The organism is Neorhizobium sp. T6_25, assembly GCF_002968555.1.
Taxonomy (GTDB): Bacteria; Pseudomonadota; Alphaproteobacteria; order Rhizobiales; family Rhizobiaceae; genus Neorhizobium.
In genome coordinates this window covers 169,927-226,503 of record NZ_PVBL01000005.1, presented here as the reverse complement: position 1 = coordinate 226,503, position 56,577 = coordinate 169,927, and the positions used below count along the sequence as shown (strand labels likewise).

At 62.2% G+C, this 56,577-nt stretch carries 53 protein-coding genes, 1 pseudogene and 1 riboswitch (1 of these 55 only partly in view); of the genes and pseudogenes, 26 read left to right on the top strand and 28 right to left on the bottom strand.

The genetic code is table 11. The annotated features are described in order from the left end of the window. Positions 1-1,011, bottom strand: partial view of a winged helix-turn-helix domain-containing protein gene (locus C5L10_RS09310; RefSeq protein WP_105429406.1) — the 5' portion only. 183 nt of this gene lie to the left of the window's left edge; 1,011 of the gene's 1,194 nt are visible here — the first part of the coding sequence; the start codon lies at positions 1,009-1,011; the stop codon falls past the left edge of the window. A gap of 108 nt (positions 1,012-1,119) precedes the next feature. Here C5L10_RS09310 and C5L10_RS09305 point away from each other — a divergent pair, with 108 nt between their 5' ends. The 3 genes from C5L10_RS09305 to C5L10_RS09295 are packed head-to-tail and all read left to right on the top strand — an operon-like array spanning position 1,120 to position 2,992. Continuing rightward, the gene (locus C5L10_RS09305; RefSeq protein ID WP_105429405.1) at positions 1,120-1,797 is read left to right on the top strand and encodes an energy-coupling factor ABC transporter ATP-binding protein; all 678 of its coding nucleotides are present in this window, start codon (positions 1,120-1,122) and stop codon (positions 1,795-1,797) included. After that, positions 1,794-2,399, top strand: coding sequence for an energy-coupling factor transporter transmembrane protein EcfT (locus tag C5L10_RS09300; RefSeq protein ID WP_105429404.1), 606 nt, complete (start codon positions 1,794-1,796; stop codon positions 2,397-2,399). The genes C5L10_RS09305 and C5L10_RS09300 overlap by 4 nt, the downstream gene beginning before the upstream one ends. Before the next feature lie 29 nt (positions 2,400-2,428). Next, positions 2,429-2,992, top strand: coding sequence for a biotin transporter BioY (locus C5L10_RS09295; protein WP_105429403.1), 564 nt, complete (start codon positions 2,429-2,431; stop codon positions 2,990-2,992). A gap of 13 nt (positions 2,993-3,005) precedes the next feature. Here C5L10_RS09295 and C5L10_RS09290 read toward each other — a convergent pair whose 3' ends face one another. Further along, positions 3,006-3,575, bottom strand: a complete 570-nt coding sequence (locus C5L10_RS09290; RefSeq protein WP_172716958.1) for a thioesterase family protein — start codon at positions 3,573-3,575, stop codon at positions 3,006-3,008. On the opposite strand from C5L10_RS09290, the gene C5L10_RS09285 reads away from it, so the two are divergent. The 9 genes from C5L10_RS09285 to dxs all read left to right on the top strand — a co-directional run bounded on the left by C5L10_RS09285 (position 3,552) and on the right by dxs (position 12,173). Next, positions 3,552-4,484 carry a histone deacetylase family protein gene (locus tag C5L10_RS09285; protein WP_105429401.1) on the top strand — a complete coding sequence of 311 codons (933 nt, stop codon included), beginning with the start codon at positions 3,552-3,554 and terminating at the stop codon, positions 4,482-4,484. The genes C5L10_RS09290 and C5L10_RS09285 overlap by 24 nt on opposite strands. Positions 4,485-4,487: 3 nt before the next feature. Then, entirely contained in the window at positions 4,488-4,742 is a 255-nt protein-coding gene (locus C5L10_RS09280) for an exodeoxyribonuclease VII small subunit (protein WP_105429400.1), read from the top strand. 161 nt (positions 4,743-4,903) lie between these two features. Continuing rightward, complete coding sequence (locus C5L10_RS09275; protein WP_046603561.1) at positions 4,904-5,839, top strand: TAXI family TRAP transporter solute-binding subunit; 936 nt, start codon at positions 4,904-4,906, stop codon at positions 5,837-5,839. Between the two features lie 194 nt (positions 5,840-6,033). Continuing rightward, positions 6,034-8,142, top strand: a complete 2,109-nt coding sequence (locus C5L10_RS09270) for a TRAP transporter permease (RefSeq protein WP_105429398.1) — start codon at positions 6,034-6,036, stop codon at positions 8,140-8,142. A gap of 10 nt (positions 8,143-8,152) precedes the next feature. Next, the gene (locus C5L10_RS09265; RefSeq protein ID WP_105429397.1) at positions 8,153-8,512 is read left to right on the top strand and encodes a DUF1850 domain-containing protein; all 360 of its coding nucleotides are present in this window, start codon (positions 8,153-8,155) and stop codon (positions 8,510-8,512) included. 40 nt (positions 8,513-8,552) lie between these two features. Continuing rightward, positions 8,553-8,864, top strand: coding sequence for a nucleotidyltransferase family protein (locus C5L10_RS09260; protein WP_046599439.1), 312 nt, complete (start codon positions 8,553-8,555; stop codon positions 8,862-8,864). A gap of 16 nt (positions 8,865-8,880) precedes the next feature. After that, positions 8,881-9,123, top strand: a complete 243-nt coding sequence (locus tag C5L10_RS09255; protein ID WP_245447957.1) for a DUF86 domain-containing protein — start codon at positions 8,881-8,883, stop codon at positions 9,121-9,123. A 106-nt stretch (positions 9,124-9,229) separates the two neighbouring features. Then, complete coding sequence (locus C5L10_RS09250) at positions 9,230-10,153, top strand: pirin family protein (RefSeq protein ID WP_105429396.1); 924 nt, start codon at positions 9,230-9,232, stop codon at positions 10,151-10,153. A 100-nt stretch (positions 10,154-10,253) separates the two neighbouring features. Further along, positions 10,254-12,173: a 1-deoxy-D-xylulose-5-phosphate synthase gene (gene dxs, locus C5L10_RS09245; protein WP_105429395.1), complete on the top strand. Its 1,920-nt coding sequence runs from the start codon at positions 10,254-10,256 to the stop codon at positions 12,171-12,173. Positions 12,174-12,197: 24 nt separating this feature from the next. Here dxs and C5L10_RS09240 read toward each other — a convergent pair whose 3' ends face one another. The 5 genes from C5L10_RS09240 to C5L10_RS09220 all read right to left on the bottom strand — a co-directional run bounded on the left by C5L10_RS09240 (position 12,198) and on the right by C5L10_RS09220 (position 17,650). Next, a complete protein-coding gene (locus C5L10_RS09240) occupies positions 12,198-13,037 on the bottom strand; it encodes a 2OG-Fe(II) oxygenase (protein WP_046664566.1) in 840 nt (279 codons plus the stop codon). Positions 13,038-13,292: 255 nt separating this feature from the next. Then, positions 13,293-13,880: a YceI family protein gene (locus C5L10_RS09235; protein WP_105429394.1), complete on the bottom strand. Its 588-nt coding sequence runs from the start codon at positions 13,878-13,880 to the stop codon at positions 13,293-13,295. Further along, the gene (locus C5L10_RS09230) at positions 13,877-14,470 is read right to left on the bottom strand and encodes a cytochrome b (RefSeq protein WP_105429393.1); all 594 of its coding nucleotides are present in this window, start codon (positions 14,468-14,470) and stop codon (positions 13,877-13,879) included. Before C5L10_RS09230 ends, C5L10_RS09235 begins: the two co-directional genes overlap by 4 nt. A gap of 121 nt (positions 14,471-14,591) precedes the next feature. Then, positions 14,592-15,587: a DUF4424 domain-containing protein gene (locus C5L10_RS09225; protein WP_105429392.1), complete on the bottom strand. Its 996-nt coding sequence runs from the start codon at positions 15,585-15,587 to the stop codon at positions 14,592-14,594. Positions 15,588-15,709: 122 nt separating this feature from the next. Continuing rightward, a complete protein-coding gene (locus C5L10_RS09220) occupies positions 15,710-17,650 on the bottom strand; it encodes a methyl-accepting chemotaxis protein (protein ID WP_105429391.1) in 1,941 nt (646 codons plus the stop codon). Between the two features lie 153 nt (positions 17,651-17,803). Between C5L10_RS09220 and C5L10_RS09215 the strand changes: the two genes are divergently transcribed. The 3 genes from C5L10_RS09215 (at position 17,804) to C5L10_RS09205 (ending at position 21,517) form a co-directional block, all read left to right on the top strand. After that, on the top strand, positions 17,804-18,568 hold the full coding sequence (locus C5L10_RS09215) for a TlyA family RNA methyltransferase (RefSeq protein WP_105429390.1): 765 nt from the start codon (positions 17,804-17,806) through the stop codon (positions 18,566-18,568). After that, the gene (locus C5L10_RS09210) at positions 18,565-19,809 is read left to right on the top strand and encodes a class I SAM-dependent RNA methyltransferase (protein ID WP_105429389.1); all 1,245 of its coding nucleotides are present in this window, start codon (positions 18,565-18,567) and stop codon (positions 19,807-19,809) included. The genes C5L10_RS09215 and C5L10_RS09210 overlap by 4 nt, the downstream gene beginning before the upstream one ends. Before the next feature lie 133 nt (positions 19,810-19,942). Continuing rightward, positions 19,943-21,517 (top strand): heme peroxidase family protein, encoded by a 1,575-nt coding sequence (locus C5L10_RS09205; protein WP_105429388.1) that lies wholly within the window; start codon positions 19,943-19,945, stop codon positions 21,515-21,517. Between the two features lie 38 nt (positions 21,518-21,555). Here C5L10_RS09205 and C5L10_RS09200 read toward each other — a convergent pair whose 3' ends face one another. The 5 genes from C5L10_RS09200 to C5L10_RS09180 all read right to left on the bottom strand — a co-directional run bounded on the left by C5L10_RS09200 (position 21,556) and on the right by C5L10_RS09180 (position 25,221). Next, a complete protein-coding gene (locus tag C5L10_RS09200; RefSeq protein WP_105429387.1) occupies positions 21,556-21,930 on the bottom strand; it encodes a hypothetical protein in 375 nt (124 codons plus the stop codon). Between the two features lie 83 nt (positions 21,931-22,013). After that, on the bottom strand, positions 22,014-22,772 hold the full coding sequence (locus C5L10_RS09195) for a crotonase/enoyl-CoA hydratase family protein (RefSeq protein ID WP_105429386.1): 759 nt from the start codon (positions 22,770-22,772) through the stop codon (positions 22,014-22,016). A gap of 11 nt (positions 22,773-22,783) precedes the next feature. Further along, the gene (locus tag C5L10_RS09190) at positions 22,784-24,577 is read right to left on the bottom strand and encodes an acyl-CoA dehydrogenase (protein WP_105429385.1); all 1,794 of its coding nucleotides are present in this window, start codon (positions 24,575-24,577) and stop codon (positions 22,784-22,786) included. A 108-nt stretch (positions 24,578-24,685) separates the two neighbouring features. Then, positions 24,686-25,006, bottom strand: coding sequence for a type II toxin-antitoxin system PemK/MazF family toxin (locus C5L10_RS09185; protein WP_105429384.1), 321 nt, complete (start codon positions 25,004-25,006; stop codon positions 24,686-24,688). Continuing rightward, positions 25,006-25,221: an antitoxin MazE family protein gene (locus C5L10_RS09180; RefSeq protein WP_105429383.1), complete on the bottom strand. Its 216-nt coding sequence runs from the start codon at positions 25,219-25,221 to the stop codon at positions 25,006-25,008. The genes C5L10_RS09185 and C5L10_RS09180 overlap by 1 nt, the downstream gene beginning before the upstream one ends. 134 nt (positions 25,222-25,355) lie before the next feature. On the opposite strand from C5L10_RS09180, the gene C5L10_RS09175 reads away from it, so the two are divergent. Continuing rightward, the gene (locus C5L10_RS09175) at positions 25,356-26,351 is read left to right on the top strand and encodes a transporter (RefSeq protein WP_105426236.1); all 996 of its coding nucleotides are present in this window, start codon (positions 25,356-25,358) and stop codon (positions 26,349-26,351) included. Between the two features lie 67 nt (positions 26,352-26,418). On the opposite strand, the gene C5L10_RS09170 is transcribed toward C5L10_RS09175, so the two are convergent. From C5L10_RS09170 to C5L10_RS09160, 3 genes are all read right to left on the bottom strand, one after another. Continuing rightward, on the bottom strand, positions 26,419-26,868 hold the full coding sequence (locus C5L10_RS09170) for a BA14K family protein (RefSeq protein ID WP_105429382.1): 450 nt from the start codon (positions 26,866-26,868) through the stop codon (positions 26,419-26,421). Between the two features lie 192 nt (positions 26,869-27,060). Beyond that, on the bottom strand, positions 27,061-27,483 hold the full coding sequence (locus C5L10_RS09165; protein ID WP_105429381.1) for a BA14K family protein: 423 nt from the start codon (positions 27,481-27,483) through the stop codon (positions 27,061-27,063). A gap of 99 nt (positions 27,484-27,582) precedes the next feature. Further along, the gene (locus tag C5L10_RS09160; RefSeq protein WP_105429380.1) at positions 27,583-28,827 is read right to left on the bottom strand and encodes an aromatic ring-hydroxylating dioxygenase subunit alpha; all 1,245 of its coding nucleotides are present in this window, start codon (positions 28,825-28,827) and stop codon (positions 27,583-27,585) included. 102 nt (positions 28,828-28,929) lie between these two features. After that, a riboswitch (cobalamin riboswitch) is annotated at positions 28,930-29,161 on the bottom strand. A 165-nt stretch (positions 29,162-29,326) separates the two neighbouring features. Between C5L10_RS09160 and C5L10_RS09155 the strand changes: the two genes are divergently transcribed. From C5L10_RS09155 to C5L10_RS09140, 4 genes are read left to right on the top strand one after another with little or no spacing between them, the layout of a single operon-like run. Then, positions 29,327-29,941, top strand: coding sequence for a DUF6656 family protein (locus C5L10_RS09155; RefSeq protein ID WP_046664900.1), 615 nt, complete (start codon positions 29,327-29,329; stop codon positions 29,939-29,941). Positions 29,942-29,974: 33 nt separating this feature from the next. Beyond that, positions 29,975-30,952 (top strand): L-threonylcarbamoyladenylate synthase, encoded by a 978-nt coding sequence (locus C5L10_RS09150; RefSeq protein WP_105429379.1) that lies wholly within the window; start codon positions 29,975-29,977, stop codon positions 30,950-30,952. Between the two features lie 26 nt (positions 30,953-30,978). Continuing rightward, complete coding sequence (locus C5L10_RS09145; protein WP_105429378.1) at positions 30,979-32,424, top strand: FAD-binding oxidoreductase; 1,446 nt, start codon at positions 30,979-30,981, stop codon at positions 32,422-32,424. Beyond that, positions 32,421-32,801, top strand: coding sequence for a winged helix-turn-helix domain-containing protein (locus C5L10_RS09140; protein ID WP_105429377.1), 381 nt, complete (start codon positions 32,421-32,423; stop codon positions 32,799-32,801). The genes C5L10_RS09145 and C5L10_RS09140 overlap by 4 nt, the downstream gene beginning before the upstream one ends. A gap of 16 nt (positions 32,802-32,817) precedes the next feature. Here the strand turns inward: C5L10_RS09140 and C5L10_RS09135 are convergent, their stop codons facing one another. After that, positions 32,818-35,406, bottom strand: coding sequence for a DUF1217 domain-containing protein (locus tag C5L10_RS09135; RefSeq protein WP_172716957.1), 2,589 nt, complete (start codon positions 35,404-35,406; stop codon positions 32,818-32,820). Positions 35,407-35,710: 304 nt separating this feature from the next. Here C5L10_RS09135 and C5L10_RS09130 point away from each other — a divergent pair, with 304 nt between their 5' ends. Then, positions 35,711-36,277: a DUF6101 family protein gene (locus C5L10_RS09130; protein WP_105429375.1), complete on the top strand. Its 567-nt coding sequence runs from the start codon at positions 35,711-35,713 to the stop codon at positions 36,275-36,277. A gap of 81 nt (positions 36,278-36,358) precedes the next feature. On the opposite strand, the gene ubiA is transcribed toward C5L10_RS09130, so the two are convergent. The 4 genes from ubiA to C5L10_RS09110 form a co-directional block, all read right to left on the bottom strand. Continuing rightward, on the bottom strand, positions 36,359-37,309 hold the full coding sequence (gene ubiA / locus C5L10_RS09125) for a 4-hydroxybenzoate octaprenyltransferase (RefSeq protein ID WP_105429374.1): 951 nt from the start codon (positions 37,307-37,309) through the stop codon (positions 36,359-36,361). A gap of 122 nt (positions 37,310-37,431) precedes the next feature. After that, a complete protein-coding gene (locus C5L10_RS09120; RefSeq protein WP_105429373.1) occupies positions 37,432-38,241 on the bottom strand; it encodes a MipA/OmpV family protein in 810 nt (269 codons plus the stop codon). 100 nt (positions 38,242-38,341) lie between these two features. Further along, the gene (locus tag C5L10_RS09115) at positions 38,342-39,598 is read right to left on the bottom strand and encodes a cyclopropane-fatty-acyl-phospholipid synthase family protein (RefSeq protein WP_105429372.1); all 1,257 of its coding nucleotides are present in this window, start codon (positions 39,596-39,598) and stop codon (positions 38,342-38,344) included. A gap of 170 nt (positions 39,599-39,768) precedes the next feature. Continuing rightward, a complete protein-coding gene (locus tag C5L10_RS09110; RefSeq protein WP_105429371.1) occupies positions 39,769-42,066 on the bottom strand; it encodes a Tex family protein in 2,298 nt (765 codons plus the stop codon). A gap of 226 nt (positions 42,067-42,292) precedes the next feature. Between C5L10_RS09110 and C5L10_RS09105 the strand changes: the two genes are divergently transcribed. From C5L10_RS09105 to C5L10_RS09085, 5 genes and pseudogenes are all read left to right on the top strand, one after another. Further along, positions 42,293-42,502 (top strand): hypothetical protein, encoded by a 210-nt coding sequence (locus C5L10_RS09105; protein ID WP_046611024.1) that lies wholly within the window; start codon positions 42,293-42,295, stop codon positions 42,500-42,502. A 144-nt stretch (positions 42,503-42,646) separates the two neighbouring features. After that, the gene (purD, locus tag C5L10_RS09100; RefSeq protein WP_105429370.1) at positions 42,647-43,918 is read left to right on the top strand and encodes a phosphoribosylamine--glycine ligase; all 1,272 of its coding nucleotides are present in this window, start codon (positions 42,647-42,649) and stop codon (positions 43,916-43,918) included. Positions 43,919-44,019: 101 nt separating this feature from the next. Beyond that, positions 44,020-44,538, top strand: a complete 519-nt coding sequence (locus C5L10_RS09095; RefSeq protein ID WP_205837031.1) for a plant virulence effector HPE1-like domain-containing protein — start codon at positions 44,020-44,022, stop codon at positions 44,536-44,538. A gap of 279 nt (positions 44,539-44,817) precedes the next feature. Next, a complete protein-coding gene (locus C5L10_RS09090) occupies positions 44,818-46,671 on the top strand; it encodes a methyl-accepting chemotaxis protein (protein WP_105429369.1) in 1,854 nt (617 codons plus the stop codon). Between the two features lie 398 nt (positions 46,672-47,069). Further along, positions 47,070-48,922: pseudogene (locus C5L10_RS09085) on the top strand (methyl-accepting chemotaxis protein). A gap of 69 nt (positions 48,923-48,991) precedes the next feature. Here C5L10_RS09085 and C5L10_RS09080 read toward each other — a convergent pair. From C5L10_RS09080 to C5L10_RS09045, 8 genes are all read right to left on the bottom strand, one after another. After that, on the bottom strand, positions 48,992-49,306 hold the full coding sequence (locus tag C5L10_RS09080; RefSeq protein ID WP_105402043.1) for a DNA-binding protein: 315 nt from the start codon (positions 49,304-49,306) through the stop codon (positions 48,992-48,994). A 1-nt stretch (position 49,307) separates the two neighbouring features. After that, a complete protein-coding gene (locus tag C5L10_RS09075; protein ID WP_105429368.1) occupies positions 49,308-49,628 on the bottom strand; it encodes a type II toxin-antitoxin system RelE/ParE family toxin in 321 nt (106 codons plus the stop codon). 48 nt (positions 49,629-49,676) lie between these two features. Continuing rightward, positions 49,677-51,899 (bottom strand): glycine--tRNA ligase subunit beta, encoded by a 2,223-nt coding sequence (gene glyS, locus C5L10_RS09070; RefSeq protein ID WP_105429367.1) that lies wholly within the window; start codon positions 51,897-51,899, stop codon positions 49,677-49,679. Between the two features lie 89 nt (positions 51,900-51,988). Further along, positions 51,989-52,285, bottom strand: coding sequence for a HigA family addiction module antitoxin (locus tag C5L10_RS09065; RefSeq protein WP_046664592.1), 297 nt, complete (start codon positions 52,283-52,285; stop codon positions 51,989-51,991). 11 nt (positions 52,286-52,296) lie between these two features. Continuing rightward, positions 52,297-52,578, bottom strand: a complete 282-nt coding sequence (locus C5L10_RS09060; protein ID WP_105429490.1) for a type II toxin-antitoxin system RelE/ParE family toxin — start codon at positions 52,576-52,578, stop codon at positions 52,297-52,299. 44 nt (positions 52,579-52,622) lie between these two features. Then, the gene (locus tag C5L10_RS09055) at positions 52,623-54,554 is read right to left on the bottom strand and encodes a DUF2207 domain-containing protein (protein ID WP_371411928.1); all 1,932 of its coding nucleotides are present in this window, start codon (positions 54,552-54,554) and stop codon (positions 52,623-52,625) included. Between the two features lie 42 nt (positions 54,555-54,596). Beyond that, the gene (locus tag C5L10_RS09050; RefSeq protein ID WP_105429365.1) at positions 54,597-55,871 is read right to left on the bottom strand and encodes a 3-phosphoshikimate 1-carboxyvinyltransferase; all 1,275 of its coding nucleotides are present in this window, start codon (positions 55,869-55,871) and stop codon (positions 54,597-54,599) included. An 87-nt stretch (positions 55,872-55,958) separates the two neighbouring features. Then, on the bottom strand, positions 55,959-56,510 hold the full coding sequence (locus tag C5L10_RS09045; RefSeq protein WP_046611032.1) for a LemA family protein: 552 nt from the start codon (positions 56,508-56,510) through the stop codon (positions 55,959-55,961). Positions 56,511-56,577 lie beyond the last annotated feature (67 nt).

Below are 56,577 nucleotides of genomic sequence, written 5' to 3'. Positions count from 1 at the left end.
GATCATGCGGTCGCCTTCGAGCAGCGGGAAAACGTAGTAGCCGTATTGGCGCTTCGGCTCCGGCACGAAAACCTCGATGCGGTAGAAGAAGTTGAACAGCCGCTCGGCCCTGTCGCGGTTGCGGAGCAGCGGATCGAAGGGGCTGAGCACGCGCACGCGGGCGGGCGGTTCGGGGATGGGGCCAAGGTTTTCGGGGAAGCCGAGGAAGGCGAAGGACGGGCGTGGCTTGCTGCCGTCGGCGGCCTCGATCAGCACCTCGGTCAGCTCGTCGCGATGGGCCTTCACCCACTCCTTTGCCTCGTCCGGCGTGACCAGATCGAAAAAGGCGGCAAGTTCTCCGGAAGTCGCAAAACCGAGGCGGGTCATGGCGCCGCGGCAGGCCCAGTCGATGAATTCCTCGTGGCTCACTTCCGGCTCGTGATGCTGCCGCGGGATCACCCGCTCCATCAGGTCGTAGATCTTCTGGAAGTTGACGCGGCCGGCGATCGCCAGCTTGCCGGTGTGCCAGTAATATTCGAGCGCCGTCTTGTTCGGATGCCAGTTCCACCAGCCGCCGGACTTGTGATCGTCAGCCTTCATGTCGCGGGACATGATCGCGCCGTTCTCGGCGATATGCTGGAAGGTCTCCTCGAAGGCGGCATCGAACCCTTCGCCATGCCATTTCCTCCAGCGTTCGGCGAGGATCGGCTCGCGGCGGCGAAACCGGTGTTTCCAGTAGCGGAAGAAGCTCGCCGGAATGATCGAGGCGTCATGCGTCCAGTGCTCGAACAGCTCGCCGTCCTTTTCCAGAAGCGCGGTCAGGTGCTCGCGGCGGTAGGTCTGGTTGCGCGAGAACAGGATCATGTGGTGGGCGCGCTCGACCGTGGCGATACTGTCCACCTGGACGAAACCGAGATCGTCGATGAGCTGCAGCAGGCCGGCTTTGGTCAACGCCCGGCCGGGCGGTTCGCAGAGCTGCTGCCGTTCGAGGAATATTCTGCGGGCCTGATCGTTCGGAATGAGAATCGCCATGGCATCTAGACTAGGATACCGCCGCGCCGGATTCAATGTTCACGTTCGGTTCCGCATTCCCCTTCCCCATCTTCCGGTCTATAGACCGCTGAACATCGAGGGACAGGCTTGGATATCCGTTTCGAACAGGCAGAAGCGCGTTTCGAGGGACGCACCGTCGTTCATCCTCTGACGCTGTCGCTCAGCGAACGGCGGATCGGCGTGATCGGCCTCAACGGTTCCGGCAAGACCACCTTCGCGCGGATGATCAACGGGCTGGTGCTGCCGGCCACAGGCCAGGTGACCGTCAACGGCTTCGATACCGTGAAAGACGGCGACAGGGTTCGCGGCCAGGCGGGATTCATTTTCCAGAACCCGCAGAACCAGATCATCCTGCCGATCCTGAAAGAAGATATCGCGCTCGGGCTGAAAAGCCAAAAGCTCTCGAAGGAGGATACGGAGGCGGCGATCGAGGCCGTACTTGTCCGGTTCGGCATCGCCCATCTGGCCGACCGGCGTGTGCACGAACTTTCCGGCGGAGAACTGCAGCTGGCGGCGCTTGCCTCGGTTCTGGTGACCCGGCCGGACATCCTGATCATGGACGAACCGACCAACCAGCTGGATCTCCGAAACCGTGATCTCGTGGAGAGGACGATCCACGGGCTCGACGAAAATGTCGTCGTCATCAGCCATGACCTCGGCCTGATCGCCGATTTCGACCGGGTTCTGTGCTTCCACGAAGGCCGCCTCGCCTATGACGGCGCCCCTGCGGAAGTCATTGCGCACTACCGCGAGCTTGCGGCATGAAGACGCTTTACGTGGAAGGCGACACGTTTCTGCACCGGCTTTCGCCGCGGGCAAAGCTTCTCGGCCTCGCCGCGCTCAGCCTTGTCCTTTTCCTTGTCCATTCGCCGACCGTTCTGTCGGTCGCGGCCTTGCTCGGCGGTATCGTCTATTCGTCGCTGCGGCTCGGATGGCGCCAGTCCTGGCTGCGGCTGCGGCCGGTCCTGCTGACCATCGTCATCGTCGCGATCTTCACGCTTGTCCTCAACGGCCGTCACGATGCGCTGATCGTCGTCACGCGGCTGACGGCACTTGCCCTCTTCGCCGCGGCGGTGACGGCGACCACCAGCACCGGCGATTTCATCGACGAGATCGCCCGCCTTGCCATGCCGCTGGAGCGGCTGGGGCTCATCAGGGCCGCGGATATCGGGCTTGCGATCGGTCTGGTCATCCGTTTCGTGCCGGAGATACTCAGCCGATACCAGGCAATCCGCGACGCGCACCGCGCCCGCGGATTGAAGGTCCGGCCGCTGACGCTGGCGGTGCCGCTGATCATCCTGACCCTCAAAAACGCCGACGAGATTGCCGCTGCCATTGACGCACGTGGCATCCGGGCGCAGAAATGACCTCATATAAAACTGGGGATTCGCATAGCATGACCACCCGTGATCTCGTTCTGGCCGCCCTTTTCGCCGCCATTATCGTGGCGCTCGGTCTCGTGCCGCCGATCATGCTCGGCTTCATTCCGGTGCCGATCACCGCGCAGTCGCTCGGCGTCATGCTGGCGGGCGTCATCCTCGGTGCCAGGCGCGGCGGTTTCGCGGTGCTTCTGGTCCTGCTGCTGGTCGCGATCGGCCTGCCGGTTCTATCGGGCGGACGCGGCGGCCTTGCCACCTTCGCCTCTCCGACCGCCGGTTATCTCGTCGGCTGGTTCTTCGCAGCCGTCATCACCGGTTATTGCTCCGAGCGTTTCGTCGATCGTTCGCAGAGCGGCATCGTACAGATCACCGGCTTTTTCCTCGCAGCGCTGCTCGGCGGAGTGGTTGTGGACCACGCGCTCGGCATCTTCTATCTCGCCTATGTCACGGGCACGGGGCTTCTGACCGCCTTCATCGGCGACCTGTCCTTCGTTCCGGGCGATGTGCTGAAGGCGATGATCGCAGCACTTGCAGGCCGCGCCGTGATGGTCGGTTATCCGTTGCTGCCGCAACGAGCCTGACCGCAGCGTCCCATCAATCCAGGAACTGATAGAGCCAATCGCGCAAGTCTTCGGGGAGCGCCACCGGTTCCTTGCTTTCGGGATCGCATGCCATCCAGACGATCTCGGCCTCCGCGACGGCCTCATTGCCCCGCAGCATATGCACGAGGAATCCTGCCGACTTTCCGCCGATCTTGCTGACGCCGATATGCGTTTGGACGACATCGCCCAGCTTCAAGGCCGAGTGAAACGTGCAGGTGATCTTGCCGATCCTGAAGAACGGATCGTCCTTTTGCGGCTTGCGGCGGCGCCAGAATTCCGTGACGGCTTCTTCCGCCCGCACGACATAGGACGAACGGAACATCTCCCCGTGCATGTCGACATCGCGGAAAGGAACCCGGAATTCCTGAGACTTGACTGACTCTTTGGCCACGATACCCTCTGGGTTGCACCCCACTATGTAAGACCATTCTTTCAAGCTAAACAAGCGCAAGAGCAAGGGGTTGCGGCTTGAAAAAGTCAGCTTTCTGCGCCATGTCGGAAAGGTCCAGACCGGACTGACCCCTGACGAGGCCGCCGCATGACCACGCGCCTTTACGAACACAAGATCTTCCTCGAACACAGCACGCCCGAAGGACATCCCGAACGGGCGGACCGGCTGCGCTCGCTGGCGATCGCGCTGGAACATCCGAATTTCGCCAGGCTCGACCGCAGGCAAGCTCCCCAGGCGAACGAAGACGCGGTCCTGCTCGCGCATCCGGAGGAGCACCTGCGCGCCGTCATGCGGGAAATCCCCGAGGAGGATACGATCCGCCAGATCGAGGCGGACACCTATGTGGGGCCGAAGAGCTTGCAGGCCGCACTGACCGGGATCGGCGGCGCAATGGCGGCCGTCGACGACGTGGCGACCGGCAAGGTCGACAACGCCTTCGTCGCGGCACGGCCCCCCGGCCATCACGCGGAAAAAGACAAGGCGATGGGTTTTTGCCTGTTCAACAACGCCGCGATCGCCGCCCGCCATGCGCAACGAAAATACGGTATCGAGCGCGTCGCCATCGTCGACTGGGACGTGCATCACGGCAACGGCACGCAGGACATCTTCTGGGACGATCCATCGGTGCTGTTCTGCTCGACGCACCAGATGCCGCTTTATCCCGGCACCGGCGCCAAGGACGAGACCGGCACCAAGAACAACGTCGTCAACGCCCCGCTTTCGCCCGATACCGGCAGCGAATATTTTCGCGAAGCCTTCAAATCGCGCGTGCTGCCGGCGCTCGACAATTTCCGGCCGGATTTCATCATCATCTCGGCCGGCTTCGACGCGCATCACCGCGATCCACTGGCCCAGATCAATCTCGTCGGCGACGATTTCGACTGGGCGACCGGGCGGCTGATGGAGATCGCCGGCAAATATGCCGGCAACCGTATCGTCAGCCTGCTCGAGGGCGGATATGATCTGGAAGGGCTCGCCGAATCGGCGGGCATGCATATCTGCAGACTGATGAAGGGATAGACGATGACCGACAACACCGAGCGCCTCGATGTGAGCGGCTATTCCTTTGAGAAGGCCGTTGCCGAACTCGAAAGCATCGTGGCGCGGCTGGAACGGGGCGACGTGGCGCTCGACGAATCGATCGCCATCTACGAACGCGGCGAAGCGCTGAAGAAACATTGCGAAAAGCTGCTGACGGCCGCTGAAAACCGCATCGAAAAGATCCGCCTCGACCGCGCCGGCAAGCCGCAGGGCGTCGAACCGCTCGACGGCGAGTGACCGCCGCAGCCTAAAACCAAAGTCTTACAACCTTCGCAAGGATTGCGTCACAAACCGATTGACGCACCGGGACCGCCTCCCCATGATAGCCGCCATCTAAGTGGTTACTTTGGGAGGAGACCATTATGAACTTCGGCGTGAAGTCCAGTAAAATCAATCTCATGTTCGTGGCGACACTTGCCGTTTCGACGGCATTTTCCGCCGCCGGCGCGAAGGCTGCGGAATTCATCAACGTGCTGACCGGTGGCACGTCCGGCGTGTATTATCCGCTCGGCGTGGCGCTTGCGGAAATCTACGGACAGGGGATCAAGGACGCGCGCACCCAGGTGCAGGCCACCAAGGCATCCGTCGAAAACCTTAACCTGCTGCAGGCAGGACGCGGTGAGATTGCCTTCTCGCTCGGCGATTCCGTCCAGGAAGCCTGGAAGGGCAACAAGGAAGCGGGCTTTCCCGCCAAGCTCGACAAGCTGCGCGGCATCGCCGCCATCTATCCGAACTATATCCAGGTGGTCGCCAGCGCCGAATCCGGCGTGAAGACGCTTGCCGATCTCAAGGGAAAGAGCCTGTCGGTCGGAGCACCTGCCTCCGGCACGGAACTCAATGCCCGCGCCATCTTCACGGCCGCCGGCATGTCCTACAAGGATCTCGGCAAGACCGAATATCTGCCATTCGCGGAATCCGTCGAGCTGATCAAGAACCGCCAGCTCGATGCGACGCTTCAGTCGGCAGGCCTCGGCGTCGCCTCTATCCGCGACCTTGCGACCTCGCTGAAGATCAATGTCGTGGCGATCCCGGCCGCCGAAGTCGCCAAGATCGGCGCACCTTATGTCTCGGTGAAAATCCCGGCCGGCACCTACGAGGGGCAGACCGCCGATGTCGAGACCGCCGCCGTCGGCAACTTCCTGATCACCCATTCGGGCGTCTCCGACGAAACCGTCTACCAGATGACCAAGCTGCTGTTCTCCAACCTGCCGAAGCTTTCCGCGGCCCACGCCGCCGCCAAGGCGATCGATGTGAAGAAGGCGCTCGAAGGCATGCCGGTGCCGCTGCATCCGGGCGCCGAACGGTATTACAAGGAAGCCGGCTTGATGAAGTAAAGCGATAGGCAGACCGCGCCTATTGCAAGTCCCCTCCCCAACCCCTCCCCACAAGGGGGAGGGGCTTAACCTGCCGCACCGCCGACGCCCACTTGGTCGGGAGAGAGCCGCGGGTCTTCTCCCCCTTGTGGGGGAGATGGCCGGCAGGCCAGAGGGAGTTTCCCGACAGACCAGAGAGCTTGCCGAGAGAACCAATGTCCGAAACCCCAATGCAAAACCCGATGACCTCGCAGAGCGCCGAAGAGCCGATCGAGGGCCTGCCGGCCGGCTTCGGCGAAGGGATCACCGGGCGGATTGCCTTCTGGATCGCCTTTGGCTTTACCCTTTTCCAGCTCTGGACCGCCGCCTACGGCACGCTTGCGAGCCAGATCGTCCGCGCCATGCATGTGGGCTTCCTGCTGCTGCTCGGTTTCGTGCTGATCGGCAATCTCGTCGCCAAAACGAAAGCCGGCAGGATCTGGTTCTGGTCGCTCGGCATCGTCGGCTTCCTCACCGGCATCTATAATTGGGTGTTCTATACCGACCTCATCCAGCGCAGCGGTTTCCTGACGACGCCTGACCTCGTCATCGGGGCGGTGCTCATCGTGCTCGTCTTCGAAGCGGCGCGGCGGCTGATGGGGCTGCCGCTGACGATCATCGCCGCCATATTCCTCGCCTACTGCTTCTTCGGACAATACGCCCCCGGCCCGTTCATCCATCGCGGCTATGATTTCGAGCAGATCATCGAGAATTTCGCCTACGGCACCGAAGGCATCTACGGCACGCCGATCTACGTCTCGGCGGCCTATATCTTCATCTTCGTGGTCTTTGCGGCGTTTCTGGAACGCGCCGGCATGCTGGCGCTGTTCAACGATTTCGCGCTCGGCCTCGTCGGCACCTGGCGCGGCGGGCCGGCGCAGGTCTGCGTCATGTCGTCGGCGCTGATGGGTACGATTTCCGGCTCGGGCGTCGCCAATGTCGTCGCCTCCGGCCAGTTCACCATTCCGCTGATGAAGCGCTTCGGTTTCCGCTCCGCTTTCGCGGGCGGCGTCGAGGCGACCTCCTCGATGGGCGGGCAGATCATGCCGCCTGTCATGGGCGCCGTCGCCTTCATCATGGCCGAGACGCTCAACGTCTCCTATGCAGAGATCGTCAAGGCGGCAATCATCCCCGCCGTGCTCTATTTCGGCGTCTGCTTCTGGATGGTGTTCCTTGAGGCAGGCAAGGCCGGCCTCAAGGGCATGAACAAGGCCGACCTGCCGAACCCCTGGGCGGCCGTCAGGGAGCACTGGCCACTGATCCTGCCGCTCGCCGCCCTCGTCTACCTGCTGTTTGCCGGCTATACGCCGATCTTCGCCGGTACGATGGGGCTGGCGCTGGTCATCGTACTGATCCTCGGCATGCCGCTTGCCGCAAGCATCGGCCCGCTTGCCTTCCGTCTCGTCTTCTGGGTGGTGCTCGGCATCGCCGCCGCCTCATTCCTGCGGTACGGGGTCAACTTCCTGGCGATCGTCATCCTCGCCCTGATCGCCGGCTGCTTCTTCGTCAAGGGCGGGCGCGAGACGCTGGCGATCTGCCGCGATGCGATGGCCGAGGGTGCCAAGAACGCATTGCCGGTCGGCATCGCCTGCGCCATCGTCGGCATCGTCATCGGCACGCTGACGCTGACCGGCATCGCCTCGACCTTTGTCGGCGCGATCATCCGGGTCGGCGAGCACAACCTGTTCCTGTCGCTGGTCCTGACGATGATCACCTGCCTGATCCTCGGAATGGGCATCCCGACGATCCCGAACTACATCATCACCTCGTCGCTTGCCGGCCCTGCCCTTCTGGAACTCGGCGTGCCGCTGATCGTCAGCCACATGTTCGTCTTCTATTTCGGCATCATGGCGGACCTGACTCCACCCGTCGCACTCGCCGCTTTCGCGGCGGCACCGATGGCGAAAACCTCCGGGCTGAAGATCGGCGTGGAGGCGACCAAGCTCGCGACCGCCGGTTTCGTGGTGCCGTTCATGGCCGTCTACACGCCGGCTCTGATGCTGCAGGATCCGGGTGCGATTGCCGCGGCATGGGGTTATCCGGTCGAGGTCGCCTATGTCTTCCTCAAGGCATGCTTCGGCATCGCGCTCTGGGGCACGGCGGTCGTCGGCTTCCTGTTCGCCCGCATGGCACCGTGGGAGCGGCTATTGGCCGTCGTCGCCGGTGCAAGCCTGGTTGTTGCGCTTCCCTGGACCGACGAACTTGGCTGGACCCTAGGCGTCGTCTTTGTCGCCCAACACTGGTGGCGCAACCGCAATGCGCCTACCGCACCGGCACTGACATGAGCGCAGGGCGATGAGCCTCTGCATCCTGGCGGGCGGCAAGGTGACGGCGCTCGCTCTCTCGGCGTTCACGCTCTCCTGGACCCATTCGGTGCAGAAGACGGAATGGCGCGAGACCTGGGCCGTGACGCCAGCCGGGCTGGAGCTTCGGCAAGCCGAGGTCAAAGGTTCCGGGGCGGGCATGGAGCCCGGAGCGGGCGCGGTGCTGACGGACGGCTGGTGGGTTTGGCACCCGACGCTGCCGCCGCAGGGACGCATTTCGCTGGCGGCGTCGGGCATGACACCGGGTGGGTGGAGGCTGTGTCATGCGGACGGCTGCGTCGAGCTTGGGGCGACGGCTGGGGATGAGGTGAGCTTGAGCGGCTGCCCCTAACGCTCTCGACCAAATCCGAGGGCTCCACTATATTGTCCATATGGACAAGGATCTGGTCATCGCCAAGCTGAGAGAGCACGAAGACGAGTTGCGCGCCGCGGGTGCGGAGCATGTGTCGATCTTTGGCTCTGTCGCCAGAGGCGAAGCGACGGTAGAATCCGATCTTGATGTTCTCGTCAAATTTGCTGAACCCGTGATCCAGTCGGGTTTCGGCTACTTTAGCGCCCTTGAAGATCTACGCGTATTGATCTCAAGCATTACTGGTGCCAGCAGTGTGGATATCATTGCCGAACCGCTGCAAAAGGAACGGCTCCGGCGGAATGTGGAACGGGATCGCGCCATTGCCTACTAAGCGCCCTCTTATCCGCATGCGTGATATTATCGAAAACGGGCAAGCCGTTCTTGAATACACCCTTGGCATGGATTTCACGATTTATTCCAAGAACCGGCTGACAAAGGATGCGTCTGAGCGATGTCTCGCGCGACTTTCGGAGGCAGCCGTTAAACTTGGCCCGCTTGCTGAAGAGCTGTTTCCGCAGCATGATTGGCGCGGCATACGAAACCTCGGCAATATCCTGCGGCATGACTATCCCGACGTACTGATGCGGTGATTTGGGCGGCGATCACGCATCGTCTGCCACCGTTGCTCGCCGATCTAGAAGCCTTTCTCGCCCGATATCCCGAAGACCAGGAAATGCTTTAGGAAGCTACCCCCTCATGTCCTTCTTCCCCGGAAACGACCCGGTCGCGGGTGACGCCTTTGCCTGCGATGCGATCGAGAACCTGATCATTCCGCGCACCAGCGATATCGGCGGGTTTTCCGTGCGGCGCGCCTTGCCGAGCCGGCAGAGAAGACTGGTGGGACCTTTCATCTTCTTCGACCGGATGGGACCGGCGCTGCTGCGGGCCGACGAGGCGCTTGATGTCAAGCCGCATCCGCATATCGGGCTTTCCACCGTCACCTACCTGTTCGACGGCGAGATCAAGCATCGCGACAGCCTCGGCACCGAGCTCACCATCCGGCCGGGCGACATCAACCTGATGACCGCCGGCCGCGGCATCGTGCATTCGGAACGCACGCCGGAAAACCTGCGCGGCCATCCAATGTCGGTCTCCGGCCTACAGACGTGGCTGGCACTGCCGGACGACAAGGAGGAGATCGATCCGACCTTCTCGCACACGGGCAAGGAAAAAATGCCGGTCATAGATGCGGACGGCGCGAACGGCCGGGTGGTCATCGGCGCTTTCGAGGGCCTCGGCTCGCCGGTTTCGACCTTCACCGACACGCTCTATGTCGATCTCCGCCTCGAGGCTGGCAAGCGCTTCCCGTTTGCAGCCGTGCATGAGGAACGGGCGATCTACATTCTTTCCGGCGAACTCATCGTTTCGGGTGACCGGTTCGCAGCCGACCAGCTTCTCGTCTTCCGTCCGGGCGACAACATTACGCTCGAAGCCGGCACGGCTGGCTGTCACCTGATGCTGTTTGGTGGCGCGGCGCTGAACTCCAGGCGCTACATCTGGTGGAACTTCGTTTCCTCCTCCAAGGAGCGCATCGAAAAGGCGAAAGATGAGTGGCGCACCGGCCGTTTCGACATCGTGCCCGGGGACGAGGAGGAGTTTGTCCCCTTGCCCGTAGCCTGAAATCGGATAGAACCGCGGGTCATGCAACTTGAAAAAGCCTGCTTTCTTCTCATCTTGGGGAGGAACACGCTTCCGGAAAAGAGCAGAAAAGGCACTATTCGTGACATCAACTCCCGCCACGCCATTGCTCGACAAGGTCATGCTTCCCGCCGATCTTCGCGAGATCGAAGATCGCGACCTGACGCAGCTTGCCCGCGAATTGCGCGACGAGATGATCGATGCGGTGTCGCGAACCGGCGGCCATCTCGGTGCCGGCCTCGGCGTCGTGGAACTGACGATCGCCATCCACAAGGTCTTCAACACGCCGGACGACCGGCTGATCTTCGACGTCGGCCACCAGTGTTATCCGCACAAGATCCTGACCGGCCGGCGCGACCGCATTCGCACGCTGCGCCAGGAGGACGGGCTCTCCGGCTTCACCCGCCGGGCCGAGAGCGAATACGATCCGTTCGGTGCTGCCCATTCCTCCACCTCGATCTCCGCCGGCCTCGGCATGGCGGTCGCAGCCGACCTTTCCGGCTCGAAGCGCAATGTCATCGCGGTCATCGGCGACGGCGCGATGTCGGCCGGCATGGCCTATGAAGCGCTCAACAATGCCGGCGCGCTGGATGCGCGGCTGATCGTCATCTTGAACGACAACGACATGTCGATCGCCCCGCCGACCGGCGCGATGAGCGCCTATCTGGCGCGTCTCGCCTCCGGCCGCACCTATATGGGCTTTCGCGACCTCGGCAAGAAGCTGACCGCCTATCTCGGCAAGAATGTCGACCGGGCGATCACCCGCGCCGTGGAGCATGCGCGCGGGTACGTCACCGGCGGCACCATGTTCGAGGAGATGGGTTTCTACCATATCGGCCCGATCGACGGTCATTCCTTCGACCATCTCCTGCCGGTGCTGCGCAATGTGCGCGACAATGCCCGCGGTCCGGTGCTGATCCATGTGGTGACGCAGAAGGGCAAGGGTTATGCGCCGGCGGAAGCCGCCGCCGACAAATACCACGGCGTCAACAAGTTCGATGTCATCACTGGCGCGCAGGCGAAGTCCAAACCGAATGCACCGAGCTATACGAGCGTGTTCGGCGAGGCGCTGGTTCAGGAAGCAGGGTTCGACGAGAAGATTGTCGGCGTCACCGCCGCAATGCCGAACGGCACGGGCATCGACAAGCTGGCGGACGTCTTCCCGGCCCGGACCTTCGACGTCGGCATTGCCGAACAGCATGCGGTGACGTTTGCAGCGGGGCTTGCGGCAGAAGGCTTCAAGCCGTTCTGCGCGCTTTATTCGACCTTCCTGCAGCGGGGTTACGACCAGGTCGTCCACGACGTGGCGATCCAGGGACTGCCGGTCCGCTTCCCGATCGACCGTGCCGGCCTTGTCGGCGCCGACGGGCCGACCCATGCGGGATCGTTCGATACGACCTTCCTCGCCACCCTGCCGGGCATGGTGGTGATGGCTGCCGCCGACGAGGCGGAGCTGAAGCACATGGTGCGCACGGCCGCGGCCTATGACGACGGCCCGATCTCCTTCCGTTATCCGCGCGGCGAAGGCGTCGGCGTCGAACTGCCGGAACGCGGCCTGATTCTCCAAATCGGCAAGGGCCGGGTGGTCAAGCAGGGCGCCAAGGTGGCGCTGCTTTCCTTCGGCACGCGCCTCAAGGAATGTGTGCTTGCGGCCGAGGATCTCGATGCCGCCGGGCTTTCGACGACGGTTGCGGATGCGCGTTTCGCCAAGCCGCTGGACCAGGATCTGATCCGCCAGCTCGCCCGCCATCACGAAGTGCTCATCACCATCGAGGAAGGTGCGGTCGGCGGTTTCGGCAGCCACGTGCTGCAGTTCCTCGCGACCGAGGGCCTGCTCGACAACGGGTTGAAGATCCGCTCGCTGGTGCTGCCGGACATCTGGATGCAGCAGGCAAGCCCGGATGCGATGTATGCCAAGGCCGGCCTCGACCGCGCCGGCATCGTCTCGACCGTGTTCAGGACGCTCGGCCAGCCGCAGATCGGCGTCGGTTTTGCCGGCTGAGCCTGACCGCCGGGTTCTCCGGGGCTAAAAACCGAGACGGCTCAAGGGGCCGATGATCCTGCGATAGAGCATCGGCGGCGTGAATTCCCGCAGCACGTCACGGCGGATTTCGGCATAGTCCTTCTTGTCCGCCGAATTCGGACGCGGCTTGAAGAGCGTCGAATGCGACTTGCGGGATTCGTCCCAGGTCGCCGTGTAATAATAGAGGGCGATCGAGTCCCTCGTCTTGTCGTCCGGATGGTTCACGACGCTGGGATTGCCGTGGAAAGAGTCCGACGTGGTCGAGAAGGTGACCATGCGATTGAACAGCGGGGTGAAACTATGCACCTTGCCCTTCATCTCCTTGTCCCAGATTTCGAACGAACCGCCCCACTCCTCCCGCCAGCCCTTGTTGAGATAGATCAGCGTGTTGAGACGGCGCTCGACCTTCATCTTGGAATGAAGATTGAAATCCGCGTGGATATCGAGATGTCCGCCGTTGGCGGTCTCATGGACGCCGGCGCCGAAAAAGAACGGGTCGGGGATCAATCCCTCGATGCCGGTCATCTCCTCCAGGAACAGGATGAAGGGGCGCGAATTCAGCGCGTAGAACAGGTTCTTGGTGTAGGCCGGAAGCCGCTCCGGAACATAAGAGACCTTCTTGTTCTCCTGCGCCCTCGCAAAAGTCGTCTCCTTTTCCGGGCGGTTCCTGAGGTCGGCCAGGACGTTTTCCAGAACCTGTTCGGGCAGGAAATTGTCGATGCAGATATGCGGATAAGGCGATGCCGATTGGTAAGCCTCAGCATAATTCCTGGCCATCGAGCGAGCGGCATCAACATCTGCCAGAAGAGTATCCGGATCAATGGGATATACTAACTGCGCCATTACACTCCCCCAAACTATACTTCGGTCAGAGTGTCATGTTTTTTGGATGGCGCAAGCATGCCAAAAGCCCATACTTCGAAAGCGTTAGTTGTTAGAAGAATTCCAAATCAAGCCGCTCATTTTGAAATCCTGCTGCACAATCAACAACTTGAGTTCACGGCGCCTCGCACCTCGGCACCCCTTTTCCAAGGCAAGGCTCCGAAGCAGTATCTTCCTACGTCGAATGAAGTACTAGGATCAATCGAGGCGCTGTCTCTAGCTCCGCTCGCCCTCGATCACCATGTCGAACTGCACCACGTTGGAATAGATCGGCGTGCCGACGTCCATGGCGTAGCGCGAGCGATAGATCTTGCCGCTGACGTTGAAGCCTATCTTTCGGCCGTTCCAGGAGGTCAGCTTCACATCGAAGATTTCGGATGAGCTATGCCCCTTGGCGGTCAGCGTGCCGGTGATGCGAGCGCTGTCCGGGCCAGTCTGCTCGATCCGTTCGGACCGGAACGAGATCGTCTCGAACCGGGAGGAATCGAAGACGGCGCCGGAGCGCAGGAAAGCATCGATGCGGTCCTGGCCGGTGCTGACGCTTTCCGGCTTCAGGTCGAAATTCACCATGGAATGGGCGAGATCACCGGCTTTCAGGTTGAACGTGCCCGAAAACTTGCCGAATTTGCCCTTGATGCCGCCGCCGCCGACCTGATCCACGGCAAAGGCGATGCGGGAACCGGGCGTGATGGCATAACGTCCGGCCGCCTCCGTGAGGCTCGGGACGTCAACCGCGGAGAAGCTGGCTTGCGGAAGCGACATGGTGAGCAGCATTGCTGCGATGACGGTTGCCTTGTGGGTCATGGTCCCGGCTCCTCGATTGACGTTTTGACGGTGCGGTGCCGGCTGCCGAGCATGCGGGTGAGCACGTCGTCGTGCCTGACATAGTGGTGGTAGAGTGCGGCGGCGGAATGCAGGAAGACGAGCGCCAGCGTGGAATAGGCGAGAACCGCATGGACGGTCGTCCACCACGCCTCGGCCGCTTCCGACTTCGGCACCGGAAGATGCGGAATGACGACGAGGTTGAACGCGAAGGTCGGAATTTCGAGCGGTGATACCGAAGCGATCATCCAGCCGGCCACCGGCACAGCCACCGCCAAAGTCAGCAGCAGGTAATGCATCACATGTGCCGAGCGACGCTCCAGGGTACCCAGACCTTCCGCGGGCTTCACCCGCGCGACGGTCAGCGAACGCACGAGCCTCACGGCGGCCAGAAGAAGCGCCAGCATGCCGAAGGACTTGTGCCACTGGAAGAGCTGGAACTGTAGGGCGGGATCGATCGATCGGCGGGTCATGACAAAGCCGAGGACCAGCAGGCCGAGGATCAGCACCGCGATCAGCCAGTGCAGAGCGATCGCAACAAGATCATAGCCATCGGCAGAGCGACGCGGCATGGGATGTTTCCGGAATTCCCTGGCAATTCACAGGCGGAAACATCGTACTTTCCGACCCGACCGGCAAGCGCAGGCGCGATCACGCTCATTCAATATTATTGAATGGGGACTTGTGCCGCCGTTACTGATCGGCGGCCGTCAGGAACAGGATATTCAAATCCTTTTCCGGGGAGAAATCGTCGGCAGTCATCTCGAAGGTCGTGGGGCCGACCTTCTCAATGCCGTTGCCGCAGAAGCTGACGTAATCCTGCGCCCTGCCCTTGTCGATCGTCAGCTTGAACTTGCCGATCGAGCCGCCCCAGTTGGCGCCGGTGGTGAGGATGTAAGACACCCATTGCTCGGTGTAGTTCGGGCCGCTTTTCCCAGCCGCCGCTTCGAGCTTTGCCGCGGTCTTCATGAAGGCCGCGTCGATGCAGTAGCGGTCGGCATAGTCCTTGTAGTTCGTCGCCGGCTTGCCCTGGTCGATGAAGGTCATGGCGACCGTGCCGCCGACGCTCGGCTTGTAGCGGTGGCTGACGCGGATGGGTTTGCCTGCCGGGAATTTCGTCTTCCACCAATAGACCGAGCGCAGCGTCCAGGCCGGCGTCAGGTCCTCTTGCCAGCCCTTGCCGGCATCGTAACGGTTGACGAACACCAGCCCCTCGGCGATCCAGGCGGCCTTAACGTCTTCGGGCAGGGCCTTGAGCGCGGCGAGCGTCCTTTCGCTATAGGGCAGAAGCGGAATGTTGCCCGCCACGAGTTCGTCGGTGCGGTCGATGCCGGCCGCCAGCACCCGCTGCTGCAGTTCCGGCTTGATCTGCCGGCTGTCCTGCACGACCGAGAAACCAAGGAAGTTGTCGCCGTCGGTATCGTCAAGCGCGATATTGCTGTCCATGCTGCCGGTAATATCCGGCATGGGGAAGGCGATGACGCTTTCGACGTCCTTGTCGCTGGTGTTCTTGAAGACGTAATCGACCAGCACTTCCTCGCGGGAAATGTAGAGCTGCTCCTCGGCCATGGTGACGTCGGAGGTCTGGACGTAGATCAGCCCGCCCGTCTTCAGCTCCGCCATGGTATCGTTGGCGAGTGCCGGGTTCGAGACAAGCAAAAGCCCGCCGATCAGCAAGGTCCACCGCATTTCCGTCCCTCCGGTTCGTTGCCGGCTTTCCGGCCGCCGGAAGATAGACGCAAATGCTGAAACAGAGAAGGCAGGCCGGAGGGTCTTCCGGCCTGCCTTTGAGATCGAGCCATATGGGCGGATCAGAATTCCGACCACTCTTCCTTCACGGCCGCGGCGCTCGCCGCCTTGCCGGAAAAGGCGCGGGCGACGGTGGAACGGAGGGCATTTGCCGGCGATGCCACCGGACGGGCTGCAGACGGGGCCGCAACCGGACGAGAGGTCCGGGCCGCCGGTGTGCCCCCGAAGTTGAACTGCCTCAGCAGGGCATCGAGCGCCTGGGCTTCCTGGGCAAGCTTGTGGCTTGCCGCGTTCTGCTCTTCGACCATGGCGGCGTTCTGCTGCGTGCCCTGGTCCATGGCGTTGACCGAGGTGTTGATCTCCTGGAGGCCGGTCGACTGCTCGCGGGTGGAGATGACGATGGCGGAGAGGTGCTGGTTGATCTGCTGCACTTCACCGACGATCGCTTCCAGCGCCTGGCCAGTCTCGCCGACCAGCGCGACGCCCGCATCCACCTGCTGGCTGGAGGTGGTGATCAACGCCTTGATCTCCTTTGCCGCATTGGCGGAACGCTGAGCGAGCTCGCGGACTTCCTGTGCGACGACCGCGAAACCCTTGCCCGCTTCGCCGGCGCGGGCCGCCTCGACGCCTGCATTGAGCGCGAGCAGGTTGGTCTGGAAGGCGATGTCGTCGATGACCGAGATGATATTGCTGATCTCGCCGGACGACTTCGAAATCTGCTCCATGGCGGAGACCGCCCGGCGGACCACCTCGCCCGATTTCTCGGCACCGATGCGGGTCCGCTCGACGCGCTGACCGACATCTTCTGCACGGCGGGCGGATTCCTTCACCGTCGTCGTCACCTGTTCGAGTGCTGCGGCTGTCTCTTCGACGGCTGCGGCCTGCTGTTCGGTGCGACGGCCGAGATCGTCGGCCGCGGAGCGGATTTCGCCTGCGCCGGAGCTGATCGCCGAGGCGTTCTCGCCGACCGCCTGGAGGGCTGACTGCAGCCGGCCGAGCGCCTGGTTGAAGTCGGTGCGCAGCCGGTCGAGATTGCCGGAGAAGGGCTTTTCGATGCGGTAGGCGACATCGCCATCGGCAAGGCTTGCAAGTCCCGTGGCAAGCGCGTCGATCGCAAATTCGAGATTGGCGGCTTCGCGGGCCTTCTGGGCGTCGTTGTCGACGCGCTCACGCTCGCTGGTGTCGCGCAGGATATCCGCATCGCGGGCCAGGCGCTGCTTTTCGATGGCCGCGTCCTTGAAGACTGTGACGGCCTTGGCCATCCGGCCGACTTCGTCGCCACGTTCGAGAGCCGGAACCTGGATGTCGTGATTGCCGCCTGCCAGGCTGGTCATGGCGTCCGTCATGCCGACGATCGGCTTGACGATGACGCGCGACAGGGCCAGCACCAGGCCAACGGCGATCAGGCCGGCAATACCGCCGCCGATCAGAAGCGTCAGCAACAGGTCGGTGTGGGCGCGGGTCTGGGCGTTGACCATGGCGGTGGACAGGTCGAAAGCCTGCTTCTTGATCTTGCCGGCAGCCTCGCGGAAGACGTCGAGCTGGCCCTTGGACTGGTTGCGGCCGATCTCGATGACTTCGTCGATCGGCTTGCTGGTGTTCTTGCGCGCATCGAGCTGCGGAACGGTGAGTTGGGTGTGGAACACATCGGCTGCGGCCCGCATCGCATCGAGCGAAGTCAGCATATCCGGCATGCCGACGGCGGCCTTCTTGGCGGCGTCGATCGCCGCGATCATCTTCTCGCGGTTGTTGAAGACGTCCGCATAGGTGCTGTCGCTCTTGAAGAGCAGGAAGCCGCGCTGATTGACGGCTTGTTCCAGCATGGCTTCGAGCGCTGCGTCCACGTGCATCAGGATGGTCTGGGACACGACCTGCTGCGCGGAAGAACGGCTCGATTTCAAGGCCTGCCAATAAACGCCGGCTGACGCCAGCAGACAGACCGACATCAACGCCGCAAAGGTGATGATCAGCTTCTTGTTCAGGGATAGGTTTTTAAGCGACATCAGTGGCTTCCGCTCTCAGTTGAAACAGCATTGGGGATCTCCTCCAACCTGGAGAGAATCCCAACATGATTAAAATTTGATTGAACGCGGCCGCAAGTTTTCATGGATCAAGCCCCTTGCAAGCCAGGCGATAGGCAGGCATTGACTGCACCCATGTCCTCAACTCCCGAAAACCAACGCCTCGACCAGCTTCTCGTCTCGCTCAATCTCGTCGCGAGCCGAGCCCGTGCGCGCGACGCGATCGCCCGCGGCACCGTTACCGTCAACGGCCGTGTCGTCACCAAGCCGAGCCTCACCTTCCCGCTCGACGCGCAACTCACGATCGACGACCCGGCGCAGGATTACGTCTCCCGCGCGGCGCTGAAGCTTGTGGCGGCGCTCGATCACTTCAAGCTCGACCCGGCCGGCCACGACTGTCTCGATATCGGCGCCTCGACCGGCGGCTTTACCGAAGTGCTGGTCATGCGCGGCGCAGAGCATGTGACCTCGATCGACGTCGGCCACGGGCAGATGCATCCGCGGCTGCTCGCCGAGCCGCGCGTCACCAACATCGAAGGCCTCAACGCCCGCTATCTGACCGCCGAGGATTACGACGACCGCGAGATCACCTTCATCGTCTCGGACGTCTCGTTCATTTCCCTGAAGCTGGCGCTGGCGCCGGCCCTGGATCTTGCCGAGCCCGGCGCGCATTGCGTGCTGCTGGTCAAGCCGCAATTCGAGGCGGGACGCGATGCGATCAGCAAGGCCGGGCTGTTGAAGGAGCCGGAGACAGCACCCCAGGTCGCAGCCGAACTCGAACGCTGGCTGGTCGAAGAAATGGGCTGGGCGAGCCTTGGGCTGATCCCTTCCCCGATCGTCGGCGGCGACGGCAACCAGGAATACCTGCTCGCAGGCGTGAAGCCCGGTGAACCGTCATGAGCACGGTCACCGTCACGATCAACCGGCTCGGCGCGCAGGGCCACGGCATCGCCAATGGCGAAGACGGCCCGGTGTATGTGCCCTACGCTCTTCCGGGCGAAACGCTGGCGATCGCCCGCAACGGCGATCACGGCACGGTCATGTCGACTTCCAACCCGTCGCCGGACCGGGTCACGCCGCCCTGCCGCCACTTCGGACCGGACAGCGACGCCTGCGGCGGCTGTTCGCTGCAGCATCTGGCCGACGCGCCCTACCACGCCTTCAAGCGCAACCTCGTCGTCGAGGCGCTGAAATCCAAGGGCCTGACGCCTGAAGTGGGCGAACTGGTCATCGCCCATCCCGGCGAGCGGCGGCGGGTGGTATTTTCCGCCCGCAGGACCGAGAAGGAATTGCTGCTCGGCTTCAACCGCGCCGAGACCAACCATATCGTCTCGATCGTCGAATGTCCGATCGCCTCGCCCGGCATCGTTGCCCGGCTCGAGGCGATCCGCGCGGTGGGCAAGGCGCTGGCGACGGGCTCGGAGACGTTCCGCATCGCGGTTCTCGAGACGCCTGCCGGCCTCGACCTTGCCGCGGAAGGGCTGAAGCCGCTCGACGACAAGCAGCGGCGCACGGTCACCGAGACAGTGCTGGCGCTGAAAAGCATCGCGCGGGTTTCTGCCAATGGCGAGATCGTCATCGAATTGCAGAAGCCGCTGGTGGATTTCGGCGGCGTCAAGGTCTCGCCGCCCCCCGGCGCCTTTACCCAGGCGACGAAACCGGCGGAAGACGCGATGGCAGAACTGGTGCTGTCGCATGTCGGCAAGGCCAAGCGGATTATCGACCTGTTTGCCGGCTCCGGCACATTTTCCCTCCGGCTCGCCCGCATCGCCAAGGTGCATGCGGTCGAAGGCGACGAGAAGTCGGTCAAGGCGCTCGATCACGCCGCCCGCAACACGCAGGGGCTGAAGCCGGTATCGGTGGAGAAGCGCGACCTCTTCCGCCGGCCGATGATGGTATCCGAACTGAAGAACTACGACGCCGTCGTCTTCGATCCGCCGCGCGCCGGTGCCGAAGTCCAGATGAAGGAACTTGTCCGGTCTGGCGTGAAGACGGTCGTCGCGGTCAGCTGCAACCCGCTGACGCTCGCCCGCGACCTCAGAATTCTTGTCGACGGCGGATACCAGATCAAGGCCGTCACCCCGATCGACCAGTTCCTCTGGTCGCCACACGTGGAGACGGTGGCACTGCTGCAGAAGTAAAGGCGCTTCGCACATCGGAAACAATTCTGAGTTGCAGGCGATTTGTTTGCATCAATAAGTTAAAATGCCATCCTTTCGATGCAACCATCAGCCGCGGATAACGAGTGGCGATGGTCTTCGAAGGAGGGCAATCATGACAGAATTCGCAATGCATGGACACGGCGTCCGAGGCATGCACTGGGAGACGCTTCAGTCTCTGACCGGACATGGGGATCCCGGCAAATTCGGGCGGATGTTTCCGAAACTGGATCCGCTCAATGTCGACGACGATATCCTGATCGAACTCGCCCGCGCGATGAAGGAGCCGGGGGATCCGGGCGAAAACCCCGACCCCGCGGGTGACAACAGGAACATCCCGGCGGACTTTACCTATTTCGGCCAATTCGTCGATCACGACATCACGCTCGACACCACGCCGCTCGATCAGCAGAAGGCTGATCCTCTGGCAACCAGGAATTTCAGAAGTCCGGCACTCGATCTCGATTCACTCTACGGAGATGGCCCCGGCATCCATCCCTATCTTTACCAGCGCGATCCGGTGAGCTTCAGGATCACACCGAAGCTGCTGGTCGGGCATGCGGCGGAATCTCCCGACAACGTGCCGGGCAAGAAAATCCCGTCCCTGCCGAACGATCTGCCGCGCAACCAGGTTGGTCACGCGTTGATCTTCGATGAGCGAAACGACGAAAACCTTCTCGTCGCGCAGACCCACCTGCTGATGATCAAGTTCCACAATGCCGTCGTCGAGTGGGTCAAGGAGAAGCAACCCGGCCTGGATGGAACCGCGCTTTTCAAGGAGGCGCGACGCATCGTCACCTGGCACTATCAGTGGGTCGTGCTGTTCGACTTCGTCGAAAGGCTGACTGAGCCGGGGCTCGTCCGAAAGATCAAGGATGCCGGCCGTCGTTACTACCGGTTCGTCGAGACGCCCTATATGCCCGCGGAATTTGCGGCGGCGGCCTACCGTCTCGGCCATTCGATGGTGCGCGAGACATACAGCCACAATCACGTCTTTCATCCCGGCCCCGGCGCGATTGCCAATGGTACGCTTCCCTTGCTCTTTTTCTTCACAGGCAAGTCGGGCAAGATCGTCGGCGAACTGGATCCCGACCCTTTGGACTTCCCGCTCAATCCGCAGGTCGCTCTTCCGTCGAACTGGGCCATCGACTGGCGGCGGTTCTTCGATATCGAAGGAACCGACAGTGCCGATTTTTCCTTCAACTTCTCCCGGCGGCTGGATCCATTCATCACGCCTTCGCTTCATGAACTTCCCGGCCTTCGGGAGGATCCGACCGAGACCGAAAGGCGCGAAGCCAATCTTGCCTTCCGCAACCTGCGGCGCGGCGTACAGATCGGCCTGCCATCCGGCCAGGATATCTGTCGGGCGATGGGTCTCACGCCGATGACGCCGGAGCAGATCGCCAAGGGCAAGGACGGCGAAGTTGCGGAGCGGCACGGGCTGCATATCAAGACGCCGCTCTGGTACTACGTGCTCAAGGAGGCGCAACACTACCATCAGGGCGAGCGCCTGGGGCCGATGGCCTCGACGATCGTCGCCGAGACGTTCCTCGGCCTCGTGCACGGGGACCACGAGTCGTTCCTGTGGTTGCGCTCCAACTGGAAGCCGGAACTGCCGGGTGCCACGGCCGGCCACTTCACCATGGCCGACCTGATACGCTTCGTGGGGGATATCAACCCGACCGGCTGAACGGTGGATAACGGCCTGGCGGGTGACCGCCGGGCCTCTTACCGATCCAGATCAAGCGTGCCGCTGCCCACCACGCCGGAGCAGCGGCAACGGCCGCCGACGCGGCCCGGTTCGGCGTTGCAGACATAGGGACGACGGCGATCCATGCTCGGCGGCGGGGAGACGACGCAGACATAACGCTGCGGGCGGGGACGATCTCTATCGCGGTCACGATCGCGATCCCGGTCCCCGTCACGATATCGGTCACGATCATCGTCACGGCGGATGATGACGCCGTTCGGGCCGATGGTGACGGAGGGGCTCTGGGAGAGCTGCAGCGGCTGGCTCTGCAATGGGAAAGCCAGCGTCTCGGCCTGCGCCGGCGCTAATCCCAGAAGCAACACGAGCAAGCACGACCAGAAACGATAGGACATTCTTTCCTCCCAGATTGTGGAGGCAATCTAGCGCCGAAGTTGCGTCAAAAGAAGACGGGAGCGGAGTTTCCCGCGGGACACCGTTAACGTCGCATGAAGGCCTCGAAGGCGGCCCGCGCCTCTGCACTCTTGAGCTGGGCGGAGAAATGCACCAGTTCCTCATCCATGCGGGCGAGCACCGCGTCGCGCGGTCCGCGCACCAGGTCGCGGGCAATCCTCAGGGCCTGGGGCGGTTTCGCCGCGAGGCTTGCGGCAAGCGCCAGCGTCTCGGCTTCGACCGCCTGTGGCTCCACGATCTTCCAGATCAGCCCGGCATCGAGCGCCGCCTGCGCGGAAAATCCCTCACCCGCCACCAGCATGGCAAATGCGCGCTGATGGCCGATGACTTTCGGCGCCAGCAGGCTGGAAGCGGCTTCCGGCACCAGCGCCAGGTCGACGAAGGGCGTCTTGAACAGGCTGCGGGCGGAGGCAACCGTCAGGTCGCAATGCATGTTCAAGGTGGTGCCGATGCCGATCGCGAGGCCGTCGACACCGGATACCAGCGGCTTTTCGGCAAGCGCCAAGGCCTTGATGAAAACGGCGGCGGCAGGCGCCTCCTTCGATCCGGACATGGCATAGGCTAGGAAATCGCCCATGTCGTTGCCGGCGGAGAAGCAGCCTTCGGTGCCGAGGAAGGCGACTGCGCGAACGGCGTCGTCGCGGTTCGCCTCTTCGAGCGCGGCGGTCATGCGGTTGTACATGGCCGAGGTGATGGCGTTCTTCTTTTCCGGCCGGTTGAAGCGGATCACCATGACGCCCGGCTGGGTCTCGGGGCGCTCGACGAGGATATGGGTGTCGCTCACGGATGTCTCCTTCAGGCCAGGATCGCGCGGGCGGCTTGCAAGCTCTCGGCGCCTGAAATCACGCGGTCCTTCAATGCCGAGGTTTCGGCAAGCAGGTTTTCGGCCATGAAGCGGCAAAGCGCGACGCGCTTTTCCGGGCCGCCGTTATCGGCAGCAACAAGTGCGCCCTTGGCGAGGTAACAGCCGGTCAGCACCAGGCCGAACAGGCGCTGATAGGGCGTCGCGCCGGCGAGCGCCTCGGCGGTCCTGCCGGCGACTTGAGTTTCCAGGAGCCAGCCGGTGGCGGTTTCGAGCGCGGCGATGGCGGCGCGCAGACGGTCGCCCGTCTCGCCAAATGCCATATCGTTGGAGGCCGAGACCTTGTCGGCGATCTCCTTCAACTCCCCTATGAAGCCACGCACCTGGTCTCCCGAAGAGAGCGGCAGCTTGCGGATCACGAGGTCGATCGCCTGGATGCCGTTGGTGCCCTCGTAGATCGGCGCGATGCGGGCGTCGCGCAGGTAACGGGCAGCGCCCGTCTCCTCGATGAAGCCCATGCCGCCATGCACCTGGATACCGAGCGAAGCCACGTCGACGCCGGCATCGGTCGCGAAGGATTTGGCTATCGGCGTCAGAAGGGCTGCCCGTTCGGTCCAGTGGCGGGCCTCGTCGCCTTCGGTATGGTGCGACATGTCGGTCGCGTGGGCGCAGGCATAACAGATGGCGCGAGCGCCTTGGGTCAGTGCCTTCATGGTGATCAGCGTGCGGGCGATGTCCGGATGGTCGATGATCGGGCTCATGCCGGTCCCCGACCAGCCTGGCGCCTTGCCCTGGGTGCGTTCCTTGGCAAAGGCGACCGCCTTCTGGGTTGCGGCTTCGGCGATCGCCACGCCCTGCATGCCGACCGCCAGGCGCGCATTGTTCATCATCGTGAACATGCAGGCGAGGCCCTTGTTTTCCTCGCCGATCAGCCAGCCGATCGCGCCCTTGTCCTCCTCGTTTCCGGGAGAATATTTGCCGTCGCCATAGATCATCGTGCAGGTCGGCGAGCCGTGGATGCCGAGCTTGTGTTCGATCGAATGGCAGAAGACGTCGTTGCGCGCCTCCAGCGATCCGTCGTCGCCCACCAGGAATTTCGGCACCAGGAAAAGCGAGATGCCGCGGGTGCCGGCAGGCGCGTCGGGAAGCCGCGCCAGCACCAGATGGATGATGTTGTCGGCGGCATCGTGCTCGCCCCAGGTGATGAAGATCTTCTGGCCGAAAATGCGGTAGGTGCCGTCGTCGCTGCGTTCGGCGCGGGTCTTCAGGACGCCGAGATCGGAGCCGGCATGCGGCTCGGTCAGGTTCATGGTGCCGGTCCATTCGCCGGAGACCATCTTTGCGAGGTATTTTTCCTTGAGCGCCTCGCTGCCATGGGCGACCAGCGCCTCGATGGCGCCCATGGTCAGCGTCGGGGCGAGCGCGAAAGCCATGGAGGCGGAATTCCACATTTCGAGCGCGGCGACGTTCAGCATATGCGGCAGGTTCTGGCCGCCATAGGCTTCCGGCGCGGTCAGGCCGTTCCAGCCGCCCTCGCGCCAATGGCGATAGAGTTCCGGCCAGCCGTCCGGCGTCGTCACCTTGCCGTCGGTCAGGCGCGCGCCCTGTCTGTCGCCGATCTCGCCGAGCGGCGCCATCTCGTTGCCGGCGAACCGCCCCGCCTCCTCCAGGATCGCCTCGACCAGATCGGCGCTCAAGTCGCCGAACCTGCCGATCTCCAGGGCGTCCGAAAGGCCCGCCACATGGTTCAGGGTGAAGGCGATTTCCTCGACCGGTGCCTTGTACATGATGCTTCTCCTCCTGGGCGCAGCTGTGACTGCCCTAACCTGGCCGATTCTAGTCAGCCACCATCCTCGCTTTGCTTTTTACGTAAACGTAAATGCGATTGTCAATGTTCAGGCCAAGCCAAAGAACACGGCAAGCGACCGGTTCACGGCTATCAGAGTCTCATCTTCGATCGAGCCGAAGACCCTCCCTATCTTTTCCCGCTTGAGGGTCATCGCCTTGTCGATCATGATCTGGGAGGGGCTGTTGAGCGCGTTGCTGGGCGTGGGCTGGACCATGATGCGGATGAGCGGCGTATCAACAATGGTACTGGACAGCAGCAGAACCGTCAGCGTGTCCGTGTCGAAGAGGTCGGATTGGATCACAAGGGCGGGGCGCGGTTTTCCGAAATCACCAGCCAGAGCAACCGTCACAAGATCGCCCCTGCGCATCATTGCTCCCCGAGATCAGCAAGGGCCTCATCCAGAAATTTCATCAGATCGGGATCTGCTGCATCCGCCGCCGCGACCAAGCGCGACTGCCGATGGCATTCCTCTGCAAAACCAGGGCGCCGCGTATCGGGAACCCAAATTTGCACTGGACGCAACCCGGACGCTCGGAGATTTTCACGACGCTTTCTGACGCGCTCACTCACGGAACTGGCCATATGAAATACTCCTTGATTTGTTACATGTAACAAATGGCACTGGACCGTTCAAGGAATTTTTAGAGAATCTTGTTGAAACGAGCGTTACACAAGGGGTCTATGGAGTGATGCCTATGCTTCCGGATTCCTCGCCCATGTCCCTCATGAACCCCGCTGTCCCAGGCCTCGTCTGGGCCTATCGCTTCCATCCGGGATCGGCGCCCTGCACCCGATTGCCGCTCGATGCGGCGCGCAGCGATCTCGATGTCGGCGACGGTTTCCTGTGGCTGCATCTCAACCTGGCCGACAGCCGGGTCAACGCCTTCCTGGAGAGCTTTCCAGGCCTGACACCGCCGGCTCTCGCCGCACTCACCACCCACGACACGCACGCCGCCGTGACGCTCGACGAGCAGCTCGTCTATGGCACGCTGGTCGATTTCCAGCGGGAATTCGACAGCGAGACACGCAATATCGGCTGGCTGCATTTTTTTGTCTCGGACAGGATCATCATCACCACGCGCCTGCAGCCCCTGCGCTCGATCGACCGGGTGCGGGCGGCGATAGAAAAGAACGCCTCGCGCTACAAGAAGCCGATCGACGTGTTCGAGACACTGGTCGCCGAGTTCCAGCGCACGCTGATCGTGCTGGTGATGGAACTCACCGAGGAGATGAACATCATCGAGGATTTCGTCTACGACAACACGCCGCGCGATGAACGCCGCCGCCTCGCCCCGATCAGGCGGACGGTGGTCAGGCTGCACCGGCATCTGAGGACGGTGCTGACGCTGCTGCGGCGCGCAGCGGCGACCGATGACGACGAGATGCCGCCCGGTTTCGACGACGCCGCCTCGCGGCTGATCGGCCGGCTGGAGGCGGCGGACCACGACGTCTACGCGCTGCAGGAGCGGGCGCGACTGCTGCACGAGGAAATCGACTCGAAGCTCTCCTCCGAGACCAACCGTCACCTCTACATCCTGTCGCTGATGACCGCGTTCCTGCTGCCGCCGACTTTGGTCACCGGCTTTTTCGGAATGAACACCTCCTCGCTGCCCTTCGAAGGGGGCTCCGGCGGGACGGCCTACGCCTTCGGCTTGATCGGCATTTCGGTGCTTGCCGCCTGGTGGCTGTTGAAGCGCACCGGCATTCTCTGACCGCTCGACAAACGAAACCCGCCCGGGGTCGATACCGGACGGGTGGGATGGTGCCTGCCGGGGGCTCTTAGAAATAAGGCGAATAGCAGGTCTGGCGCGGGCCGTAGTTCGGCTGGAACGAGTTCGAATAGGCGTCGTAGGAACGATAGCGATCGGTGCACCATTCATAGTGGCGCGGATTGATATCGTCGCCGCCATAGGCTGGAGCCGGCTCGGCATAACGCGGCTGGGCGGCGATGGCGCCGCCGATCAGGGCGCCGGCACCGAATGCCGCCAGCGGGAACCAGTAGCCGTTATGGCGGCGATAACCCGGACGGTAGTCGCGATAACCGCGATGCCCGCCATACCAGCCGCCGCCATGGCGACGGTACTGGATGAGGGTCACGTCGGCGTTGGCGCCCGTTTCGATCCCGGCGGTCGGAGCGGACGGCAGCGGCATCGCCTGCGCCGGCATTAGAGAGCCGGCAAGAACGGCAGCGGAGATGCCAGCAACCGCGATCTTCTTCAAAAGAGTCATGTTAAGTCCCCAGATCCCTTGTCTATGTTTCAATTTTCGACAGCCAATTATTTCAGTATGCAGTGGATTTCAATTTTGCCGCGACCTTAGGAAGTTCATCCTGAATGCGCAATTAACGTGCGCCGCGACGAAGCAAGCCCGGCCGCGGCATATGCCGCGACCGGGCTTGGCGGAGGGATGGTCAACGCTTGCTTACCTGTAAGGCGAGATGCAGCGTGCCCGCACGCCGGCGCGCGGCGAATAGGTATCGTCCCAGGCGCGATAGCTGCGATAGCGGCTTTCACACCAGGCGACGTGACGGCTCGAATAACCGCCCCGGTCGGCCTGTATGGCGCCACCGATGATGGCACCGGCGCCGAAGGCGGCGAGCGGGAACCAGAACCCGTTGTAATAACGGTAGCCGGGCCGGCGATCGCGATAACCGCGGTGGCCGCGATACCAGCCATAGCGGTCACGCCGGAAGTCGCGACGGTACTGGACGTTGGTGATATCGCCGGCGGCCGAAAGGCCGGCCGGGGGCGCCGGCATCTGAACTGCCTGTACAGGGACGACACCGGCGAACATGGTCGCGACGGCGACTGCCACTGCCGTCAGGCGCAAACGAAGAGCATTCATCTTAGGCGTTTTCCTCATTCTGATTTTCAATGAGAAAACAACGGCGGATGTGAGATTCCGTTCCGGGCGGGGCACCTGGCGCGGATCACGAATTGGCGATCAGGCGACGATCGAAAGTTGCGCCTGATCGCCCTGCAGCCGGTTGACCATGAAGTTCGAATACCATTCGACGAACTGCATGACTCCGCCTTCGTGATGTGGCGAATAGGGACCCGGCTCATAAGCGGGCGAGCGGATGCCGAAGGCGTTTTCCTCGACGATCTGGCGGTCCTGGTCGTTGGTCATGTTCCAGACATGGGTCAGTTCTTCGAGATTGTAGTCGACGCCCTCGACCGCATCCTTGTGAACCAGCCATTTTGTGGTGACCGCCGTTTCCTCCGGCCCGAGCGGGGTGACGCGGAACGAGATCGCATGGTCGCCGAGAATGTGGTTCCAGCTGCTCGGATAGTGGAAGAGCAGCATGGTGCCGATCGAGTTGATCGTCACGTCCTCGGAGAGTTTGCGCTGCACGGCGTTGCGGCCGCTCATCGTATAACTCTCGGCATCCTCGATCAGCGGCATGCGCGCGACGCGGAACTGGCCGGTCTCGTCCATGCGGAACTCGCTCGGCAACCCGGCCTCCTCGCAACGCTGCCAATGGGCGGCGATGACCGGATCGTCCTTGGCACCCTGGACGCCGGTCGCAGTCGGCGATTCCGGATAGGTGCGGCAGAGCTCCGGGTGGTTGGCGGCGCAGTGGTAGCACTCGCGGTTGTTTTCCCAGACGAGCTTCCAGTTGCCCTTCTCGATAATCGTCGACTGGTGCGCGACCTTGGCTTCCGAGAGGCGATGCGGGGCCATATAGGGCTCGATCGCCGCACGAACCGGCGCGAAATCCGGCGCCTCGTTGGCAAGGCAGATGAAGATAAAGCCCGCCACGCTTTCGCAATGGACCTTCTTCATGCTGAACTGGGTCTTGTCGAAGTCCTGGCCCATCTGGCGGCCGACCAGAAGCGAGCCGTCCAGCTCGTAGGTCCATTGATGGTAGGGACAGACGAGCCGGACCGCCGAGCCATGCTCCTTGGTGCAGACGCGGCTGCCGCGATGGCGGCAGGTATTGTGCAGCGCCCGAATCTGGTTGTCGCGGCCGCGCACGACGACGACCGGATAATCGCCGATCTGCAGGGTGAAATAGGCTCCCGCCTTCGGCAGCTCGCAATCATGCCCGACGAACAGCCAGTCGCGATACCAGATCATTTCCAGATCGAGCTTGAAATAGGCGGGATCGGTATAGAAGGGTTGTTCGAGGCTGAAGCCTTCACGACGGTTCTTGAGCTGCCGCAGGGCCTGATTGCGAATTTCCATATTATCTTCCTCGTCAATGTGGACAGCGGAAGGACATGGAAATGCCGGCCGGCCTTCAAGGCCCACCCCAACACCCTGTCCCGAACGCCCGCCGCGTCCGGTCGTCATTTTTGATCCCAAGGCTGGTTTCCGGGCTCAGGAGCTGTCCGTTGCGGGACGGGCTCGGCGCCTTCCCGGGCGGCCTTTTCGGCTCTTTCCCAGTGGCCTCTACCAAGCTTTGTTGCTCCACCACCGTTGCGGGGGCAGCGCCGGATTAGGGTTTCTAAAGACCCCTGCCGGCTTCCCAATTCTCCGCCTTCCCTAGTCAGGCGGCACCTCAAGATCGAGGCGGATATAATCATCGAGCGAGCGTGTCGCATAGGCGACATTGCGACATCGGCAACCGCGTTGGCGACAGCGGCGAAACGGCCCAAAATGCAACACTCCAGCCCCGCGAAAGCGAAACCTGTCATTAAGGGATAAGCCATAAAATCCCGGCGTGAATGGGAGCGATGCCACCGTGCAGGCCAAGGGAAAGATCCGTTACTACAAAGCTCCTCCACCACCGCCTCCGGCGCCGGTGGTGGTGAAGACTGCTTCCCATTCCGAATTTCTCCGGACGGGGCGCATCGCCCGCTACAATCCGATCTGGCTGCCGGAAGAGCGCCGCTATCTCACCCATAACGAAGTCGCCGAGCGCACGGGCAAAAGGCTCGAGGCGGCCGGCGAGACGAGCCACAACCGGATCAACTCCTTCCATCGCTCGATCAAGTTTCCGAAGATCATCTTCCACCACACGCTCGATGAACGGCCGCATCTCGGCTATTGCCATGTCACCGCGGCAAGAACGTTTCTTCCACGCGGCGGCCCGGTAAGCTGGTCGTTCTATATCGCCAACTTCTTCTCCAAGATCGGCGAGGAAGAGACGTTCTTCGAACATATCAGCCCGGCCTATTCGCGCATGTATTTTGCCGTCGCTGTCGAACGCGAGGCGGGTCAGCCGCTGCAGATCAACCGCACGATCCGCAAGAACGGCCTTCTGTTCCAGACCAATGATCCGATGGAAGCCATCAAGAATGTCCTGATGCTTGGCACTTCCAACGAAATGCTCCGCGAGATCATCAAAAAGCTTTGAAGACGCCCGGGTCCGCGTTATTGACGGGCGGATATGACGGCTCAAATCATCGACATCACCCGGGATCACGACGGTGCGCTTGCCCAAGCCTGCACCGTCCTTGGCGACGGCCTTCCCGTGGCGATCCCGACCGAGACGGTCTACGGACTTGCGGCCGACGCCACCAATCCCGCCGCCATCACCCGCATCTACGAGACCAAGGGCCGGCCGCGCTTCAACCCGCTGATCTGCCACATGTCGGATCTCGACATGGCCGAGCGTTATGCCGACTTCGATCCGATCTCGCGCAGGCTTGCCGAAGCCTTCTGGCCGGGGCCCCTCACCCTAATCCTTCCCCTGAAGCCCGAAAGCGGCATCCATGCACTGGCGACGGCCGGGCTCGATACGGTCGGCATCCGGCTTCCCAAGGGTTTCGCTTCCGATCTGATCCGCGCCTTCGGCAAACCGCTCGCGGCCCCCAGCGCCAACACGTCCGGCAAGGTGAGCCCGACCAGCGCGCGCCACGTGGCCGACGACCTGGGCGAGAAGCTGGCATTGATCATCGACGGCGGTGCGGCTCCGGTCGGTGTCGAATCGACCATCGTCCGCGTCGAGAACGGCGTGATCCGGCTGCTGAGACCGGGCGGGGTGGCCGCGGAAGAGATCGAGACGGCAACCGGTCTTGCGGTGATCCGGCCTGAGGGACCGGCGGCGATCATCGAGGCTCCGGGTATGCTGGCCTCTCATTATGCGCCCGGTGCAGCGGTGAGGCTCAACGCCGACCATGTCGAGGCCGGCGAGGCGTTGATTCGGCTCGGCTCCGCTCCGGTGAAGGGAATGGAACTCGCCGCGGCGGTTTTTGACCTGAGCCCGTCCGGCGACCTTGCGCAGGCGGCGGCAAATCTGTTCGATTACCTGAAGCGCGCCGACGCCACCGGTGCCGCCAGCATCGCCGTCACGCCCATTCCCGACCATGGGCTCGGGGAAGCGATCAATGACCGGCTGGCGAGGGCGGCCGCCCCGCGGGAATAAGACGGGACAAAGAGGAGGAGACGCCGATGGACATTTCAGGGCCGAATCCAGAGCTTCTCGACCGCTTCGCGGCGATCGTCGGTGAGAACCACGTCCTGCGCGACGCGAACGATCTTGCGCAGCATCTCGTCGAGGGCCGCGGGCTCTACAAGGGTTCTTCGCCTATGCTCCTGAAGCCAGGGTCGGTCGAGGAAGTGTCGGCGATCCTGAAGCTTGCAAGCGAGACCGGCACGCCGATCGTGCCGCAAACCGGCAATACCGGCCTCGTCGGGGGGCAAACTCCGCGTACCGGCGGCAACGACCTGATCGTCTCGCTCGAACGGATGAACCGCATCCGCGATGTCGATCCGGTCGCCAACGTGCTGGTCGCCGATGCCGGCGCCATCCTCGCCGACGTGCAGAAGGCGGCAGAAGCCGTCGACCGACTGTTTCCGCTGTCGCTCGGCTCGGAAGGATCCTGCCGCATCGGCGGCAATCTTTCCACCAATGCCGGCGGCACCGCCGTGCTCGCCTATGGCAATACTCGCCAGCTCTGCCTCGGGCTCGAAGTGGTGCTGCCAACCGGCGAGATCTGGAACGGCCTGCGCCGGCTCAAGAAGGACAATACCGGTTACGACCTGCGCGACCTGTTCATCGGCGCGGAGGGCACGCTCGGCATCATTACCGGCGCAGTGCTGAAACTCTTTCCGCAGCCGGTCGGGCATCAGGTCGCACTTGCCGGCCTCAACTCGCCGGCAGACGCGTTAAAACTCTTCGAGCGGGCCTCGAACCTCTGCGGCACGGCGCTGACCGGTTTCGAGCTGATGCCGCGCATCGGCATCGAATTCGTCACCCGGCATATAGAGGGCGTGCGCGATCCGCTCTCCGAACCGCATCCGTGGTACGCGCTGATCGACATCTCGACCTCCGATTCCGCCGAGACGGCCAGCTCCATGGTGCAATCGCTGCTCGAACAGGGTTTCGAGGCCAGCCTCATCCGTGACGCCGTGATTGCCTCCTCCGTTGCGCAACAGAAGGCGCTCTGGCACATGCGCGAAAGCATGTCGGACGCGCAGAAACCCGAAGGCGGCTCGATCAAGCACGACGTGTCGGTGCCGGTCTCGAAAATTCCAGCCTTCATGGCAGAAGCCGAGCAGGCGGTGCTGGCAGCCATGCCGGGCGCCCGGGTCTGCGCCTTCGGCCATCTCGGCGACGGCAACATCCACTACAACATCTCGCAGCCGATCAGCGCCGACATGGCCGCCGACAAGGCAGCCTTCATCGGCCGCTGGCGGGAAATCAACGCGATCGTCCACGGCATCGTACTCGCCGCCGGTGGGTCCATTTCGGCCGAACACGGCATCGGTCAATTGAAGCGCGACGAGCTTGCCCATATCCGCTCGCCGATCGAGATGGACCTGATGCGGCGCATCAAGCAGGCGTTCGATCCAGCCGGGATCATGAACCCCGGCAAGGTCGTGGTCATTCCATGAGCCAGCCGTCGAAGACCACTATACGAATCGACCTCGACAATGGCGTGCGGCTCGGTCCGGGCAAGGCGCAGCTTCTGGAACTGATCGCCGAACACGGCTCGATCCGGGCGGCGGGCGCCTCGATCGGCATGTCCTACCGGCGGGCGTGGCTGCTCGGAGACGAAATCAACCGGATGTTCAAGGAGCCGGCGATCTTTACCCGCCATGGCGGGAAAAGCGGCGGGGGTGCGGGCCTGACCGAATTCGGCCAGGAACTGCTGTCCCGCTACCGGCGGATGGAAAAGGCAAGCCGCGACGCCATGCGCGCAGACCTCGACTGGCTCGAATCGAACGCCGATCCGCACTTCGAGACGGCCGACAAGAGCGACGACGCCTGAGAAGAGCGGTTCGCGCTCAGCTCATCCTGATCTGGGACAATGCCCACAGCGTATCCGAGCTTATGCCCGCCGAGCCGCCGCCTCCGCTTAGGATGCTCACCGCCGATGCCGTATTCACGCTGTTCTCCAGATCGTACATGATCGTGAAGCGCTGCACCAATTTCTTCACCTTTTCCGGATCGGCCAGGTCCTCGAGATCGAGCTTTTTCTCGACTATCTTGGCCTGCTGATCGACATCCATGTTGCCGATTTCCGGGGGTAGGCTGAAGGTGATCCGGAAGAACTCCATCAGCGCCTCGTCGCCGAGGATCACGTAAGGGTCGGTGATGCTGTCGGACATGCGCTCGAAATAAAGCGCGAGGCGGACGCCCGGATTTTCCTCGCCCTGCTGGGTTTCGAGCATCTGGCGGACGTAAAGGTCCTGGGTCGCGACAACTTCGCCACCGTTCTGAGCCTCGCCTGCCGAGCTGCGGTCGATCTCGCCCTTGGCATCGAAATTGAAGGTGCCGACGATCTGTGCAAACCGCTTGTCCGTCTGGGTATTGACGAAGCTCTCGGGATCGGCGGGATCCGAGTTGAAAGCCTCCTTCAAAAAGTCGTTGGTGACCGTGGAAGGATCTATCCCCTTGGAGATCAGCAGAATGTCGAGCGTCTTGCGGTCGGCGAGCAGCTCGTCGCGGCTGCCGATACGCTGCATCGCGTCGGTATAATATTTCGCCTCGGTCTGGGCCTTCGCCCTGGCCGCCTTGAGTTCGTCGCCTTCCATGAACCGGCTTTTGCGCAGGATATAGTCCTTGGCGACGTTGGTGATCGCCGCATTGGACTGGAGCAGCACCTGCCGCGTGACGCCGCCCTTGCTGTCGAAATTGAAAAGCTTCGCAAGCGAGATAAAACGTTCGTCCTTCAGCTTGTAGATGTAGCTGTTCGGATCGGAAAGGTCGCTTTTCAGGGCGCTTTTGATCGTCAGTTTCGAAACGGTCGCCGGGTCGAGGCCAACCGCCTCCAGAGCGAACTCGTAAGAGTCCTGGGCGTCCTTGCTCAGGAAGTCGTCAAGCGTCTTCACGGCGGCAAGGTCGAGCTTGTAGAACTTGATGGCCTTGTCGAGATCCGCTTCCTGCTTGTCGTCCCAGCGGCTCATGTAGTTGCTGCGGGTGGAGCTGGTCTGCAATTCGTCCTGGGCCTGGCCGGCGGCGACGGTACCGTCGGTATTGAAATTGAAGGCCTTCGCCAGATCCAGATATTCCGGATTGGTATCCCCAAAGCGGTTCGCATAGCTGTCCGGATCGGAGAGGTCGCTCGTCAGGATCTGTTCGATCGTCGATTTCACGACCGTGGCCTTGTCGAGATTGAAGGCGACCCTGATATATTTGAGAAGTCGCGGGTCGTCGATGAAGTCGCTGACATTGTCCGCCGTCTTGAGCTCCTGCTCGAAGAGCTCCTGGTTGAACATCGCCTCGGCATGCGTGATACGGGTCTGCTTGTTGAAGAAGCCGCCGACGATCTCCAGCAGCTTTTCGGGAGTGACCGCGCCGCCTGCCGGCACCGAGCCGTCCGCGTTGAAGTTGAAGTCCTCGGCAAGCGATTTCATCAATCCGAGATAGGGCGCATCGGACGCTCCGGCGGCGATGAGCTTTGCAAGTTCAGCGCGCCGCTCGGCCGTCTGGGCGATCGGCACCAGCCTGCCATCCAGTTCGGTATAGCGCGTCTGCGATGTGGCGAGGGTGGTCTGGTCCTTCTGGATCGCCTCCACCGTCTTGGTCAACTCCACCTGCATGGCGTCGATCTCAGCCTGGAGGCTTGCCGGGCCGCCATTGTTCAACTCATCCTGCTTGGCGGCGATCTGGGTTTCGAGATCGGTCTTCTTCTGCTGGCCAAGCGCGATCGAGTCCTGCAGAGCGGGAATGCCGGTGCTGAGGCTCAGCCGCTCGGCAAGCTCGCTGTCCTCGGTTTTCATCGCATTATGCTGGTCGAGAGTGTGGCCGTAGGCGGTGTTGTAAAAGCTGGTCGGATCGGCCGGATCGCTAACCAACACGCCGCGGATCGCATTGTAATTGTAGTATTTCGTATCGATGCCGTAGGCGGTGAACAGATAGTCGCGGAGCCTCGGATTGGCCAGCAGCTGATCGACGTTGGTGATATTGCCGGTCTCGCCCAGCATCGCCTTGAAATAACGGGTGTCGTCCTCGAACACATCGTTCTGGGCGGCGATCGTCTGGTCATAGGTATCGAAGAGCTCCTCCATCTGCCCATTGGACTGGGCGGCGGCCCCTTCTCCGTTGGAAACGCCGAAATTGAAGGCTGCGGCGATATTCTGATATCGATCGTCGGTCAGGCGGTTCGCAAAGCTGTTGTCGTCGCTGAGATCGCTTTCCAGCACCTGCTTCATGAACGCCTTGGCGTAGATCATGTCGTCCAGGCCATGCGCCTGCATCGCATAGGAATAGAGACGATAGTTGTCGAGGAACTCGTCGACCGTTTTAATCTTGCCGATATTTTCCTGGTAGTATTTCGTGTCGCTGACCACCATCGTCTGCCCAGCGATCGTCTTCAGGCTTTTCTGCATGTCGCGATTGACAAGATCGAAGGTGAGATAGGTCGATACCACGGAAAGGCCCCACGAGTCGGAATGATGCTGCCGCAATCATCGCGACCTAGCCTTGCCCGGGGCTTTTCTGGGCGTTCCGGCGTCCCGCCGGGATTGTCCCAGGCCTGCACAGGAATGCCGCGATTCACCTTCCGGAAACCCAAAAGCGTGCCCTTTCGCTAACCATCCAGGCAGGCAAGGCTTCTTTAACCGCTATTTTTAAGCAGTCTCGAACATGGCCCGCCCTATGCTTTGGCTATCAGAGGACAAAAGTCCCGTAGAGAAACCGGCAACGGCTCTCAGGTAAAACAAGGGTAGCATATCGATGACCAACACTGTTCTGAAGCCCGTTTGGGCAGGGTCGACATTCAGGCTCGATCCGTCTCGTTTCCCGCAGCAGGTTACCTATGCGCTGCGCGAGACATCAGGAGATGTCTCCATCACCATCGACGAACGCGGCGCCGTGCTGCGTAAGATCCTTCCCGCAAGCGGCCTGCCGCTCTCCTTCGCCTTGCCTGCTCGCGCCTTCAAAGGGGTTGCGGCCCGCGCCATAGACCACGGCGACGGCGAAGTGACGGTCACGCTCGAACTGCATCACGACGATCCGGATCTGTGCATTCCGCTGCTCGTCGCCCACGACCTCTGCGACATCGCCGCCGACTGGCGGAGCTGGTCGGACGCCTATCGCATTCCGATGCTGATGGTGGAAGCCGACGGCATCGCCCGGCCGCTGGAAAACCATATCGGCGACGTGCGCACCAATGCCGTCAGGCAGCGTCGCCGTCATTCCTATTTCGCCGCCCGTCGTCCGCGCTTCCTGGTCCGCCGCAACACCGGCAGCCTCGGCGTGACGATGAAGATCGAAGGCAAGGAGATTATCGCGCGTCGGTAGGGCTTTGCTTGTCCCTTTGTCCACCACCGCTCGCGATAACATGGGAGGGAGCCCGATCGTCAACCGATCGGGCTTTTTCCGTTAAAGGGCGAGCGACAGGAGGAGGCCGGCAAACAGGATCGCGCCGACCCGGTTGTTGGACTTGAAAAGCCTCAGGCACTGGTCGCCATTGTCGATATCGAGGACCAGAACCTGCCAGCCGAACATCAGCGCCGCGGCGAAAAGGCCGAGATAGGCCAGGAAACCGACGCCGGCCGATCCGAAAGCGAGCAGCAGGAAGACGAGCGTAAGGCCGTAAAGGCCGATCAGCCAAGGCTTGGTATTGTCGCCGAACAGACGCGCGGTCGAGCGTACCCCGATCAGCTCGTCATCCTCCTTGTCCTGATGGGCATAGATCGTATCGTATCCGATCGTCCAGGCGATGGCCGCGAGATAGAGCCAGAGGGCGGCAAATGACAGACTGCCGAACGTTGCGGCCCAGCCCATCAGCGCACCCCAGGAAAAGGCGAGGCCCAGGAAAAATTGCGGCCAGTCGGTAAACCGCTTGGCGAAGGGATAGATCGCCACCACTGCCAGGGACAGGATGCCGAGCAGGATGGTGAAAGCGTTGAACTGGACGAGGACGAGCAGACCGACCAATGCCTGCACGGCGATAAAGACCTTGGCCTCGAAGCGGGAGACGCGGCCGGAGGGAAGCGGCCGCGAGCGGGTGCGCGCCACTTCCATGTCGATGTCATGGTCGACCAGATCGTTATAGGTGCAGCCGGCACCGCGCATGGCGACCGAGCCCAAGAAGAACAGCACGAGGTGGAAAACGAGGAGGCCGAGGGAAAATGCGCCCTCCTCCTTCGCAGCATTCGCCGCCAGTGCCGCCGACCAGAAACACGGCCACATCAGAAGCTGCCAGCCGATCGGCCGGTCCCACCTTGCAAGCTGCGCATAGGGCCAGGCCGGCCGCGGCAGAACGCGGTAGACCCAGTTGTCGGATGGAGCGTCGGCCACGCGGCCGCTGAAATCGTCGGCGTTCGTCATGGCCGGTTCTAGCGCCGGCCGAACGCTACGGTCAAGCCGGCGCTTTGTCGCCTCCCGGCGCGGAAGAGCCGCGCCTCACAGCGTGGAAGCGCTACGCCTTCCGTCGTGAGCACGCTCACGACTTAGGGAAGCGAGAAGCCGAATTTGTAGCTTGCCGAAACGCCGAACATCACTTGATTTTTGGATCCCCGCTCGCGCACCAGGCTGCTGTCGGCGACATCGCCCGTCAGCCGCTTGTATTCGGCAAACGAGGTGAGCTCGAGCTGTTCGGTCGCCTTCCAGGTCAACGCCGCACCGACGCCCACCGAATGCAGGCCGCTGCCCGGATCGTAGGCGGAGAGGCCCGACGCCGCGGACTCGCTCGGGGTGACCTTGTAATAGGCGTCGTTGTAGCCGTTGCTTGCCCAGGTCGCCCGGGGACCGCCGGAAAGCCTGAGATCCGGCTGGAGATCGGTGAAGGCGTCGACCGAGACATCGGCGACGACGCCGTCATGGCTGCGGATGCCCTGGCGGATTTCGGCCCGGGCGCGGATCCAGTCGGTCGGATAGATATCGACGAAGCCGCCGAGTTCGCCGCCGAGCTTGACCTTCTTCAGGCCCTTCAGGTCGTCGGACGTATCGCCGTCGCGCGGCATGATCAGCTTGGCCGCCACGCCGGCGCGGATCGAACCCTGGTCGATCAGCGCGAAGGAGATGCTGTCGTTGCGGGAGGAGAAGCGCGCCTGTTTGCTGTTCTGGCGGCCGAGCGAGATGATCGGCGAGAATTGCAGGCTGCGGCCGTTGTCGCCCTCGAATTTCGGTGCGACGAAACCGGCGCCGCCGAGCGTCAGGTACCAGTCGCCGGACCAGAAACCTTCCTGGGCCCCGGCGCTGCCGGGAGAAACGATCGAAAAGACAGAAATGAAAAGGGCAGCCCGAAGAGGCAGGGACATGGCAATGGATCCTGAAAACGCAAAACAGAACAGAGACCCCACTGGGGATTTCTGTTCCATTATCGCATTTCCATTGCCAGCTTGTTAACCAAGCGAAAAATCAGACGGCGACCTTGTCGAGCGGGATGCGGCTTTCTTCGAAGGCCCTGAGCTCCGCCTCGCGCTCGTAGATGTAGTCGCGATTGTCCGGAACGGCCGTGCGTTTCTTGACGATCTGCATCTGGAAGATGAAGAAGCTTTCGTGGGTGAAGGCCATTTCCGAACCGGCGAGATAGAACTCCCACATCCGCACGAAACGATCGTCGTAAAGTGCCGCCGCCTTGTCCTTGTTGGCTATGAACCGCTCGCGCCAGTGGCGCAGCGTATGGGCATAGTGCATCGGCAGGATTTCGATGTCGGAGACGAGCAGGCCGGCCTTCTCGATTGCGGGCATCACTTCCGAGATCGCCGGAATGTAACCACCCGGGAAGATGTATTTCTCGATCCAGGGATTGTTGATCAGGGCCGGATAGGGCTGGCCGATCGAATGCAGCACCATGACGCCGTCATCGGCAAGTACGTCGTTCACCTTGTCGAAGAACTTTTGATAGTTCAGCCGGCCCACATGCTCGAACATGCCGACGGAAACGATGCGGTCATAACGCTTGTCCGGGGCTAAGTAATAATAGTCCTGCAGCTCGAAGCGGACGCTGTTGGCAAGGCCGCGCTTGGCGGCGCGCTGGCGGGAAATCTTGAGCTGCTGGGTCGAGAGCGTGATGCCGGTCACATCGACGCCGGAGGATTCCGACAGATACATGGCCATGCCGCCCCAGCCGGAGCCGATTTCCAGCGCCTTCTGGCCCGGCTCGGCAAGCAGCTTGGCGACGATGTGGCGCTTCTTGGCGATCTGCGCCTCGTCGAGCGAAATGCCCGGCGGATTGAAATAGGCACAGGAATATTGCCAGTCCTCGTCGAGGAAGAGCGAAAACAGCTTTTCGTTGAGATCGTAATGATGGGCGACGTTGCGCCGATTGTGGTTGATCGGCACGCGATTGCGAAACTGGGAAACCAGCACGCGGGCGATGCCGCGCCAGATCATCCCGAAGGTCAGGCCTTCGCTGAGGGTATTGTCCTTGATAAGCGCCAGGAACTCGTAGATGTCGCCGTCATCGATGACGAGACGACCATCCATGTAGAGCTCGCCGAGCTTCAAAGGAGGATCCGCCGCCAGTTCGCGTTCCGCGGCTTCGTCGGTAAACCGTATCGAAACGGACCGCCCACCGCCGCCGCCATAACGCTGCTCGCCGCCCGAAGCGCGTACGATTAAAGTTCCAGTCTTGATGATTTTGCTGAGAAGATTGTGAAGGGACGAGGCCACGGACCCACCTCCAATAATACTAAGGACGCCTTACTAATCCAAAATCTAGTCGTTTCTGTGCGACTTTCAAGCACATTGCAGCCACGAAAATGACATAAAAAAACGGGCCGTCAAACCCTTGGCTGACGGCCCGCACGCTGTGATTGAGATTTTCCGGAAGCCGGCAAAATTTACTTGCGTTTTAAAGCTTCTGCGAGTGCCGCGCCGAAGGCGCCCTGAGATGAAGGCTTTTCAGTTTTCATCATTTTCGGGTTAACGGGCCGGACGTCGCCGCCGCCGCGCGGAGCGGGTGCCGCCTCGCCGCCGTCCTTGCGCATCGTCAGCGCTATCCTCTTGCGCTTCACGTCGACCTCGACGACGCGGACTTTGACCACGTCGCCTGCCTTCACCACTTCATGCGGATCCTTGATGAAGCGGTCGGCGAGCTGCGAGACATGGACCAGCCCGTCCTGGTGCACGCCGATATCGACGAATGCGCCGAAGGCGGCGACATTGGTGACCGTGCCTTCGAGCATCATGCCCGGCTTCAGGTCGGTGATCTCGTCCACGCCCTCGGCAAAGGTTGCGGTCTTGAAGCTCGGGCGCGGGTCGCGGCCGGGCTTTTCCAGTTCGGCGATGATGTCCTTGACGGTCGGCAGGCCGAAGGTCTCGTCGATGAACCGCTTCGGGTCGAGCGCCTTGAGCGCCGCGCTGTCGCCCATCAGCGAGCGGAGGTCACGGCCGCAGGCGGCGACGATCTTCTTGGCGACGCCATAGGCTTCCGGATGGACGGCGGACGAATCCAGCGGCTCCTTGCCGTTCGGAATGCGCAGGAAGCCTGCCGCCTGTTCGAAGGTACGGTTTCCGAGACGGGCGACCTTCAGCAGGTCCCTGCGGCTCGAAAACGCGCCGTTCTGGTCGCGATGGGCGACAATCGCTTCGGCAATAGACCGGCTGAGGCCGGAAACGCGGGCGAGCAGCGGCGCAGAGGCCATGTTCAAATCAACGCCGACGGCATTCACCGCGTCTTCGACCACCGCATCCAGCGAGCGGGACAGTTTTCCCTGGTCGACATCGTGCTGGTATTGGCCGACGCCGATCGATTTCGGTTCGATCTTGACTAGTTCCGCCAGCGGATCCTGAAGGCGGCGGGCGATGGAGACGGCGCCGCGCAGCGACACATCGAGGCCGGGGAATTCGAGAGCGGCGGTTTCCGACGCCGAATAGACTGATGCGCCGGCTTCCGAGACGATGACCTTGGTGGGCTTCTGCCCGGGCAGGTTCAACAGCATGTCGGCGACCAGCTTTTCCGTCTCGCGGCTGCCGGTGCCGTTGCCGATGGCGATCAGCTCGACATTGTGTTTGCGGACCAGCGAGGCGAGCTCGGCCTGGGTGCCGCGGATGTCGTTCTTCGGCGGGAACGGGTAGACGGTGGTGGTTTCCAGCAGCTTGCCGGTGGCATCGACGATCGCGACCTTGACGCCGGTGCGGATGCCCGGATCGAGGCCCATCGTGGTGCGCGAGCCGGCGGGTGCGGCGAGCAGCAGGTCCTTGAGGTTGCGGGCGAACACGTGGATCGCCTCCTCCTCGGCGCGCTCGCGCAGTTCGCGCATCAGGTCGAGCGACAGCGAGACCGAGAGCTTGACGCGCCAGGTCCAGCCGGCGGCTTCCATCAGCCAGCGGTCGGCGGCACCCCGGTCGCGGATGTCGAAGGCGAGCGCGATGATGCGCTGGGCCGGCTTCACCGGCGACGGATCGTCCTGGTCGACTTCGATCGTCAGCGTCAGAAATTCCTCGTTCCAGCCGCGCAGCATCGCGAGCGCTCGGTGGCCAGGCGCCGTCGCCCAACGCTCTGAATGATCGAAATAATCGGAGAACTTGGCGCCGGCCTCCTGCTTGCCGTCGACCACCCTGGCCTTCAGCGTCGCGCCGGCCCGCATATGCTGGCGCAGCCGGCCGAGCAGGTCGGCATTTTCGGAGATCGTCTCGGCGACGATATCGCGGGCGCCTTCGAGCGCCACCTTCACGTCGGCGACCTCGTCCTTGACATAGGCTTGCGCCAATACCGCCGGATCGGCGCTGCGGTCGGCCCAGATCGCTTCGGCAAGCGGGCCGAGACCACGTTCGCGGGCAATCTCGGCGCGGGTGCGGCGCTTCGGCTTGTAGGGGAGATAAAGGTCCTCGAGCTCGGCCTTGGTCGTCGCCTTGCCGATCTTTGCGGCAAGCTCGTCGGTCATCTTGCCCTGCGTATTGATCGAATCAACGATGGTCGAGCGGCGCGCTTCGAGCTCGCGCAGATAGACCAGCCGTTCCGACAGGTTGCGGAGCTGCGTATCGTCCAGCCCGCCGGTCACTTCCTTACGGTAGCGCGCAATGAACGGCACGGTGGCGCCCTCGTCGATCAGCCCGATCGCGGCGGCGGCCTGTTCGGGACGGGCATTGATTTCCGCGGCAATCGCGGCGGCAAGGAAACGGAGATCGGCGGCCATGGGCGTCCTCGTTCAAATGGGAGGCGCGACCATAGTCGAAGTTTGTGGCAAGGCAACGTGGCGAATGCCGGTTCCACAATTTGCTTGGAGCCAACCGTGCCGGAACGAAACAGGCGGTGACCGATCGCTAACCAAGGCCCTGTGGAAAACAAGAACGCACTCTCACCTCCGGCGCGACGCAATTAAAACCCATCCCGCCGCATGATGTGGCCGAATGGAGAGACGAATGCCCAAAAACGCCGCCAGGATTCTGGCATTTGATACGGCGGTCGCCAATGAAGAGCTTGAGGCTGCCATTTCCTATCTCGAACAGAAGCTGAACGATGCGTCCCTTCGGAACGAACCGGTGCCTTTCCTCGCTTATAGGAACAGGGTGATCTTCCAGACCACACTGGACATCCGACGTGGCGCCCAAAATCGGCGCGGTGAATTCTGACCTTTATCGAACGCAATGGCCTCCCATCGAACGCCATGATGGCCACAAGATGGGAGGCCACCCAAGCCTTGGCCCTTGACCTTTGCCTCCCCTCCCCTTAACCGCCGCGCAAGGCCAAGTTTTCAGCGCAGGCGAGGGCAGGACATGAAGGTTCTCTTGATCGGTTCGGGTGGACGCGAGCACGCGCTCGCCTGGAAACTCGCCCAGTCTCCGAAACTCGGCAAACTCTACGCCGCCCCCGGCAATCCCGGCATCGCCGAACATGCCGAACTCGTATCGCTCGACATCGACGATCATGCCGCCGTCGCGGCCTTCTGCCTCGACAACGCAATCGACCTCGTCGTCGTGGGGCCGGAAGCGCCGCTCGTGGCCGGGCTTGCGGATCATCTCCGCGCCAGGGGCATTGCGACCTTCGGTCCTTCCGCGGCCGCCGCCCAACTCGAAGGCTCGAAGGGTTTCACCAAGGACCTCTGCGCCCGCTACGATATCCCGACTGGCGCCTATCGCCGCTTCACCGACGCGGCCGAGGCCAAGGCCTATGTGCGCGAACAGGGCGCGCCGATCGTCGTGAAGGCAGACGGGCTGGCCGCCGGCAAGGGCGTCACCGTCGCCATGGTGCTCGACGAAGCGCTTGCGGCAATCGACGACTGCTTCGACGGCGCCTTCGGGTCGGCCGGTGCCGAAGTGGTGGTGGAAGCCTATCTGGACGGCGAGGAAGCGAGCTTCTTCTGCCTGTCCGACGGCAAGACGGCGCTGGCGCTGGCGACGGCCCAGGACCACAAGCGGGTCGGCGACGGCGATACGGGCCCTAATACCGGCGGCATGGGCGCCTATTCGCCCGCTCCCGTGATGACGCCGGACATGGTCGCGCGCACCATGAAGGAGATCATCGAGCCGACGATCCGCGGCATGGCGGAAAGCGGGCATCCGTTTACCGGCGTGTTCTTCGCGGGGTTGATGATCACCGCCAAGGGTCCGGAACTGATCGAATACAATGTCCGCTTCGGCGACCCCGAATGCCAGGTGCTGATGATGCGGCTGAAGAGCGACCTGCTCGACCTGCTCAATGCGGCAGCGACCGAAGCGCTCGACCAGGTTTCCGCCGAGTGGAGCGACGACGTGGCGCTGACCGTGGTGATGGCCTCCAAGGGTTATCCGGGCGCCTACGACAAGGGCACGCCGATCGCCCGCCTGCCCGAGGATGCTGCCGGCGGCAAGATTTTTCACGCCGGGACGGCCCTCAGGGACGGCAAACTTGTCGCAACCGGTGGCCGCGTGCTGAACGTTACGGCGACCGCCGGGACCGTCGCGGACGCGCAGGCGCGCGCCTACAGGCTCGTGGACCAGGTCGAATGGGAAAACGGCTTCTGCCGCCGCGATATCGGCTGGCAGGCGGTGGCGCGCGAAAAGAACTGAGTGTCGGAAACGCCAAGTTCATTCAAAATTTACCGATTATCCAGACGGGATAGAAACGAAGCGGCGGTAAACATAAGGGACCTCAAGAAGGATTCCCGGTCATGCGTCTCGTTCTGGCTACAGCTCTGGTGTTTGCAAGCAGCTCCGCTTTCGCGTCGTCGATCACGGTGATCAACAGCACACATCAGCCAGGCGTCAGTATCGTCACCAAGACCTGCGCAAGCTGCCCGGTCGCCGTGGCACCGACATCGGACGAGGCAGCCTACAAGGTTCCCGATCTGCCGGCAGGCACCCAGAAGACGGAAGTCATCGAGATCAACGGTGAGAAGAAGCTGGCGCGCACCGAAGCCTGGCTCGGCGGCTCGCCGGTGGTCCATGTCAGCAAGCTGCCGAAATGGATGGCCGAGGAAAAGGCCATTGCCGAACTTCACCCGACGACCAACGGCTCGACCCAGACGCAGATCGTCGCCGCCGAAGCACCGAGTGACGGAATCGATACCGACGCCATGACCAGTGCCGTGAAGACAATCGGCGACGCGTCGGTCGGAATTGTCGAAGCTTCGCTCGCGCCGAAGCCGCTGGCCCTCGACATGTTCGAGCTGCGCACCAACCGGTTCTAAGTTAGAAAATCATTATATTTACATAGCAGAAAGTGCTTCTGGAATGCCGTTTCACGGCATGCGCGCAAATTGTGCATCGTCAAATCCGACCTGCTCAAAATATTTGCGTTCGGGCCTGTCAAGACCCCGATAATTAAATTTTTATTCAAATGTTCGAGATCACTCTCCCGTCATAGTGCGATGTGAGCACGTGACCGGCGCAGGACGCGCTTCCCCAAAAAATTCGCCCCCGCTCCGGCTCCTCCGGGAGAGTTCGGCTGCCTGAAAGTGAGTCGAAACATGAAGAATCTCAAGATCTCCCACCAGTTACTGGCCATGGTGGCAGTGCTGATGGTGGCTTTTACCGCCGTCACCTACTATCAGATCCGCACGTCGATCGCCTCCATCTATGCCGAGCGCTATGAGATGCTGCGCACCCAGGTGGAATCGGGCATTTCCATCCTGCAATCCTATTACGACCGGGAAAAGTCGGGCGAGCTGAAGCGCGAGGACGCGCAGAAATTCGCCTATGCAGCGGTGGCGGGCATCAAGTTCGAGCCGGCCGGCTACATCTTCGGCTTGAACTACGACACCGTGACGCAGTTCCACTTCAATTCCAAACTGGTCGGCGTGAACCAGAAGGGACAGCCGGACAAGATGGGTAACCTGTTCCGCGAGGAACTGGTCGCCAAGGGTCGTGCCGGCGGCGGCGTCACCACCTATTACTGGGAAAAGCCCGGCATGCCGGCCGACAAGGTTTTCGAAAAGGCCGCTTATTCCCGCGTCTTCGAACCCTGGCAGATCATCGTCGCCACGGGCGTTTACACAGACGACCTTGACGTCAAGATCAACAGGACGATCCTGGAAGTGGTCGGCATCGGTTTCGTCGCCTTCCTGCTTGCGCTCGGTGTCGCCTTCATGGTCATCCGCAACATCACCAGGCCGCTTGCCGCCGTGCACACGGCCCTGCAGGCCGTCGCCGACGAAAACGTCACCGCGGCGATCCCGCATACGGATATGTCGAACGAGGTGGGCATGATGGCGCAAGCCACCCAGGCTCTGCAGGAGAAGATCCGCGAACGCCATGCCATGGCCGACCGCGAGGAAAAACAGAAGACCGAGCTCGAGCGCGAGCGCCAGCAGAACATCGACATGCAGCAGCAGGAAGCCGCAAGCCAGACCCGCGTGGTCTCCACCATCGGCGAAGCGCTCGAAGCGCTTGCCCAGGGCGACCTCACCGTCCGCTGCAGCGATCTCGGAGCGCGTTACGAGACGTTGCGCCACAACTTCAACGAAGCGCTCGCCCATCTCGAAGCGGCGATGAGCAAGGTCAACGCCAAGGGCATCGACATCGGCGGCTCGAAGGAAGAAATCCGCCGCGCCTCGAGCGAGCTGTCCCAGCGCACCGAACGCCAGGCCGCCAATCTCGAAGAGACGTCCGCAGCACTCGACGAACTCACCGTCGCCGTCCGCCAGACGGCAGAAGGAGCGCATGAAGCGGCCCAGCGCGTCACCTCCGTCAGCGCCGAGGCCACCCGCTCCGACCAGATCGTCGCCCAGGCGATCGACGCAATGGGCGGCATCGAACATTCGTCGGACGAGATCTCCAAGATTATCGGCGTCATCGACGATATCGCCTTCCAGACCAACCTGCTGGCGCTCAATGCCGGCGTCGAAGCGGCTCGCGCCGGCGAATCCGGCAAGGGTTTTGCGGTCGTCGCCCAGGAAGTCCGCGAACTTGCCCAGCGCTCCGCCGCTGCGGCCAAGGAGATCAAGGATCAGATCTCGCGTTCTTCCGGGCAGGTGCAGAACGGCGTCCGCCTTGTCGGCGAGGCCGGCGAAGCCCTGAAGCGGATCTCTAACCAGGTGAAGGCGGCGAGCGACATCGTCGGCAAGATCGCCCATTCGGCCTCCGAACAGGACACCACGCTGCGCTCGATCTCGTCTTCGCTGAACCAGCTCGACGCCGCCACCCAGCACAATGCGGCGATGGCGGAAGAAACGACCGCCTCGGCCGAAGCGCTTGCCGCCGATACCGATGAACTGCTGAGCCTGATCAGCAGCTTCCGCATCAGTGCAGGCCAAAATACCGGCTACAATACGGGCTCGAGCAGCCTCAATCGCGTCGCACAGAAAATGCGCCGCGCCAGCTAATCAGAGTTAGTCGGGGACGGAGGAACCGCCGGGTCGAAAAATCCGGCGGCTTGCATCATAGGATATTAATTATCCACAATATAAATACCAAACTCAAGTATACGACCGTAGCCTTGAAATATTATTTTCAAGTCTCCTTGACTTATTGAGCTTAGCTGCTCCAAATTTCTTTTATTGGTGGCGGCTTAACGTAACTCTCTCTGTGAAATCATACGCATAATTTTTTCTGGTATTAAATATCCTTCCTGAGATTCGCTTTTGTTAAATTTTTATTCAAATATTGCACCATATTCTCTCAAGTGTGCGATGCAGCACATTTCCACGCGCAGAAGCGCCTCTCCATTCAGAATCATTCTTCCAAGTCGCTCGAGGCGAGCTCAATCACTTATGGAACGAACATGAAAAACCTGAGGATTTCAAACCAGCTCGTCCTGCTGGTTCTGGCCCTGATCGCCGGCTTCGCCGTCGTGACCTATTTCCAACTCCAGACCTCGACGCGCGCTATCTATGCCGAGCGGTATGGAATGCTGCGGACCCAGGTGGAGTCAGGTATCGGCATCCTCAAGAAGTTCCAGCAGCGTGAGGCGGCCGGTGAGCTGACGCGCGCAGACGCCCAGAAGCAGGCCTTCGCCGCAGTCTCCGCCATGAGCTTCCAGCCCGACGGCTATCTCTTCGCCTATGACTACGACGTGAAGATGCTGATGCATCCCGATCCGAAGAAGGTCGGCGAGAGCGGCAAGGGAAAACCTGATTCCGCCGGGAAACTGTTCCGCGACGAAATGGTCTCCGTTGGCAAATCCGGCGGCGGAATTGTCGATTATATGAGCACGACCAAGCCCGGCCTGCCTGATGGCGACTTTCGAAGAGCTCCTATGCGAAGGCATTCGAACCCTGGCAGATGGTCCTTGCGACAGGCGTCTACACCGATGACCTGCAGGCACAGATCCGCGGAATGGTGCTGGACGCACTCGCTACCGGCGCGCTCGCGTTGATAATCGCTCTTGCGGCTGCCTACGTGGTGATCCGCGGCATCACCAAGCCGCTCGCCGCCGTGCATGGCACGCTTCAGGCGGTCGCCGACGAAAACGTCACGATCGCCATCCCGCATACGGACATGTCGAACGAAGTGGGCATGATGGCGAAGGCCACCCAGGCGCTGCAGGAAAAGATCCGCGAACGCCATGCGATGGCCGACCGCGAGGAAAAACAGCGCCAGGAGCTCGACCGCGAGCGCCAGCAGAACCTCGACGGCCAGCAGCAGGAAGCCGCGCTGCAGACCCGTGTGGTCTCCACCATCGGCGAAGCGCTGGAATCACTCGCCCAAAGCGACTTGACGATCCGCTGCGGCGATCTCGGCCCGCGTTACGAGACGCTGCGCCACAACTTCAACGAGGCGCTCGCCCATCTCGAAGCGGCGATGAGCAAGGTCAATGCCAAGGGCATCGACATCGGCGGCTCGAAGGAAGAAATCCGCCGCGCCTCGAGCGAGCTGTCCCAGCGCACCGAACGCCAGGCCGCCAATCTCGAAGAGACGTCCGCAGCACTCGACGAACTCACCGTCGCCGTCCGCCAGACGGCAGAAGGAGCGCATGAAGCGGCCCAGCGCGTCACCTCCGTCAGCGCCGAGGCCACCCGCTCCGACCAGATCGTCGCCCAGGCGATCGACGCAATGGGCGGCATCGAACATTCGTCGGACGAGATCTCCAAGATTATCGGCGTCATCGACGATATCGCCTTCCAGACCAACCTGCTGGCGCTCAATGCCGGCGTCGAAGCGGCTCGCGCCGGCGAATCCGGCAAGGGTTTTGCGGTCGTCGCCCAGGAAGTCCGCGAACTTGCCCAGCGCTCCGCCGCTGCGGCCAAGGAGATCAAGGATCAGATCTCGCGTTCTTCCGGGCAGGTGCAGAACGGCGTCCGCCTTGTCGGCGAGGCCGGCGAAGCCCTGAAGCGGATCTCTAACCAGGTGAAGGCGGCGAGCGACATCGTCGGCAAGATCGCCCATTCGGCCTCCGAACAGGACACCACGCTGCGCTCGATCTCGTCTTCGCTGAACCAGCTCGACGCCGCCACCCAGCACAATGCGGCGATGGCGGAAGAAACGACCGCCTCGGCCGAAGCGCTTGCCGCCGATACCGATGAACTGCTGAGCCTGATCAGCAGCTTCCGCATCAGTGCAGGCCAAAATACCGGCTACAATACGGGCTCGAGCAGCCTCAATCGCGTCGCACAGAAAATGCGCCGCGCCAGCTAATCAGAGTTAGTCGGGGGGCGGGGAACCGCCGGGTCGAAAGATCCGGCGGTTTTTTTGTTTGGGTCAGGATCAGGCGGCTGCCACTGCCAGGTGGATGCCCGAGCTTTCCTGCAATTGCCGGATGACATTGAACAGATTATCGGCGCGCGGATTGCCTTTTGGCCCGAACATTCGCATCAGGCTCTTGGCCGGCATATCGACCTTTTCGGCCAATGTCTCGAAACCGATCGTAGCGTTGATGAAGTCGCGCAGCACGCTCTTACCGGTTTCGAGATCGCCTTCCAGAAGAAGTTCGACCGCATCCGAAAGCAAAGCGGCGCGAAATGCCGGGTCCTGATCCAGCCGGGCCTTCACCGTTTCCTTGAATTCGCGTGTCAGGGCCATATCAGCTTCCCTTCCTGGATTTGTAGTTCTGCCAATAGCCAAGCGCGGTCTCGATATCATTTTGCTGGCGCTGTTTGGTTCCGCCGACCAACAGGATCACCAGTTGCCCGCCGTCCCGACCGAAATAGATCCGGTAGCCGGGCCCATAATCGATCCGGTATTCCAGCACTCCGGCGCCGACCGACTTCACGTTCGAGAGGTTGCCTTGTCCGATCCGCGCCAGCGCAATCGTCACCTTCGAGGCCGCACGGGACTCGATCTTCGAAAACCACCGCCCGAAAGGGCTCGATCCATCTGGCTCAAGGTATTCGGTGATCTTCATTGGATGATGGTAACATATGCGTCACCATCATCCAATAGCGTCGGATGTTCAGCCGCTGATCTTGGAAAAGTCCGCGACGGTCGCGGTCGCTTCGCGGATGGCTTTCAGGAGGGCCAGGCGGTTGGCGCGGATGGCAGCGTCCTCATCGTTGACGAGCACGTCCTCGAAGAATTTGTCGACCGGGACACGGAGTTTCGACAGGGCTTCCATGGCCGAGCGAAAGTCTTCCTTGGCGACGGCCTCGGCCGCTTCCTTCGAGGCGACGACGATCGCTGCCCAGAGCGCCTTTTCGGCATCGAGCCTCAACAGTTCTTCGGAAACGCCATCGGCGACGACGGTGCCCTTCTTCTCTTCCGCGGCGAGCAGCTGCACGGCGCGCTTGGTGCCGGCGAGCAGGTTCTTGCCGTCTTCCGAAGTGATGAAGGCCGTCAGCGCCTCGACGCGCCGGGCGACCATCAGGAGGTCGTCGGAGTCGGGCGTCAGGACGGCGTCGATCAGGTCGTGGCGGGCGCCCTGGTCACGGAGATAGACTTTGAGGCGGTCGTGGAAGAAGGAGAGAAGGTCTGGGCTATAAGCGCGATCGGCTACTTCATCAACGCTTTTCGCGGCAGTTCCGTAAATGCTCGGAGAATAACCCCACATGAAAGCCTGGGTCAGAGGGAGCCGCACCCTTCGCTCCAGCAGAATTCGTACCACGCCCAATGCTGCACGGCGGAGCGCATACGGATCCTTCGAACCTGTCGGCTTTTCGTCGATCGCCCAGAAGCCGACCAGCGTATCGAGCTTGTCGGCAAGGGCAACCGTCAGGCCGACCTTGTCCTCTGGAAGACGGTCCGAAGGGCCGTTCGGCTTCCAGTGATCCTCGATGGCGGCCGCAACGGAGGCATCCTCGCCCTGCAGCAGTGCGTATTTACGGCCCATCAGACCCTGCAGTTCCGGAAATTCGCCAACGGCTTCAGTGCGCAGGTCGGCCTTGGCCAATACCGCGGCGCGATCGACGAGGGCCGGACCGGCGCCCGTGACCTTCGCCAATTCCTGAGCCAGTGCGCGGATACGCGCCACGCGTTCGCCTTGCGTGCCGAGCTTGGCGTGGAACGTCACGTTCAGCGCGTCGAGCTTTGCCATCCGCTGGTCGAGCGGCTTTTCCTTTTGCAAGTCGAACTTTTTGAATGACTCCTCAAGAGTGTCCAAGTCCGGCATGTCGCCCTGGTCGCGGGTCCAGAAATGCTTGGCGTCGGAGAGGCGGGCGCGCACGACCTTGCCGTTGCCGTGCATGATTTCCTTGCCGCCGTCCTTCGCCTCGATGTTCGAGATCAGGATGAAGCGGTTGGAAAGGCCCTCTCCGCCGGTCTGCGGGCGGGTGACGAAGCACTTCTGGTTGGTCTTGATGGTCAGGCGGATGATTTCCGAGGGGATTTCGAGATAATCCTGTTCGAACTCGCCCATCAGCACATGCGGCCATTCGACGAGGCCGGAGACCTCTTCCAGAAGGCCCTCGTCCTCGACCAGTTCGAGGCCGTTGGCGAAGGCGAGATCACGGGCGTCGTGCAGGATGACGTCCTTGCGGCGATCGGCATCGAGCATGACCTTCGCCTTTTCGAGGCTCGTCACGTAATCGTCGAAACGGCGCACGGTGATGGCGTCAGGCGCGTGGAACCGATGGCCGTAGGTGATGTTGCTGGCGGTCAACCCATCGATCTCGAAGGGGATCACCTGGGTTTCGTCATGTTCCGGGCCGAAGACGCAGACGATCGACTGCAGCGGGCGCACCCAACGCAGGCTTTCCGGACCCTTGCCGTCGATGCCGGCGAAACGGGCGCCCTTCGGCATGGAAGCGGCGCCCCAGCGCATCGATTTCGGCCAGGGGAAATTGCGGATGATGCCGGGCATCACCTCGGCGATGATCTCTTCCGCCGGACGGCCGGGCCTGGAGATGACTGCGACGTAGAAATCGCCCTTCTTCGGGTCGTTGACGACCTGGGCCTCGGAGATAGACGACAGACCCGCACCGCGCAAAAAGCCGGCGATGGCACCTTCCGGGGCGTCGGTACGCGGACCCTTGCGCTCCTCGCGCTGATCTGCGGAGCGGGCCGTCAGGCCGCGGATATCCAGCGTCAGACGACGCGGCGTCCAGTATTCGCGCGCACCCTCATAGGTCAGGCCCGCTTCCACCAGCGCGTCGGTGACGAGCTTTTTCAGGTCTCCCGCCGCCTTGCGCTGCATGCGGGCGGGAATTTCCTCCGAGCGGAGTTCGAGAAGCAGATCGGGCATGATGATGTCTTTGCGCTAACAATAAGGTCGCGGCGGACTTAGCAAGCCCGTCGCCAAAAGTCATCAGCGGATTGGGGAAAGTCCGGCGATCAGGCGGCGTTGATGACAGGAAGCGCGGCGATTTCTTCGCGCTTTGCGGCACTTTCGACCTTCAGGTCGTAACTCGTCTGGAGATTCATCCAAAATTCCGGCGTGGTGTCGAAAAACCGGCCGAGGCGAAGAGCGGTATCGGTGGTGACCGACGTCTGCTCCGCAACCAACCGCTCGATGCGCGTGCGCGGGACATTCAGCTTCTTCGCCAGCGCGCCGGCACTGAGATGGAGCGGGCCCAGGTATTCTTCACGAAGGATTTCACCGGGATGAACGGGAGGAAGAAGGCTCGCCATGCTCGTCTCTTTCAATGGTAATCGACAATTTCAACCTGTTCGGCACCCGCCGTCGTCCAGACGAAGCAGATGCGCCACTGATCATTGATGCGGATGGAGTGCTGTCCTGCGCGGTCGCCTTTCAGCGCCTCCAGATGATTGCCCGGCGGTGAGCGCAGGTCGTGCAATTCCATCGCATTTTCAATCATCGTCAGCTTCCGCACGGCTCTTCTCGCAAGGTCGGAAGGGAAGCCTTTCGGCACCCTGCCGCTGGCGATCGACCGCGTCATCGCATCGGCATAGGAACGGATCACCATACCTCGCCCCTATGTATCACGAGACGATACATGTTTCAATCTCACCAGCCGCCTCCGCCGCCACCGCCTCCGCCGCCACCGGACGAACCGCCGGAAAAGCCGGAGGAGGACGAGGAGGATTTTGGAGCGGGGATGGTCGAGGCGATGGTGGAGGCCATCGAGGAGGAGAAGCCGCCGATGCGGTCGCCGAAATTGGAGCCGTAATTGCCGCTATACCAGCCGGGCGCATAGGCGCCGGCAGCAGCGCCTGCCGCGGCGCTCGCAAGCCAGGTCTCGAATGTGTTGCTCCACGGCTTTTCGACGCCGAGCGCTACCGCATAGGGCAGAAGCTTTTCGAAATGCTGCGGCGACATGGTGGGGGCGCCGGCCGTGTTCATGCGGTCCTTTTCGGCAAGCGTCAGGTAGATGCGCAGGCCCTCTATACCATCCATCAGCTTGCGGCCGAGCGGTGTCGGGGCGCCTATCAGGAAGAAGAAGATGACGTTGGCAAGCACGATGCCGCCGACCGAGACCAGGATCGGCCAATGCTCGTTGCCGGTCATCTCCGACAGGACCGCCACGAGGATGGCCGAGCCGATCGAGATCGCAACGAGGCCGATGACGCCGAGGATAACGACCGAGATGATTTTCGAAAACAGCGACGAGCCGCGGCGGAAGCCCTTGCCGAAACCAACAGCAAGGAAACCGAAGACCACGGCGAAAAATGCGGGGATGATCAGCATGGCGATCATGTCCGGTTCAAGATTGCCGAACACCAGCAAAGCCACGATGGAAAGCACGCTCAGGATGACACCGCCGATCACGTAACTCTTGTTGCCGTTGTAATATTTGCCGCGATGTTCCTTCTCGATCGCCTGGCGGAAGCTCGCGCCGATCGACTGGACAGTGGTGCCGTGGGCTTCGTCGATGATCAGTTCCTGCCCCTTGGCCCCGATGGAACCAAGGATCGAGGCCTGGCCGATCGGCACCGCCCTCGGCACGGCCTTGTCGGTGCGCCGGATGACGATCTTTTCCGCGAGATCCTCCAGCGTCACATAACCCTTGACCGCCAGATCGAGCGCGCTTGCGGCAAAGGCCGTCCAGCCGCCGCCGGAAAAGCCCTTGTTGTCGATGTAGTTGACCAGAGCCGGCGACAGTCCCTCCGGCGCATCCCAGCGTGGCACGACGACGCCTCGATCCGGGTCGCGACCGACGCGAACCCAGAACGCGGCATAATAACCGACGACGAGGACAAGGCCGACGACCGAGATGATCGTCCCGATATTGTCGCGCCACCACCACGCACTTTCCTGATCCCGGGAAGGAGGGGCTACAATCCCCTTGGGAAAGCCCGCGACGATCGTCAGGCCCTCCTGCGCGCCGAGCGGCCTTGTGGTCGAGAACACCGCCTGATTGCCGTTCGCCTGCATGCGGGCATTGCGGGCGGTGGAACCGAGTGGCCCGGTAAAGGCGGCGGTCTGGGTTATCCGGGCGCTGCCCGGCAGTGTCACCCGCGCCGAGGCCTGGGCGATGCGGAATTCCCAGCCATTGCCGGTCGCGTTCCAATAAAGCTCGTCATGGTCGTCGAAATAACGGATCTGCCGGTCGGTCTTGTAGGTGAAGACGAAGGTGTGTTCGCCATCCCGCAGGAACACGTCCTTGTCGCCGGAATAGATGCGGATGCCGCCGGTGACGCTTTCGGTATGGAAGGGTTCGGCCTGCCCGTCGCGGGTGACGGAAACGACCTCGAAGCCGACCCGCACGGTGCGGCCGGCCGCATCCGTCATGGCCAGCGGGAAGTCGCGAAACAGGCCGCGCTTGATCCTGTCGCCTTCGGAATTGGCGATGATCGTTTCGGTGACCGTCAGGTCGCCGTTTTCCGCGACCTGGATGTCGGAATGATAAGAGCGGATATATTCTTCCGCCGCGGCGGGCAGCGCCGCCGACAGGGAGAGAAGCAACGCCAGGCCAAGGCCGGAGAACCACCGCATCACGACATTTCTCCTCTTCGGCACCAGCCGATCCGGGTTTTCCGCCTAAACTATGTCCGTATATTCGACGCCGAGCGAGGCCAGCACGTCCCAATAGCTGGGGAAGGTCTTGGCGACACAATCCGGATCGAGAATGGTGATACCGCCGATCATCAGCCCGGCAAGCGCAAAGCTCATGGCGATGCGATGGTCGGCGAAGGTGTTGATCTCGGCCGGCAGGGTCTGGCCGGCAAGCGACGGGTCGGAGGCGACGATCAAGTCATCACCCTCTTCCGTCGCAAGGCCGTCGCGGATGGCGTTGAGGCCGAGCGAGAGCGCCCTCACCCGGTCGCATTCCTTGACGCGCAGGTTGGCGATGCCGGTGAAACGCACCGGCGTTTCGTTGAAGGCGGCCAGCACGGCGAGCGTCGGCACCGCATCCTGCATCTGCGAACCGTCGATTTCGGCCGGCAGGTGCGGAAATTGCGCGATCACCTCATAAGCCTTGGCATCCGGCTGGGTGAAGGCGGTTGCCGCCACGCCGAGATCGATGGCACCGCCGGTCAGCACCTCGGCAGCCCAGAGATAGGTGGCGGCCGACGCATCCGGTTCAATCACGAAGTCTGCTGCGCGATATCCGGTCGGCTCGACCTTCCATGTCGCCGCATCGATCTGCTCGACCTTGGCCCCGAAAGCCTGCATGGCGGCGAGCGTCAGGTCCACATAACCGCGGGCGCCGATTTCCGCACCGGCCAGCGCAACCGTCAAGGGGGCGTTGGCGCCTTGGCTGACAAGCGGCCCTGCCATCAGCAGCGCTGAGACGTACTGGCTGGAGAGACCGGCATCGATCTCGACACGGCCGGAGGCAAAATGGCCATTGCCGCGAACCGTCACCGGCGGGCAGCCGGTCGGCGCCTCGGCATCGATGCCGAGCGATTTCAGGGCAACGACCAGCGGGCCGATCGGCCGCTTGCGCATGTGTTCGTCGCCATCAACGATAACGGTGCCATCGACCGAAGCGACGGCCGCCGTCAGGAAGCGGGTCGCGGTGCCGGCATTGCCGAGGAACAGCGGGGCGGACGGTGGCAGAAGCTTGCCATTGCCGGTGACGACAAAGGTGGTCTCGTCCGGTTCGTCGACCGAAACGCCCATGGCCTGCAAAGCGTCGGCCATGTAGCGGGTGTCGTCGCTGCGCAGCGCGCCGGTCAGCCGGCTGGTGCCGCTGGCGAGACCCGCCAGAAGCAGCGCGCGGTTGGTGATCGACTTGGAACCCGGCGGCATGGCGCGTCCGGAAAGCGGCTTGCCCGGCGGCAGGATGGTGAGTTTGGCTCTACCCATGATATTCGTCTCTTAACGCCAATGGAATGCCGCAACGAGCGGCCGACCGCGCTCTTAAACCGTTGCGGCACGAAGGTCCAATGGCGGATTTCAGAACTTGACGGTCGGGACGGCCCGGTCGGCAGCGTTCTCGATCTCGAAATACTCGCGCTTCGAGAAACCGAACTGGCCGGCGACGAGGTTGTTGGGGAAGCTCTCGACCTTGACGTTCAGGTCGCGAGCCGCACCGTTATAGTACCGCCGCGACATCTGGATCTCGCTCTCGATGGTTTCGAGCGAGGCCTGCAGTTCGGAAAAATTCTCATTCGCCTTGAGGTCCGGATAGGCCTCGGCAAGTGCGATGATCTTGCCGAGGGCCTGACCGAGAAGGCCTTCCGCCTGGGCGCGGCCGGCGACATCGCCTGCCGGCACCGCCTGCGCCTGGTTGCGCAGCTTGACGACTTCCTCGAACGTGCCCTTTTCGTGCGCGGCATATCCCTTGACCGTCTCGATCAGGTTCGGGATCAGGTCGGCGCGGCGCTTCAACTGAACGTCGATGCCGGACCACGCCTCCTCCGCCATCTGGCGCGCTTTGACGAGGCCGTTGTAGATCATAACGACGTAGAATGCGACGAGAACAATTATGCCGATCAAAATGTACATTTGAGTCTCCCGACTTGCCATTGCGATGGGACAGTAGAGGCCTGGTATAAAAAAGTGGTTGAAGTCA

Excerpts from the sequence above, each read along its gene's own strand:
- C5L10_RS09130 (WP_105429375.1), top strand. The coding sequence starts at position 35,711 with ATGACCAACACTGTTCTGAAGCCCGTTTGGGCAGGGTCGACATTCAGG.
- C5L10_RS09090 (WP_105429369.1), top strand. The coding sequence starts at position 44,818 with ATGAAGAATCTCAAGATCTCCCACCAGTTACTGGCCATGGTGGCAGTG.
- C5L10_RS09160 (WP_105429380.1), bottom strand. The coding sequence starts at position 28,827 with ATGGAAATTCGCAATCAGGCCCTGCGGCAGCTCAAGAACCGTCGTGAA.
- C5L10_RS09105 (WP_046611024.1), top strand. The coding sequence starts at position 42,293 with ATGCCCAAAAACGCCGCCAGGATTCTGGCATTTGATACGGCGGTCGCC.
- C5L10_RS09240 (WP_046664566.1), bottom strand. The coding sequence starts at position 13,037 with ATGGCGCAGTTAGTATATCCCATTGATCCGGATACTCTTCTGGCAGAT.
- C5L10_RS09235 (WP_105429394.1), bottom strand. The coding sequence starts at position 13,880 with ATGACCCACAAGGCAACCGTCATCGCAGCAATGCTGCTCACCATGTCG.
- C5L10_RS09295 (WP_105429403.1), top strand. The coding sequence starts at position 2,429 with ATGACCACCCGTGATCTCGTTCTGGCCGCCCTTTTCGCCGCCATTATC.
- purD (WP_105429370.1), top strand. The coding sequence starts at position 42,647 with ATGAAGGTTCTCTTGATCGGTTCGGGTGGACGCGAGCACGCGCTCGCC.
- C5L10_RS09145 (WP_105429378.1), top strand. The coding sequence starts at position 30,979 with ATGGACATTTCAGGGCCGAATCCAGAGCTTCTCGACCGCTTCGCGGCG.
- C5L10_RS09075 (WP_105429368.1), bottom strand. The coding sequence starts at position 49,628 with ATGAAGATCACCGAATACCTTGAGCCAGATGGATCGAGCCCTTTCGGG.
- C5L10_RS09140 (WP_105429377.1), top strand. The coding sequence starts at position 32,421 with ATGAGCCAGCCGTCGAAGACCACTATACGAATCGACCTCGACAATGGC.
- C5L10_RS09215 (WP_105429390.1), top strand. The coding sequence starts at position 17,804 with ATGTCCTCAACTCCCGAAAACCAACGCCTCGACCAGCTTCTCGTCTCG.
- C5L10_RS09220 (WP_105429391.1), bottom strand. The coding sequence starts at position 17,650 with ATGTCGCTTAAAAACCTATCCCTGAACAAGAAGCTGATCATCACCTTT.
- C5L10_RS09210 (WP_105429389.1), top strand. The coding sequence starts at position 18,565 with ATGAGCACGGTCACCGTCACGATCAACCGGCTCGGCGCGCAGGGCCAC.
- C5L10_RS09265 (WP_105429397.1), top strand. The coding sequence starts at position 8,153 with ATGAGCCTCTGCATCCTGGCGGGCGGCAAGGTGACGGCGCTCGCTCTC.
- C5L10_RS09260 (WP_046599439.1), top strand. The coding sequence starts at position 8,553 with ATGGACAAGGATCTGGTCATCGCCAAGCTGAGAGAGCACGAAGACGAG.
- C5L10_RS09045 (WP_046611032.1), bottom strand. The coding sequence starts at position 56,510 with ATGTACATTTTGATCGGCATAATTGTTCTCGTCGCATTCTACGTCGTT.
- C5L10_RS09190 (WP_105429385.1), bottom strand. The coding sequence starts at position 24,577 with ATGTACAAGGCACCGGTCGAGGAAATCGCCTTCACCCTGAACCATGTG.
- C5L10_RS09250 (WP_105429396.1), top strand. The coding sequence starts at position 9,230 with ATGTCCTTCTTCCCCGGAAACGACCCGGTCGCGGGTGACGCCTTTGCC.
- C5L10_RS09175 (WP_105426236.1), top strand. The coding sequence starts at position 25,356 with ATGTCCCTCATGAACCCCGCTGTCCCAGGCCTCGTCTGGGCCTATCGC.
- C5L10_RS09110 (WP_105429371.1), bottom strand. The coding sequence starts at position 42,066 with ATGGCCGCCGATCTCCGTTTCCTTGCCGCCGCGATTGCCGCGGAAATC.
- C5L10_RS09280 (WP_105429400.1), top strand. The coding sequence starts at position 4,488 with ATGACCGACAACACCGAGCGCCTCGATGTGAGCGGCTATTCCTTTGAG.
- ubiA (WP_105429374.1), bottom strand. The coding sequence starts at position 37,309 with ATGACGAACGCCGACGATTTCAGCGGCCGCGTGGCCGACGCTCCATCC.
- C5L10_RS09255 (WP_245447957.1), top strand. The coding sequence starts at position 8,881 with ATGCGTGATATTATCGAAAACGGGCAAGCCGTTCTTGAATACACCCTT.
- C5L10_RS09275 (WP_046603561.1), top strand. The coding sequence starts at position 4,904 with ATGTTCGTGGCGACACTTGCCGTTTCGACGGCATTTTCCGCCGCCGGC.
- C5L10_RS09200 (WP_105429387.1), bottom strand. The coding sequence starts at position 21,930 with ATGTCCTATCGTTTCTGGTCGTGCTTGCTCGTGTTGCTTCTGGGATTA.
- C5L10_RS09065 (WP_046664592.1), bottom strand. The coding sequence starts at position 52,285 with ATGGCGAGCCTTCTTCCTCCCGTTCATCCCGGTGAAATCCTTCGTGAA.
- C5L10_RS09120 (WP_105429373.1), bottom strand. The coding sequence starts at position 38,241 with ATGTCCCTGCCTCTTCGGGCTGCCCTTTTCATTTCTGTCTTTTCGATC.
- glyS (WP_105429367.1), bottom strand. The coding sequence starts at position 51,899 with ATGCCCGATCTGCTTCTCGAACTCCGCTCGGAGGAAATTCCCGCCCGC.
- C5L10_RS09095 (WP_205837031.1), top strand. The coding sequence starts at position 44,020 with ATGCGTCTCGTTCTGGCTACAGCTCTGGTGTTTGCAAGCAGCTCCGCT.
- C5L10_RS09180 (WP_105429383.1), bottom strand. The coding sequence starts at position 25,221 with ATGGCCAGTTCCGTGAGTGAGCGCGTCAGAAAGCGTCGTGAAAATCTC.
- C5L10_RS09285 (WP_105429401.1), top strand. The coding sequence starts at position 3,552 with ATGACCACGCGCCTTTACGAACACAAGATCTTCCTCGAACACAGCACG.
- C5L10_RS09185 (WP_105429384.1), bottom strand. The coding sequence starts at position 25,006 with ATGCGCAGGGGCGATCTTGTGACGGTTGCTCTGGCTGGTGATTTCGGA.
- C5L10_RS09270 (WP_105429398.1), top strand. The coding sequence starts at position 6,034 with ATGTCCGAAACCCCAATGCAAAACCCGATGACCTCGCAGAGCGCCGAA.
- C5L10_RS09230 (WP_105429393.1), bottom strand. The coding sequence starts at position 14,470 with ATGCCGCGTCGCTCTGCCGATGGCTATGATCTTGTTGCGATCGCTCTG.
- C5L10_RS09300 (WP_105429404.1), top strand. The coding sequence starts at position 1,794 with ATGAAGACGCTTTACGTGGAAGGCGACACGTTTCTGCACCGGCTTTCG.
- C5L10_RS09080 (WP_105402043.1), bottom strand. The coding sequence starts at position 49,306 with ATGGCCCTGACACGCGAATTCAAGGAAACGGTGAAGGCCCGGCTGGAT.
- C5L10_RS09225 (WP_105429392.1), bottom strand. The coding sequence starts at position 15,587 with ATGCGGTGGACCTTGCTGATCGGCGGGCTTTTGCTTGTCTCGAACCCG.
- C5L10_RS09150 (WP_105429379.1), top strand. The coding sequence starts at position 29,975 with ATGACGGCTCAAATCATCGACATCACCCGGGATCACGACGGTGCGCTT.
- C5L10_RS09205 (WP_105429388.1), top strand. The coding sequence starts at position 19,943 with ATGACAGAATTCGCAATGCATGGACACGGCGTCCGAGGCATGCACTGG.
- C5L10_RS09165 (WP_105429381.1), bottom strand. The coding sequence starts at position 27,483 with ATGAATGCTCTTCGTTTGCGCCTGACGGCAGTGGCAGTCGCCGTCGCG.
- C5L10_RS09170 (WP_105429382.1), bottom strand. The coding sequence starts at position 26,868 with ATGACTCTTTTGAAGAAGATCGCGGTTGCTGGCATCTCCGCTGCCGTT.